Annotated in this window: 44 protein-coding genes and 2 pseudogenes (2 of these 46 running past the window's edge); 23 read left to right on the forward strand and 23 right to left on the reverse strand. The window is 70.0% G+C overall.

What is annotated here, in order from left to right; genetic code table 11:
* The 4 genes from FHS42_RS18915 to FHS42_RS18930 form a co-directional block, all read right to left on the reverse strand.
* Positions 1-765, reverse strand: the 5' portion of a protein-coding gene (locus tag FHS42_RS18915; protein WP_184573419.1) for a beta-ketoacyl-ACP synthase III. Its footprint begins 174 nt before the window's first position; only the first 765 of its 939 coding nucleotides appear in the window; the start codon lies at positions 763-765; the stop codon falls past the left edge of the window.
* Between the two features lie 978 nt (positions 766-1,743).
* On the reverse strand, positions 1,744-3,213 hold the full coding sequence (lysA, locus tag FHS42_RS18920) for a diaminopimelate decarboxylase (RefSeq protein WP_184573420.1): 1,470 nt from the start codon (positions 3,211-3,213) through the stop codon (positions 1,744-1,746).
* A gap of 14 nt (positions 3,214-3,227) precedes the next feature.
* Positions 3,228-3,665, reverse strand: coding sequence for an SAV_915 family protein (locus FHS42_RS18925; protein ID WP_246494963.1), 438 nt, complete (start codon positions 3,663-3,665; stop codon positions 3,228-3,230).
* A gap of 190 nt (positions 3,666-3,855) precedes the next feature.
* The gene (locus FHS42_RS18930) at positions 3,856-5,073 is read right to left on the reverse strand and encodes a magnesium and cobalt transport protein CorA (RefSeq protein WP_184573421.1); all 1,218 of its coding nucleotides are present in this window, start codon (positions 5,071-5,073) and stop codon (positions 3,856-3,858) included.
* Between the two features lie 356 nt (positions 5,074-5,429).
* Between FHS42_RS18930 and FHS42_RS18935 the strand changes: the two genes are divergently transcribed.
* On the forward strand, positions 5,430-5,780 hold the full coding sequence (locus FHS42_RS18935; protein ID WP_184573422.1) for a hypothetical protein: 351 nt from the start codon (positions 5,430-5,432) through the stop codon (positions 5,778-5,780).
* A gap of 168 nt (positions 5,781-5,948) precedes the next feature.
* Positions 5,949-6,278, forward strand: a complete 330-nt coding sequence (locus FHS42_RS18940; protein ID WP_246494964.1) for a hypothetical protein — start codon at positions 5,949-5,951, stop codon at positions 6,276-6,278.
* A 120-nt stretch (positions 6,279-6,398) separates the two neighbouring features.
* Here FHS42_RS18940 and sodN read toward each other — a convergent pair whose 3' ends face one another.
* Positions 6,399-6,794 carry a superoxide dismutase, Ni gene (sodN, locus tag FHS42_RS18945; RefSeq protein ID WP_184573423.1) on the reverse strand — a complete coding sequence of 132 codons (396 nt, stop codon included), beginning with the start codon at positions 6,792-6,794 and terminating at the stop codon, positions 6,399-6,401.
* 143 nt (positions 6,795-6,937) lie between these two features.
* Between sodN and sodX the strand changes: the two are divergent.
* Positions 6,938-7,261: pseudogene (sodX, locus tag FHS42_RS39145) on the forward strand (nickel-type superoxide dismutase maturation protease); the annotation flags it as partial.
* A gap of 44 nt (positions 7,262-7,305) precedes the next feature.
* Here the strand turns inward: sodX and FHS42_RS18955 are convergent.
* On the reverse strand, positions 7,306-7,980 hold the full coding sequence (locus FHS42_RS18955) for a CGNR zinc finger domain-containing protein (RefSeq protein WP_376772629.1): 675 nt from the start codon (positions 7,978-7,980) through the stop codon (positions 7,306-7,308).
* 97 nt (positions 7,981-8,077) lie between these two features.
* Here FHS42_RS18955 and FHS42_RS18960 point away from each other — a divergent pair, with 97 nt between their 5' ends.
* A complete protein-coding gene (locus FHS42_RS18960; protein WP_184573425.1) occupies positions 8,078-8,866 on the forward strand; it encodes a class I SAM-dependent methyltransferase in 789 nt (262 codons plus the stop codon).
* A gap of 190 nt (positions 8,867-9,056) precedes the next feature.
* Here FHS42_RS18960 and FHS42_RS18965 read toward each other — a convergent pair whose 3' ends face one another.
* The 3 genes from FHS42_RS18965 to FHS42_RS18975 are packed head-to-tail and all read right to left on the reverse strand — an operon-like array spanning position 9,057 to position 11,763.
* On the reverse strand, positions 9,057-9,809 hold the full coding sequence (locus FHS42_RS18965; protein ID WP_184573573.1) for an amino acid ABC transporter ATP-binding protein: 753 nt from the start codon (positions 9,807-9,809) through the stop codon (positions 9,057-9,059).
* A 5-nt stretch (positions 9,810-9,814) separates the two neighbouring features.
* Positions 9,815-10,765 (reverse strand): amino acid ABC transporter permease, encoded by a 951-nt coding sequence (locus FHS42_RS18970; protein ID WP_184573426.1) that lies wholly within the window; start codon positions 10,763-10,765, stop codon positions 9,815-9,817.
* Positions 10,766-10,806: 41 nt separating this feature from the next.
* Positions 10,807-11,763, reverse strand: a complete 957-nt coding sequence (locus FHS42_RS18975; RefSeq protein ID WP_184573427.1) for an ABC transporter substrate-binding protein — start codon at positions 11,761-11,763, stop codon at positions 10,807-10,809.
* Between the two features lie 529 nt (positions 11,764-12,292).
* Here FHS42_RS18975 and FHS42_RS18980 point away from each other — a divergent pair.
* Together FHS42_RS18980 and FHS42_RS18985 are read left to right on the forward strand one after the other, a co-directional pair.
* The gene (locus FHS42_RS18980) at positions 12,293-13,501 is read left to right on the forward strand and encodes an NAD(P)-dependent malic enzyme (protein ID WP_184573428.1); all 1,209 of its coding nucleotides are present in this window, start codon (positions 12,293-12,295) and stop codon (positions 13,499-13,501) included.
* Positions 13,502-13,747: 246 nt separating this feature from the next.
* Positions 13,748-14,710, forward strand: a complete 963-nt coding sequence (locus tag FHS42_RS18985; protein ID WP_184573429.1) for a zinc-binding dehydrogenase — start codon at positions 13,748-13,750, stop codon at positions 14,708-14,710.
* Positions 14,711-15,109: 399 nt separating this feature from the next.
* Here the strand turns inward: FHS42_RS18985 and FHS42_RS18990 are convergent, their stop codons facing one another.
* Together FHS42_RS18990 and FHS42_RS18995 are read right to left on the reverse strand one after the other, a co-directional pair.
* Entirely contained in the window at positions 15,110-16,240 is a 1,131-nt protein-coding gene (locus tag FHS42_RS18990; RefSeq protein ID WP_184573430.1) for a hypothetical protein, read from the reverse strand.
* A gap of 713 nt (positions 16,241-16,953) precedes the next feature.
* On the reverse strand, positions 16,954-17,586 hold the full coding sequence (locus tag FHS42_RS18995) for a CGNR zinc finger domain-containing protein (protein WP_184573431.1): 633 nt from the start codon (positions 17,584-17,586) through the stop codon (positions 16,954-16,956).
* Positions 17,587-17,755: 169 nt separating this feature from the next.
* Here FHS42_RS18995 and FHS42_RS19000 point away from each other — a divergent pair, with 169 nt between their 5' ends.
* Positions 17,756-19,150, forward strand: a complete 1,395-nt coding sequence (locus FHS42_RS19000; protein WP_184573432.1) for an MFS transporter — start codon at positions 17,756-17,758, stop codon at positions 19,148-19,150.
* A 137-nt stretch (positions 19,151-19,287) separates the two neighbouring features.
* Positions 19,288-19,785, forward strand: a complete 498-nt coding sequence (locus FHS42_RS19005; RefSeq protein WP_184573433.1) for a hypothetical protein — start codon at positions 19,288-19,290, stop codon at positions 19,783-19,785.
* A gap of 32 nt (positions 19,786-19,817) precedes the next feature.
* Here FHS42_RS19005 and FHS42_RS19010 read toward each other — a convergent pair whose 3' ends face one another.
* From FHS42_RS19010 to FHS42_RS19020, 3 genes are all read right to left on the reverse strand, one after another.
* Complete coding sequence (locus tag FHS42_RS19010) at positions 19,818-20,522, reverse strand: ABM domain-containing protein (RefSeq protein ID WP_184573434.1); 705 nt, start codon at positions 20,520-20,522, stop codon at positions 19,818-19,820.
* 212 nt (positions 20,523-20,734) lie between these two features.
* Positions 20,735-21,976 carry a PadR family transcriptional regulator gene (locus FHS42_RS19015; RefSeq protein ID WP_184573435.1) on the reverse strand — a complete coding sequence of 414 codons (1,242 nt, stop codon included), beginning with the start codon at positions 21,974-21,976 and terminating at the stop codon, positions 20,735-20,737.
* Complete coding sequence (locus FHS42_RS19020) at positions 21,976-23,052, reverse strand: DUF4097 family beta strand repeat-containing protein (RefSeq protein WP_184573436.1); 1,077 nt, start codon at positions 23,050-23,052, stop codon at positions 21,976-21,978. Before FHS42_RS19020 ends, FHS42_RS19015 begins: the two co-directional genes overlap by 1 nt.
* Before the next feature lie 427 nt (positions 23,053-23,479).
* Between FHS42_RS19020 and FHS42_RS37255 the strand changes: the two genes are divergently transcribed.
* From FHS42_RS37255 to FHS42_RS19040, 3 genes are all read left to right on the forward strand, one after another.
* Positions 23,480-26,590 (forward strand): non-ribosomal peptide synthetase, encoded by a 3,111-nt coding sequence (locus tag FHS42_RS37255; RefSeq protein WP_246494965.1) that lies wholly within the window; start codon positions 23,480-23,482, stop codon positions 26,588-26,590.
* Between the two features lie 99 nt (positions 26,591-26,689).
* Positions 26,690-27,625 carry an NAD-dependent epimerase/dehydratase family protein gene (locus FHS42_RS19035; RefSeq protein WP_312866940.1) on the forward strand — a complete coding sequence of 312 codons (936 nt, stop codon included), beginning with the start codon at positions 26,690-26,692 and terminating at the stop codon, positions 27,623-27,625.
* Between the two features lie 114 nt (positions 27,626-27,739).
* Positions 27,740-28,165 carry a nuclear transport factor 2 family protein gene (locus FHS42_RS19040; protein ID WP_184573438.1) on the forward strand — a complete coding sequence of 142 codons (426 nt, stop codon included), beginning with the start codon at positions 27,740-27,742 and terminating at the stop codon, positions 28,163-28,165.
* A 124-nt stretch (positions 28,166-28,289) separates the two neighbouring features.
* Here FHS42_RS19040 and FHS42_RS19045 read toward each other — a convergent pair whose 3' ends face one another.
* A complete protein-coding gene (locus tag FHS42_RS19045; protein WP_184573439.1) occupies positions 28,290-28,910 on the reverse strand; it encodes a malonic semialdehyde reductase in 621 nt (206 codons plus the stop codon).
* A gap of 195 nt (positions 28,911-29,105) precedes the next feature.
* On the opposite strand from FHS42_RS19045, the gene FHS42_RS19050 reads away from it, so the two are divergent.
* The 3 genes from FHS42_RS19050 to FHS42_RS19060 all read left to right on the forward strand — a co-directional run bounded on the left by FHS42_RS19050 (position 29,106) and on the right by FHS42_RS19060 (position 31,276).
* The gene (locus FHS42_RS19050) at positions 29,106-29,243 is read left to right on the forward strand and encodes a hypothetical protein (RefSeq protein WP_184573440.1); all 138 of its coding nucleotides are present in this window, start codon (positions 29,106-29,108) and stop codon (positions 29,241-29,243) included.
* Between the two features lie 48 nt (positions 29,244-29,291).
* Complete coding sequence (locus FHS42_RS19055) at positions 29,292-30,107, forward strand: TetR/AcrR family transcriptional regulator (RefSeq protein ID WP_312866941.1); 816 nt, start codon at positions 29,292-29,294, stop codon at positions 30,105-30,107.
* A 113-nt stretch (positions 30,108-30,220) separates the two neighbouring features.
* A complete protein-coding gene (locus tag FHS42_RS19060; protein WP_184573441.1) occupies positions 30,221-31,276 on the forward strand; it encodes a hypothetical protein in 1,056 nt (351 codons plus the stop codon).
* Between the two features lie 131 nt (positions 31,277-31,407).
* Here the strand turns inward: FHS42_RS19060 and FHS42_RS19065 are convergent, their stop codons facing one another.
* Positions 31,408-32,331 (reverse strand): serine hydrolase, encoded by a 924-nt coding sequence (locus tag FHS42_RS19065; protein WP_184573442.1) that lies wholly within the window; start codon positions 32,329-32,331, stop codon positions 31,408-31,410.
* 466 nt (positions 32,332-32,797) lie between these two features.
* Positions 32,798-32,986 (reverse strand): DUF6104 family protein, encoded by a 189-nt coding sequence (locus FHS42_RS19070; protein WP_184573443.1) that lies wholly within the window; start codon positions 32,984-32,986, stop codon positions 32,798-32,800.
* A 332-nt stretch (positions 32,987-33,318) separates the two neighbouring features.
* Here FHS42_RS19070 and FHS42_RS19075 point away from each other — a divergent pair, with 332 nt between their 5' ends.
* The 8 genes from FHS42_RS19075 to fxsT all read left to right on the forward strand — a co-directional run bounded on the left by FHS42_RS19075 (position 33,319) and on the right by fxsT (position 47,483).
* Positions 33,319-33,678 (forward strand): CU044_2847 family protein, encoded by a 360-nt coding sequence (locus FHS42_RS19075; protein ID WP_221476650.1) that lies wholly within the window; start codon positions 33,319-33,321, stop codon positions 33,676-33,678.
* A gap of 5 nt (positions 33,679-33,683) precedes the next feature.
* Positions 33,684-35,825 carry a VMAP-C domain-containing protein gene (locus tag FHS42_RS19080; protein WP_184573444.1) on the forward strand — a complete coding sequence of 714 codons (2,142 nt, stop codon included), beginning with the start codon at positions 33,684-33,686 and terminating at the stop codon, positions 35,823-35,825.
* Positions 35,826-36,087: 262 nt separating this feature from the next.
* Positions 36,088-37,095, forward strand: coding sequence for an AAA family ATPase (locus FHS42_RS19085; RefSeq protein WP_221476678.1), 1,008 nt, complete (start codon positions 36,088-36,090; stop codon positions 37,093-37,095).
* A gap of 4 nt (positions 37,096-37,099) precedes the next feature.
* Positions 37,100-40,534: an SAV_2336 N-terminal domain-related protein gene (locus FHS42_RS19090; RefSeq protein ID WP_184573445.1), complete on the forward strand. Its 3,435-nt coding sequence runs from the start codon at positions 37,100-37,102 to the stop codon at positions 40,532-40,534.
* An 87-nt stretch (positions 40,535-40,621) separates the two neighbouring features.
* Entirely contained in the window at positions 40,622-40,906 is a 285-nt protein-coding gene (gene fxsA, locus FHS42_RS39150; protein WP_246494966.1) for an FxSxx-COOH cyclophane-containing RiPP peptide, read from the forward strand.
* 508 nt (positions 40,907-41,414) lie between these two features.
* Positions 41,415-42,602: an FxsB family cyclophane-forming radical SAM/SPASM peptide maturase gene (locus FHS42_RS19100; RefSeq protein ID WP_184573583.1), complete on the forward strand. Its 1,188-nt coding sequence runs from the start codon at positions 41,415-41,417 to the stop codon at positions 42,600-42,602.
* Positions 42,599-44,344: an aKG-HExxH-type peptide beta-hydroxylase gene (locus tag FHS42_RS19105; protein WP_184573446.1), complete on the forward strand. Its 1,746-nt coding sequence runs from the start codon at positions 42,599-42,601 to the stop codon at positions 44,342-44,344. Before FHS42_RS19100 ends, FHS42_RS19105 begins: the two co-directional genes overlap by 4 nt.
* A gap of 139 nt (positions 44,345-44,483) precedes the next feature.
* Complete coding sequence (gene fxsT / locus FHS42_RS19110) at positions 44,484-47,483, forward strand: FxSxx-COOH system tetratricopeptide repeat protein (RefSeq protein WP_184573447.1); 3,000 nt, start codon at positions 44,484-44,486, stop codon at positions 47,481-47,483.
* Positions 47,484-47,744: 261 nt separating this feature from the next.
* On the opposite strand, the gene FHS42_RS19115 is transcribed toward fxsT, so the two are convergent.
* The 6 genes and pseudogenes from FHS42_RS19115 to FHS42_RS39390 all read right to left on the reverse strand — a co-directional run.
* Positions 47,745-51,617 (reverse strand): multifunctional oxoglutarate decarboxylase/oxoglutarate dehydrogenase thiamine pyrophosphate-binding subunit/dihydrolipoyllysine-residue succinyltransferase subunit, encoded by a 3,873-nt coding sequence (locus FHS42_RS19115; protein ID WP_184573448.1) that lies wholly within the window; start codon positions 51,615-51,617, stop codon positions 47,745-47,747.
* A gap of 239 nt (positions 51,618-51,856) precedes the next feature.
* A complete protein-coding gene (locus tag FHS42_RS19120) occupies positions 51,857-53,071 on the reverse strand; it encodes a sensor histidine kinase (RefSeq protein ID WP_184573449.1) in 1,215 nt (404 codons plus the stop codon).
* A complete protein-coding gene (locus FHS42_RS19125) occupies positions 53,068-53,691 on the reverse strand; it encodes a hypothetical protein (protein ID WP_184573450.1) in 624 nt (207 codons plus the stop codon). The genes FHS42_RS19120 and FHS42_RS19125 overlap by 4 nt, the downstream gene beginning before the upstream one ends.
* A gap of 402 nt (positions 53,692-54,093) precedes the next feature.
* The gene (locus tag FHS42_RS19130; protein ID WP_184573585.1) at positions 54,094-54,843 is read right to left on the reverse strand and encodes a response regulator transcription factor; all 750 of its coding nucleotides are present in this window, start codon (positions 54,841-54,843) and stop codon (positions 54,094-54,096) included.
* 108 nt (positions 54,844-54,951) lie between these two features.
* Complete coding sequence (locus tag FHS42_RS19135; RefSeq protein ID WP_376772634.1) at positions 54,952-55,584, reverse strand: polyamine aminopropyltransferase; 633 nt, start codon at positions 55,582-55,584, stop codon at positions 54,952-54,954.
* A gap of 531 nt (positions 55,585-56,115) precedes the next feature.
* Positions 56,116-56,376, reverse strand: a pseudogene (locus FHS42_RS39390) (spermidine synthase); the annotation flags it as partial.
* An 808-nt stretch (positions 56,377-57,184) separates the two neighbouring features.
* Between FHS42_RS39390 and FHS42_RS19145 the strand changes: the two are divergent.
* Positions 57,185-57,671, forward strand: the 5' portion of a protein-coding gene (locus FHS42_RS19145; RefSeq protein ID WP_184573451.1) for a rhomboid-like protein. 152 nt of this gene lie beyond the right edge of the window; 487 of the gene's 639 nt are visible here — the first part of the coding sequence; it begins with the start codon at positions 57,185-57,187; the stop codon falls past the right edge of the window.

Here is a 57,671-nt window from a genome sequence, read left to right on the forward strand (position 1 = left end):
GATGGCGCCGAGCTTGCGCGCGACCGGTTCGATGATCCGCAGGTTCGCCTGGTGCAGCACCACGGCCCCCAGCTCCTCGGGCTCGATTCCGGCCCGCCGGCAGGTCTCTTTGGCCAGCGGCGGCAGTTGTGTGGTGGCCCAGCGGTAGACGGTCTGGCCCTCCTGCGCGAAGCGGGTGGGGTTGCCCTCGATGCGCACGGCCTCGCTCATCTCGGGCATCGAGCCCCATAGCACCGGACCGATCCCGGGCGTGTCATCGGCCACGACCACGGCGGCGCCCGCCCCGTCCCCCACGAGGATGCAGGTCGTACGGTCGGTCCAGTCGGCGACCGACGTGAACGCATCGGCCCCGATGACCAGCGCCCGACTCGCCGCGCCGGCCCGTACCGCATGGTCGGCGGTGGCCAACGCATGGGTGAAACCGGCACAAACAACGTTGATATCCATCAAAGCGGGCGAGCCGAGGCCGAGCCGGGCGGCGACCCGGGCAGCGGTGTTGGGGCTGCGGCCCTCGGCGGTGCAGGTGGCGACCAGCACCAGATCGATGTCGGCGGGCGCGAGGCCACTATTGGCCAGCGCCTTGGCCGCCGCGTGCGCCGCCATCTCATCGACGCTCTCCTCGGCACCCATGATGTGCCGGGTGCGGATGCCAACTCTGCTGCGAATCCACTCGTCGTTGGTATCGACCGTGGTTGCCAGGTCGGCGTTGGTGAGCACCCTGGCGGGCTGGTAGTGGCCGAGGGCCAGTACGCGTGATCCGGACATGCGGACGCGCCCCTTTCTCCGAGCTGGCGGCGGTGGGACGCGGGGAACGTGAGCGGTGCCATCCCACCGTTGCGGTGAGTACCAGTCTGCGGGGCGCATAGCGGTGTTTGGGTGTGTGATCCACCAACGTTCCGGGGTGAGATCTGGAGTCTTCTGCAAACCTGGGCGGTGTTGTGCCGTTCTCTAGGCGTCGTGCGCAGTTCGACCGGGCGTCGTGCGTCCGTCGGCGTGTCGGCTCACTGCCGGCGTGTCGCGCTGATACGTGGCGGGGTCGCGCGGATCGGCTCAGGCGCCCTGGGTGGGTGGAGCATAAGCCGCGACAGTGGGCCTATGGGGTGCTTGTTGCGCCTGGGATGCCTGGGGTACCTGGGGTACCTGGGGTACCTGGGCTGCCCGGGCGGTGTGCCAGGTCGCGACCAGTGTGTCGGTCGGCGCCGTCGTTGGCAGGAGCGGGCGTCGTCCTGGTAGCACGGTCAGGGCCGCTGTGGCTGTGGGCCGGAGAGCCGTTGCCGGTCCTTCCAGGCGTGGGGGGTGCGGCGGTTGCCGTGACGGCGATGGTGCCGCACAGCCCGGCCGCCGCCGCCAGGGCGACGGCTACCGGCCCGAGTCGGCCAAGTCGGCCGACTCTGATGGGTGCAGCCATCGGATGGTCCCTCCTCGCGCGCGGGCCCGCGCGCGCCCACGACGACGGGCGCCGTTGGCGGTGCGCGGGGCCTGCTGTGGTGGAGCGGAGCTCCGGGGTGAGTATCGGGGTGGGCGTCGGGCGGAAGCTGCCGCAGCGCGGCGTGCCTCGCACATATGTTCACGGACGGTGGTGGACGCGGGGCAGCCAGGCCATGGCTGGCGGTTAGCGGTCTGGCAACTCGCCCACGGCGCTGGCTGGCTCGCTGGCTAGTTGGTTGGTTGGTTGGCCGATCGGCTGGTCGGTTGGTTGGCTGACCGACCAGCTGACCAGCCGTGTGCGGCCGGGCTCGCTCGCTACAGCCCGACGTCGCGGCTGCGAATGTCGGCCAGCGACTCGCGGCGTACGAGAAGTCGGGCGTGGCCACGAGTGACGGCGACCACCGGAGGCCGGCCGACCAGGTTGTAGCCGGAGGCCATGGAGACCTGATAGGCGCCGGCTGCCGGGACCGCGATGAGGTCGCCTGGACGGACGTCGGCGGGCAGTTCCGCGTCGCGCGCGAGTACATCGCCCGCCTCGCAGTGCCGGCCCACCACGGTCGCGCAGCAGACCTCGTCGGTGGCGTCCCGGCCGATGAGCCTAGGCGCGTACCGCTCCCCGTACAGGGCGGGCCGCGGATTGTCGCTCATCCCGCCATCTACCGCGACGAACGTGCGCTCGCCGGTCCGCTTGACCGCAAGCACCCGGTACAGCGCCACGCCCGCCGGGCCGACCACCGCGCGCCCCGGCTCGATCGTCAGCCGTGGCACGGGAAGCCCCGCCGCCGCGCAGCTCGCGGCCAGTTCGGCACGTACTCGCGCGCCGAGATGGGCCACGTCGAGCGCGCGGTCCCCCGGCCGGTACGCGATGCTGTGCCCGCCTCCGAGGTCAAGTTCGGGGAGCACCGTGCCGTGCTGGTCCCGTATCCGGGCGAGCAGCCCGACGAGACGGCGCACGGCCAGCAGGTACGGCTTGACCGACGTAATTTGCGACCCCAGATGGCAGTGCAGGCCGACGAGTTCGAGCCGGGGCTGATCCACGATGCGGGCGACGGCGTGCTGGGCGGACCCATCGGTGATCGAGAGCCCGAACTTCTGGTCATCGGTGCCGGTACGGATCGCCGCGTGGCCACCGGCCGCGATCCCCGGAACGACCCGAACCATGACTTTTTGCCGGCCGCCCGGCTGCACCCCGGCAGCCAGGCGGGCAATTTCCGAACCGCTGTCCACGACGATCCGCCCCACGCCCAGACGCAGCGCGGCGTGCAAATCGTCCGGGCTCTTCGCGTTGCCGTGCAAGATGATCCGCTCGGGCGGGAAACCGGTGGTGACGGCCAACTCCAACTCCCCGGCCGAGCAGACATCCAGGCCAAGCCCTTCCTCCCGTACCCAGTGCGCCATGGCGCGGCACAAGAACGCCTTGGCGGCGTAGACGACCTCGGCTTCCGGAAAGGCCTGGCGGTAGCTTCGGCAACGGTCGCGTACCTCGTCCTCGTCGAGTACGTAGGTGGGGGTGCCAAACCGATCGGCGATCTCGGCGAGCGGAACCCCGCCGATGGTGACGTCGTGCCGCGCCAGCGGCTGCGCGGACCGTGGCCAGACGGACAGGTCCGGGGCGGTGCCCGCGGTACCGCGTGGCGCGGCGCTGCCTTGGGCGCTGGGGCCCGAGGCGGGCGGAGTGCTTGCTGCGGTCGTGGTGGTGGTTGCGGTGGTCGTGTGGGTGTCGCTGGCGATGGACGTGCCGCCGCGAGTGAGTGGGACGGTGCCGTGGGTAGCGGAGACGGACATGGCTGTCGGCTCTCCTATGCGGCTTGTGCGCCGAGGTCGGGGTGGACAGGCTCGCTTCGCTCGGGGACGATCGGGCCGGGTGTGGAGCTGGTGGACGGCGCGGCGGAGCCGTGGAGTGCGGCGGCCGTCGCACCGGGCGGCGCGGGACGGTCTTCCGCGCGGCGCGTTGCGAAGCGCGGATCGATGGTGATGCGCGGGCAGCCGAGCGGGGCGACGAGGGCGCGGAGCGCGGGCTCGCCGAGCTTGATCCATTCGTGCTCGGCGCCGAGCGCGGCGGTCAGTCGCCGCACGCTGGTGAAGCCGATCGCGGTTCGGCCTCCTAACGGAGTGCGAAAGAGGCGGGCCGTGTGGCCTGCGGGACCCGACCGGACCGGAACGTAGAGGCATTCAGTGGGTCCGGCCGGGATGCGTTCGGCGGGCTCGGGATCTTTTGGGGTGCGGTGGTCGGTCATGGTGTCCTCCAGCGGAAGAGCGTGGTCCGACCCGCGGGGGCGGGGGTGTGCCCATGACGCTACGCCCGCTGTTGCGTGATCAGTGCTGGCCCTGACGCCGAACTGACGGAACCGGAACCTCCGTTAATGCTTCGTTGACGGTCCGCTGTGCTGTACACGCCACTGTTCGCGAGGTCAGATGGTCGCGAAGTCACAGCCAACCGCTGCGGCGGAAAGCGCGGTGCAACAGGGTGCAGATGGCGACCAGCGCCCCGAGGACGGCCGGGTAGCCGTACGTCCAGCCCAATTCCGGCATGTGGTCGAAGTTCATGCCGTACAGACCGCAAACCAAAGTGGGTACGGCGAGGATCGCGACCCAGGCGCTGATCTTGCGCAGATCCTCGTTCTGCGCGACGGTCACCTGCGCGAGGCTGGCCTGAAGGATCGAGTTCAGCAGGTCGTCGAAAGAGGTGACCTGCTCCGAGACGCGCGACAGCCGGTCGGCAACATGCCGGAAGTACGTCCTGACGTCGGCGTCCACGAGCCGGGACGGCTGTGTGGACAGCGCGTGCAGCGGACGGTCGAGCGGCGCCACGGCGCGCCTGAGCTCCAGCAGTTCGCGCTTGAGCTGGTAGATCCGCCCCGCGTCGTCGGCCCGGCCGGCACGCCGGGCTCTGGTGCGCTGGGGGCGCTGCGCGAAGACCTCCGTCTCCACCGCGTCGATGTCGTCCTGGACGGCCGCGGTGACGACCAGATAGTCGTCTACGACGTGGTCGGCGATGGCGTACAGCACGGCGGCTGGCCCATGGGACAACAGCTCGGCCCTGGACTCCAGTTCCTCGCGCACCGGGCCGAGCGAGCCATGGCCGCCGTGCCGGATGGTGATGACGAAGTCGGGGCCGGTGAAGACCATGATCTCGCCGGTTTCCACGATTTCGCTGGTCGCGGTGAGCTGATCGTGCTCCACGTAGCGCACCGTCTTGAACACGGCGAACAGCGTGTCCGTCTCGTCGTACCGCTCGACCTTGGGCCGCTGATGCGCCCGAAGGGCGTTGTCCACGGCCAGCGGGTGCAGCCCGAAGAGCTGGGCAATGCCGGCGAACTCCTCGTACGCGGGCTCGTGCAGCCCAATCCATACGAAGCCGGCTGACCGACCGTTGCGCGCGCCGGACGGGCCCGGAGCGACCCCGGCGGGCGCGCTTCGCGCCGGCCGGTTCACAGCGCCCTGCGCCGGTACGGTGGCGTGCTCGGCGCGTACGCGCCGAATCGCTTCCTGTGCGGCGCAGTCGCCGTGCTGCCGCTTCCCGTCGTGGTACACCACGCAGTTCACCACGGCGCTGCCGAGCGGAGAGCGGGCCGGATGGCTGAGGTCAACGCTGCGCGGGCGCCGCCGCCCGATACGGACCGCGGTCCGGAAGGTGCGGATCATCGACACGGTGGCTCCTGCGGTGTGAGCACGGTGGCTCCTGCGATGTGAGGGGGCGCTCAGTATGCCGACTGCGCCGGCTGCCTACGAAACACCAGCGTGGCGCTCCACAGGAGCAGGCGCGGCCCGACCACTGTGGTGAACGGGACGCCGAAGGCGCGACGGTGGTTGCTTGGTCCCGCGTTTCGGGCCCGATGGGGGCGGCGGGGGCGAAGCGGACGAAGGAGGTCCGGCCCTACGGGCTGCGGATGCCCCCTTGTCGTAGCAGCCGAGCATCGGAAAGATCACCCCGGAGAACCACGCCGCGCACCGTGTTGTCGGCGCCACCGCATCCTCGGCTTCCCGGAGAGGGCCCCGCCATGAGCGAGCTATCAGCGGCTGACGGCAGCAGCCTCCACCTGCCCGCTCCGGAGGTGGACGCCCTGGCTGACGGGGCCCTCGCCGTGGCGGACGCGCCTTACGGGGCGACCGTTAGGGTCGCGCCCTACCCCGGCATGGCCAAAGGCGACGTCGTCACCGTCAACTTCGGCTCTCTTTACGCGGATGTCTCGCCCGTCTCCACCTCGTGGGTAGGGCGCGAGATGGCGTTCGTCGTGCCCCCCGACGTGCTGGCAGCGGCACTGGAGCCCGTCGCCGTTTCGTACGCCGTGGCGCGCAGTAGCGGCGGGGCGGCGACCTCGGAGGGGGTGACGGTGCGGGTGGTGCGGTGAGCAGCCGTGTGCGGCTGCGTATGGCCGGTGTAGCGGTGCGCGGCCGTGTGGGGAGGCGTGCGGCCGTATATGGCGGCGTATGGGCCGGGTGGGGCCGGCTGCCCAAGGAAGCGGTTCTCGGGGGAGTCGTTCCGCGTCGCCGTGAACCGCTGAGCGGGAGAAGTCTCCATGTCTGTTGAGGGCCTGGGCCTCGCCGCGGCGTCTCCGATGCCCCTGGAGGCGCTCTTTACGATGGAAGAGGGCGAGCCGCTCAACTACCGCCGCTGGACGACCCAGTCGAACTGCGCCCGCAAGGCGCTTCAGGCGGCCGAGAACGAGGCCCCCGAGTGGGGCGGGGCCGCAAGGCCGTCGAACTGCCGCACCTGGCGACCCACGACCGGCGGCACTTCTTCACCTGCGCCCTCATCGCCGGCAGAGCGAGCGTCCAGCAGATCCAGCCGGTTTCGGCTCGGCCACGCCTCCCCCGTCATCACCACGCGGGCCTACGCGCACCTGTAGCCGAGCGCAAAGGACCGCACCCGGTCCGCCATGGACGCCATGCTCGGCGGCCTGCGGACCGGGTGCGGACAGTTAGGCGATGCGACCGGCGAATCCGCAGGTCAGACGGCGTAACCTAGATCAAGACTTCTTGGTCTCCCAGAAGATCTTGTCTACCCGGGCGATGAAGTCCAGGGCCTTTTGGCCCGTGGCCGGGTCGGTGGAGCCCTTGGCGGCGCTCAGGGCCTTGAGGGTGTCATTGACCAACTGGTGCAGCTCCGGGTACTTCTCGAAATGCGGGGGCTTGAAGTAGTCACTCCACAGGACGGAGATGTGGTGCTTGGCCAGTTCCGCGCGCTCCTCCTTGATGACCGTGGCGCGCGCGCGGAAATGGGCGTCCTCGTTGGCCTGGTACTTCTCCTGGATTGCCTTGACCGACTCGGCCTCGATGCGGGCCTGGGCCGGGTCGTAGACCCCGCAGGGGAGGTCGCAGTGGGCGCTGACCTGCACCTTGGGGGCGAACAGGCGGGAGAGCATAGAGCTGTCCTTCCTCGTGATCGTCTTCTCAGGTGCGAGATTACTCCGTGAGGGAAGGCTTTTCTCGGGTGCCCCGGGGGGCTTAGGACAAAAGTCCAGTGCCAGCCTGGGACTGATGGACCAACGGACCGGGAGGTGCCGTGATGCGGGAGCACGCGCAGGAGCGCGGTCGTGAACGCGGGCAGGAGGAAGACCGCGAACGCCATGGGCTGCTGCGGATCGGGCTCGCTGAGGTGTACAACCCGTCGATGGTGCCCACGCTGCGACCGGGAGACCAGCTCATCATCCAGTACGGAGTGAGCGTGCGGCCCGGGGACGTCGTGGTGTTGCGTCATCCGTTCGGGCAGGACTTGTTGATCGTCAAGCGTGTCGTGGAACGACGGGCCGGCGGCTGGTGGGTGGAGGGGGACAACCCGTACGTACACAACGACAGCCGGGAGTTCGGCGCGGTCCCCGACGAGTTGGTGGTCGCTCGGGCCCTGGCACGGCTTCGACCGCCCCCGGGGGCCGGTCAGCGCTCGGTTACCGGTGTGCTGTCGTGGGCCGCGTCGGCGGTGCGGCCCGTACGGTCGGGACGGGGCCCGCTGGGCTGGCTTGCCAGCAGGTCGGCGCGCTCTGAGCGCTCGCTCTCCAAGCGCTTGCGGGCCCGGTAAGCGGCCACGTTCGCGCGGGTCGCACAGCGGTCGGAGCAGTAGCGGCGTGAACGGTTTGTCGATGTATCGAGATACGAGTTGCGGCACGGCGATGCCTCGCAAATGCCGAGTCGGTCGGCGCCGAGCTCGGTGAGATGGAACGCCAGCCCCATGGAGGCCGTGGCCGCATAGCCCGCGCCCGCGTTGGCCGCGTAGTCCGCGATGTGCATGTGCCACTTGGGGCTGCCGTCCACGTCCCGGAACTCATGCCCCGAGATCTGTGGGCTCACCGGAAATTCGAGTAGCAGCGCATTCAGCAGGTCCACCGCGAGGACCTCGTCCCCCTGATCGGCCGCCTCAAAAACGGCGCGAAGTCGCCCCCGTACGCCGCGTAGGCGCGTCACATCGGCGTCCGTGGCTCGCCGTGCGGCCTGCTTGCTGGCGCCGAACAACTCCCGCACGGCCTCGACCGAGGTGAGCTTGTCGGTGCCGCGCTCGGGCTCCTCACTGTTGACGAGCTGAACGGCAAGGTCCGAGTAATAGGCCAGTTCCACTTGTAGTCCTTACGGAGGCGGTCTATGGTCATCGGTGAGATCGGTAATAGCTGCCCTGGCTATCAGGGTATTACGTGTAGGCCATGGGAGGGTCGCAATGACGGGAACGGTCACGGCAGCCGGGGCGAACTGGCAAGCATGGCAGGCTAGTTGGGACCGGCAGCAGGAGTGGTATCTGCCGGACCGCGAGGAGCGCTTCCGCGTCATGCTCGACATGGTCGAGGCGGCAGCCGGCGCCGAGCCGCGCGTGCTCGACCTCGCCTGCGGCACCGGCAGCATCAGCGACCGGGTACGCACTCGCTTCCCCGGGGCCACCAGCACCGGGATCGACCTCGACCCGGCGTTGCTGACCATCGCGCGCGGGTACTTCGCGCAGGAGAGTCGCGTCGAGTTCGTCACGGCCGATCTGCGGGACCCGGACTGGGTGAGCAAGCTGCCGCACACCTCGTACGATGCGGTGCTCACCGCTACCGCGCTGCACTGGCTCACCGCCGACGCACTGCGCGTGTTGTACCGGCAGGTCGCGGGGATCGTGCGGGAGGGCGGGGTGTTCATGAACGCCGACCATATGCCGGTGGAGTCCACGCCCCGGATCAACGCCGTCGAGCGGCGATACCGCAAGGCCCAGCAGCAGCGCGAGAAGGCCGCGGGCGTGCAGGACTGGGCCGACTGGTGGCGCATGGTCGCCGCGGACGAGGTGCTCGCGGGCCCCGCCGCGGAGCGGTTCAAGATCTTCGAGAACCCCACCGACTCCAGCTCCGACCACAAGGACGGTAACGACGAGTCTCCACAGTGGCACGCGGCGGCCCTGCGCGACGCCGGGTTCGCCGAGGCGCGCCCGGTGTGGTGCTCGGTCACGGACGCCCTGGTGCTCGGCCTGAAGTAGGGCGGCGGAGCTTGTGCTGTGAACGGCCGCGGCGTTGCGTGGGGCCATGGCGCCCGTAGCGTGTGTGGAGATGGCAAAGGGCGGTACGGGCCGGGTGGCCCGTACCGCCTTGTCGTGATGCACATACGTCGATGAGTGGCCATGCCGCTGGAGGATCGCTGGAGTCCGCCTAGCTGCCGGGGCCAGCTCCTTACAGCACCTTGGAGAGAAACGACTTGGTGCGCTCGCGCTGGGGGTTGGTCAGCACGTCGCGCGGGTGGCCGGTCTCGACCACCGTGCCGTCGTCCATGAAGACCAGCGCGTCGCCGACCTCCCGGGCGAAGCCCATCTCGTGAGTGACCACGATCATGGTCATGCCGGACTCGGCGAGGTCGCGCATCACATCCAGCACATCGCCCACCAGCTCCGGGTCGAGCGCCGACGTCGGCTCGTCGAAGAGCATCAGCTTGGGCTCCATTGCCAGCGCCCGGGCGATGGCCACCCGCTGCTGCTGGCCGCCGGAGAGCTGGGCGGGATAGCTGCCGGCCTTGTCGGCCAGGCCCACCCGGTCGAGCAGCCTCAGCGCGCGCTCGCGCGCGACCGCCTTGCTCTCCCGCTTGACGTGGACCGGCGCCTCCATCACGTTCTCCACCGCGGTCATGTGCGGGAAGAGGTTGAAGCGCTGGAAGACCATGCCGATGTCGCGGCGCTGCGCGGCGACCTCGCGGTCGCGCAGCTCGTGGAGCTTGTTGCCCTGCTGTCGGTAGCCGACCAGGTCGCCGTCCACATACAGCCGCCCGGCGTTGACCTTTTCCAGGTGGTTGATGCAGCGCAAGAAGGTGGACTTGCCGGACCCCGAGGGGCCGATCAGGCAGAACACCTCGCGCGGGGCGACCTCAAGGTCGATGCCCTTGAGGACCTGAACCGCGCCGAAGGACTTGTGTACGCCCTCGGCCTTGACCATGGCGGTCACGCGCCGCCACCTCCCATCGTGCCGCCGCGGTTGCTCAGCGACAGCATGTTGGCCCGGACCTTCTGCCACGGGGTTGGCGGAAGCTGACGCAGGGAGCCGCGCGCGAAGCGCCGCTCCAGGTAGAACTGTCCGATGCTCAGCACGCTGGTGACCACCAGGTACCAGATCGCTGCCAAGAAGAGCATCTCGACCGTGCCACCCGAGGTCTGCCCGACGTTGGTGGCCGCCTGGAGCAGGTCGTAATACTGCACCGCGATCACCAGCGAGGTGGTCTTGAGGAGGTTGATGAACTCGTTGCCGGTCGGCGGCACGATCATCCGCATCGCCTGCGGCAGCACCACGCGGCGCAGCGTCTTGGTGTGACTCATGCCCAGCGCGTGCGACGCCTCAGTCTGGCCCTCGTCCACCGACTGGATGCCCGCTCGGCAGATCTCGGCCATGTACGCGGCCTCGTTGAGACCGAGGCCGAGCAGCGCCGCCAGGAACGGCGTCATGAAGTCGGACCACTCGTCCTGGTAGATCGGGCCGAGGTTGATGTACTCGAAGACGAGCCCCAGGTTGAACCAGAGCAGAAGCTGCACATAGACCGGGGTGCCGCGGAAGAACCAGATGTAGCCCCAGGCGATGGACGCGGTGACCGGGTTCTTCGACAGCCGCATCACGGCGAGTACGACGCCAAGGACCACGCCGAGCGCCATGGCCACGATCGTGAGCCAGATGGTGTTCCGGACGCCCTTGAGGATGTCCTTGTCGAAGAAGTAGTCGGGAACCGCGCCCCAGTTCACCTTGCCTTGTGCGAAGGCGTTGATGAGCAGGGCGAGCAAGGCGAGCGTGACCACCGCGGAGACCCACCGGCCGTAATGCCGGATCGGGATGGCCTTGATGGCTTCGGGGGCAGGCGCCGGGGAGTTGGATGGCCCCTTCACCTTGTCTATATCAACAGTCACAGGTGCTGCCTTTCAGCATGAAACCGTTACGAATCGTACGGTCAGGAGCCGCCGTTGATCTTGGCGTCGGTCACGGCGCCGGCCTCGACGCCCCACTTGGCCATGATCTTCTTGTACTCGCCGTTCTTGATGATCTCGTCGAAGGCGGCCTTCAGGGCGTCGCGCAGCTCGGTGTTGTCCTTGCTGATCGCCACGCCGTACGGGGCGGCCTCGACCTGCTCACCGACGATCTCGAAGTCCTCGCCGCCGCCCGAGGTCTTGACGGCGTACGCGGCTACCGGAAAGTCGCTCGCGGCGGCATCGGCGCCACCGGCCCGCAGCCGGGTCTGGGCCTGTACGTCGTTGTCGAACGCCTCGATCGCGATCTTCTTCTTGCCGCTCTTCTCGCATGCCTTGACCTGGTCTTTGGCCAGGTCGTGGGAGACGGTGCCGCGCTGCACGACGATCTTCTTGCCGCACAGGTCGTCCCAGGTCTGGATGGACTGGGTCTTGCCCTTACGCGTGTAGACCGAGACGCCGGCCTGGAAGTAGTCAACAAAATCGACGCCCTCGCTGACCTTCTTGCCCTTTTCGGGGTCGATGCCCTGCTGGCGCTCCTTGGTGTCGGTCATGGCCGACATGGCGATGTCGTACCGCTTGGAGCGCAGGCCGGTGAGGAGGGTGTCGAAGGTGCCGTTGGCGAACGTGAACCTGACCCCCAGCTCCTTGCCGAGCGCGTCGGCGAGATCGGGGTCGAGACCGACCGTTTTGCCGCTTTTCTTGAACTCCACCGGCGGGTACGCGATATCCGACCCGACCTTGATCACGCCCGCATTTTGGACACTTTTTGGCAGCTTGCTGAAGAGTCCCTTTCCGGAGGCGGAGCCGTCCACCTTGTCCCGCTGATCGCCGCAGCCGGTCAGCAGCAGGGCGCTGGTGACCGCGATAGCGCCGAAGGCGACCAACCGGGATGTCCGAGGGGTGGCCCTACCCGGTCGGCGGGGACTGCTGGTGGTCATACTGGTTCCTCCTGCAAGTGAGGGAAGCATCGACGGGTCCGGCACGCACCTTCGGGTGTCGCGACCTTGTGCGATTGGGGCATCTTGCCATCCGGACCAGCGGGTATGGGGGGCCAGCGAGGTCAAAATCGGATAACGGGCGAATCCCGCGGCGTGGTGTGCGAAGAAGTGCCGCAAGCAGCGGCTGGGCTGCACGCCGAGGAATGCCAAGGGGTGACGGAATGACTACTTCCGTGTGCGCGTGATGTCTCGGTACGTAGATATTCGGTAGCGGTTGGACCGCTTGTAGCGTTAACGCCGGGTTGCCGCGCTGCGCCGCGACGGAACTCACTCGTCCGGGGCAGCGCTTCTCCGGTAAAAAAGACGGTTACACCCCTTACCCGGGGCTCAGGGCACGTGTGCGGCGTGCCCGGCGTTCGTTCCCCCTCCGCCGCGGTCATCCGCGAGGCGGAAACCGAACGCGGTGCCCGCCCGCTCCTCAACCAGGGGGCGGCTACCCTCAATAGAAATACGACAAAGGGGTCAAAAAGTGGCAGCGGAGATCGTGAATCCTCGCAGCGACAGCGACGGTACGACGGACGAAGAACTCTTCGACCCGGCCTTCGCGCTGCACCGGGGCGGCAAGATGGCCATCCAGGCAACAGTGCCAGTGCGCAACAGGGACGACCTGTCCCTCGCCTACACACCGGGCGTTGCCAAGGTGTGCAGCGCGATCGCCGAACAGCCCGAACTCGTCCACGACTACACCTGGAAGTCCCAGGTGGTGGCCGTGGTGACGGACGGCAGCGCGGTTTTGGGGCTCGGCGACATCGGCCCGGAGGCGTCCCTGCCGGTGATGGAGGGCAAAGCCATTCTCTTCAAGCAGTTCGGCGGGGTGGACGCGGTGCCGATCGCGCTCGACTGCCGGGACGTGGACGACATCATCGACACCGTCGCCCGGCTCGCGCCTTCCTTCGGCGGCATCAACCTGGAAGACATCTCCGCGCCGCGCTGCTTCGAGATCGAGCGCCGGTTGCAGGAACGCCTGGACATCCCGATCTTCCACGACGACCAGCACGGCACCGCCGTCGTCACCCTGGCGGCGCTGCGTAACGCTTCCAAACTTACCGGCCGCACTCTCGGCCAGCTTCGCGCCGTCATCTCCGGCGCGGGCGCCGCGGGCGTCGCCATCGCCAAGATCCTCGTCGAGGCGGGCATCGGCGACGTCGTGGTCTGCGACCGAAAGGGCATCGTCTCCGCGGGGCGCGACGACCTGACGGACGTCAAGCGCGACCTGGCGAGCTACACCAACAAGGCCGGCCTGGCCGGCTCGCTGGAGAAGGCGCTGGACGGCGCGGACGTCTTCATCGGCGTCTCGGGCGGCACGGTCCCGGAGTCCGCCGTGGCGACCATGGCCAAGGACGCGATGATCTTCGCGATGGCCAACCCGAACCCGGAGATCCACCCGGACGTCGCGCACAAGTACGCCGCGGTCGTGGCCACCGGACGCAGTGACTTCCCGAACCAGATCAACAACGTGCTCGCCTTCCCCGGCATCTTCGCCGGCGCCCTCCAGGTCCGGGCCTCCCGGATCACCGAGGGCATGAAGCTCGCGGCGGCCGAGGCGCTGGCCGCCGTGGTCGCCGACGAACTCAGCGCCGACTGTGTGATCCCCTCGCCGTTCGACGAGCGGGTCGCTCCCGCGGTCACCGCCGCGGTCGCCGCCGCGGCGCGTGCGGAGGGCGTCGCCCGGCGCTAGGCGCAGCAGGGAGCCCGTCGCCGAGGGGCGGCGGTGCCTTCGTTGTACGAGCGGGCCCGCCCCTCTTCGGATCGTCGAAGGGGCGGGCCCGTCTCGTGCCGCGCTGTGACGGCGGCGGTAGCGCGCCGTTGGTTCCGCCATGCTGCGCTGGTCGGCTGGTCGGCTGGTCGGCTGGTCGGGGGGTGGGGGGAGTGTCACACGGACGCGTGGTTCCGTCGGGGCCACTGCGCCTCTAGGGTCAGGAGCATGTTCGCTGCCTACGCCGCTCGCATTGACCGTGACCAGCCTCTGCACGGACTGGAGTTGGGTGATCGACCCGTACCTGCTGAACGGCCCGGATGGACAACTGTCAACGTTAAGGCTGCTTCCCTCAACCACCATGATTTGTGGTCGCTGCGTGGCGTGGGGCTCGGCGAGGAGAGCCTGCCGATGATCCTCGGCTGTGACGCGGCCGGCATCGATGCGGATGGCAATGAGGTCGTCCTGCATTCGGTCATTGGCCAAAGCGGGTACGGCATCGGCTCCAAGGAACCGCGCTCGATCCTCACCGAGCGCTACCAGGGCACCTTCGCGGAACAGGTGACGGTTCCGGAGTGGAACGTGCTGCGTAAGCCCAAGGAGCTTTCCTTCGAGGAGGCTGCCTGTCTGCCGACCGCATGGCTGACCGCGTACCGCATGCTGTTCACCAACGCCGGTGTCAAGCCCGGCGATGCCGTACTGGTGCAGGGTGCCGGCGGCGGCGTCGCCACCGCGGCGATCGTGCTGGCCAAGGCGGCCGGGCTGCGGGTGTTCGCGACGAGCCGGCATGAGGCCAAGCGCAAGCGTGCGGTGGAGCTCGGTGCCACGGACGCGGTCGAGCCGGGCGCTCGGCTTCCGCAGCGAGTGGATGCCGTGATCGAGACGGTGGGCGCGGCGACCTGGTCGCATTCCGTCAAGTCTTTGAAGCCGGGCGGCACCTTGGTCATCTCGGGCGCCACCTCAGGCCCGAGCCCGCAAGCCGCCGAGTTGAACCGGATCTTCTTCCTTGAGCTGAAGGTGGTCGGTTCGACCATGGGCACGAAGGAAGAGCTGGAGGGCCTGCTCAACTTCTGTTCGGCCACGGGCGTGCGCCCGGTGATCGACACCGTGCTGCCGCTGGACCGGGCCCGCGAAGGGTTCGCGAAGATGGCGGAGGGCGAACTGTTCGGCAAGGTCGTACTGACGGTGTGACGAGCCGTGCCGGTACGGGCTGCTGAGTACGGGCCGTGCCGGTACGGGGTGTTGAGTGCGGGCTGTTGAGTACGGGCTGTGTGGAAGTGGTGCCCTGCGGTGCGTACGTCGTCTTCGCGGCGGCCACCGCGGGCCGCTGCCGCCCCGGCGTCGCGAGGCGGCGAGCACACCGATGGCACGCGGGACGCGCTGCGGTCACCGATGGCGAGCGAGGCGCGCAAAAGCGTTCTGCCAGTGCGTTCTGCTAGTGCGTTTTGCCGGTGCGTTTTGCCGGTGTGACGCAGCACATGGTGGAGGTCGGCGTGCCGGTTGCGCGCGCCGATCAGTGGTGCCCGTACGGGACCGATGGCGGCGAGTGCTCGGCGTACGTATGGGACTCGGGGTGGACCGGCAGGGGGCTCAAAGTGTCAACGCGTACGCCTGCCAGCGGCTGGTGATGCGGGCGCCGAGCAGCTCCGCTGCTTGGCGAAGCGGTGGGTCGGCTATCTCGCGGATGTCCAGGTCCGTTGCGTCCGCGTCGGCCGCACGCAGGTGGGCTATCAACCCGGCGATGCCCGCGGCCAACTGAGCCGGCGAGGCGTCACGCGGCACGGTGACCTCCAGGAGAGCTCGATCGTCGGCCAGGCCAGCGGCGAGCTGGGCGGTGAGCGCGCCGTCCGCGGTCAGTAGGTCGAGCACATGGCCCTGTGGCGCGAGGTCGGTCAGATAGGCGTCGATGCCCGCGGCGTCCCAGGGAGGCTCGGCCTCGGCGTGGTTGCCCGGACACGGCTCCAGCGCCGCACCGTCCTCACCCAGGTCGGGGACGGCGCCGATGAGCTCGTGGTCGGTGTGATCCCCGTAGCCGGTGTCCTGTGCGTGGACGTGGTTGTACAACCGGACGTATGCCTCAACTGCCATGTCCGGGCCTGCTGGGAACGGGCGTGCCGTGGCGCGCAGCGTCACCTGCGGAAGGCCGGGCGGTGGGGCCCACGCCTTTAGGTCAGGCACCGTCCAGTGTCGGCCGAGCTCCGCATCGACGCGGGCTCCCAGTTCCTCGGCGGCGAGGCCGATGGGGTCGGTGTCGGGGCCGTTCCAGTTGATGGTGGCGAAGCCGAGTCTCTTGGCGTGGGTGGCGGCGTGTTGCAGCAGGAGGGTCAGCAACTCCCGCTCGTCCGCCAGCTCGGCCGGGTCCCCGTCCACGGCGTAGCGCCCGGCGGACAGTCGCCGGCGCACTCGTGGGACGAGTATGTGGTCGAAGACGACGGCCGCTGCCTCGCCCGGCGGCTGCAACAGCCTTGCCCAGCCGGCTAGTTCGGACCCGGCCCGAGCGACGACGACACCGCGGAAGGCAAAGGCGTCGGCCTTTGCCGTATCCGCCCGCGCGATTTCCGATGGCGACTCTGCTTCGGGAGGCCGCCGCGTTGCGGAGTCCGCGGCCGGCCACTCCTCGGTCATGTCGAGGCCCACAAGGTCGGCCAGCTCGTGTGAGAGCAGCTCGTCGGCCTCGGGGGCGGAGTCATATTCCACCGTGATGGCGGCGGGCAAGGACATACTGTTCCCTCTTCCGCGTCGTGAGCGTCACACGAGGCGACGCGGCCACTGGATCTCCCAGTACATCCCACAGATGGCCCGTGCACGACCCGCCCAGGGCGGAGATACGCCTCCTCCGTAAGGCGGGGGTAGTGCGCCCTGCGGAGTGCGCGCTGGCATCTCCGGCCGGCGGCGGACGCTTCGCTCAGGCGCGGTTCGGGCGCCGGGCGGCGAGCCTCGCCGCGTGGAATTCGACCGTCCACAGTATCCGGGCGATGGTCCCGCACCGCTGCAACGGGTCGAGACCAGACCCGATTATCCCAGAAACCAGCAGGTCAGACCCGGTTGCACCAGCGAGTACCGGGTTGAGTTCCCCCTCGGGCCGCTGCTGTTGGACCGCTGCGGCGGCCCACTTCTCCAACGGGCTCTGGCCGTCGAAACGCCGTCGAAACAGACCGCGGTCGGCTCCGGATTACCGGTACTCCCGAGGGAGTACACGCCTGCGCAGCGTCGTGTTGGGCTGCTCATCACGTGGCAAGAAATCGCGCTATACGGGGTGCAATGACCCGCGCGGCGCGAGTGGTCATGGTGCCGCCGCCCGGGCGTGTCGATTGCTGTCCTGACGGGTAACCAGATGCAGACGTACCCTGACAGTCAGTCACCTGCCGTTGCGTGCGCGGAAGTTGGGTCACTCGCCAGGTGGGTGATCGAGATGGTCGGGGCGACCGGGGTGGTCAGGCCGTTGGGGGTGCGGGCGTTGCCGCGTCGGTCGAGCGCTTCGCCGCAAAGCGGCGGGCCTTGTTGCGGTTGCCGCACACGCGCATGGAGCACCAGCGGCGGCTGCGGTTCTTGGACACGTCCCAAAAGACCCAGGCGCACGAGTGCTCCGCGCACCGCTTGAGGCGGGCGGCATCGCCGGTGATGAGCAGCTCGCTCCAGGCGACGGCCACCGCGGCCAGGGCCTGCCTGACGGCGGGCATTCCGGGGGCAGGGACCAACACGCGGGCGCCGCCGCCCCTGTCGCTGCCGGCCGTTGCGTCCGCGGGGCTCGTCGGAGGGGATGGTGGCGGTCCGCCGATGGTGGCGAGGAGCGGCAGGTCGCGTAGTGCTCGCTCCGCCTCGGCGACCAGGGACGCGTCCGGTTGGTCTCCCACGGAAATGCCCAGCTTCTCGCGCATGCCGGCGCGCAGCCGCAGCGCCAGTTCGAGATCGCTCGGTCCGGCCTGGCCTGGCCGTTCCAGTAGGTCCTGCGTGTGCAGCCACTCGGTGAGTTGCTCCGGCGCGCTGAGGTCGTCGGTGCCCAGGTCCACATCGACCGTGTTCACGAATGCCTCAACCAGTCGGGCTGTCGCCGGTTCCTCGTGCACGCTGCCGCCTCCGTCTCTCCTGCGCTGTCCTGCGCTGTCCTGCCACCCTACCTCGACTTAACCGGCAAAGCGCTTTACCGGTTGACGGCGTTGACCGTCCATGTCAGGCTCACCGCCAATAACCCGCTAACCTCATTAGGTGGTTAGCTCGCGGGGAGGGGACTGTCCGATGAGTGTTGATGCCGTGCCTGCCACCACATCGCTGGCGGAATGCCGCGCCGGCAGCACGAGCCCGCCAGTGGGACCGCCGGGGAAGGCGCAGCCTCGGGGGCGTAACACCCTGGTGCTGCTGGTCTTCACCGTTTTCACCAACCTGGCGGATGGGGTCACCAAGATCGCGCTGCCCCTCATGGCGGCCCGTATCACCGACTCGCCGGCCCTGATCTCGCTGGTCTCGCTCACGTTGACGCTGCCGTGGTTGTTGGTGGCACTGCATGTCGGCGTCCTCGTGGACCGGGCCGACCGTCGTCGGCTGCTCTGGTTGGCGGACGGCATGCGGCTGCTCGCGGTCGGCGCGCTGCTGCTGACTGTGGCGGCGGGGGGCGTGACGCTGTGGGGGCTCGCTGTGGCCGGGGTGGTCCTTGGGGTTGCCGAGGTCATCGCGCTCACCTCGGCCGCGGCCTTGGTGCCCGCCGTGGTGCCACGCGCGGAGCGCGAGCGCGCCAACGCGTGGATCACCGGCGCGGAGACGGCCGCCAACGAATTCGCTGGCCCCTTCGTCGGCGGGCTGCTCGTCGCCGCGGGTACGGGCGTGGCACTCGGCGCGAGTTGGGTGACCTACCTCGTCGCCAGCCTGATCCTGCTGCTGCTCACCGGCCGCTTCCGGGCCGTGCGCGAGCCTTCTCGACCGGCGGCGGACCGGTTGGTCGAACACCAGCCGGCACCGGGCCAGCCCGCGGCAGAGCCGCCGGCAGCACAGCACCACGCAGCACAACAACAGGTCGCGGACCAACCTCCGGTGCATCAACAGATCGGCGTGGGGCTGCGCTATCTGTGGCAGCACCGGTTGCTGCGGACCACGACGCTGATCCTGACCGTGCTCTGCGCAAGCTGGGGCGCCTGGTTGGCGTTGCTGCCGCTGGTCGCGACCCGGCTCATGGGTCTTTCGCCGCAGGAGTACGGCATGGTGCTGAGCGGGCTCGGGGTCGGCGGGCTGGTCGGTGCCATCACCGTGACCTGGGTGAACCGGCTGCTCGGCCGCCGCTGGGCGATGTTCGCTGATCTGCTCGGCACGCTCGCGATGATGGCCGTGCCCGCGTTCACCACCGCGCTGTGGGCCGTCGTCCTGTCGGCGTTCGTGGGCGGCATGGGAGGCACGCTGTGGGCCGTGAACTCCCGCCTCATCGCACAGAACGTGGTGCCCGACGCGATGATGGGCCGCTACAGCGGCGTGGCCCGACTCTTCAGTTGGGGAGCCCTTCCACTGGGCGCCGGGTTGATGGGGGTGCTCGCCGAGTGGTGCGGCGTGCGGTTCGCCTTCTTGGCCTTCGCGGTGGCCGTTGCGGCAACCATCCCGGTGTTCCTACGCGGAGTGTCCGCGAGTGAGTTGCGCGCCGTGGAATGACGCCGCGGGGCGTGCCGCGGGCCTCGTCGCGCCCATGTCGTGCTCATCAGTGTGTTCGCGGACTCTCGCCGGGTATGTCGGCCGCGGGTACGGTACGTACGGGGGGTGCGCGGGTGTTGAGCGAGCCGAGGAGATGGGTGAGGCGTACGTCGCCGGGTGCGGTCAAGCCAGCTCGTGCCGCGGGGACGCGCCGCAGCGGCGTGACCGGGCTGCTCTCCGGGGCCGGGCTGCTGGTTCTCGTGGTGTGCGTGGTCGGTCTTTTCATCGGGCGACAGGCCCAACAGCTCGCCACCGGCGAGAGTGCCACGGTGCAAACTGTTGAGCGCTGCGCGGACGGTGGTGGCCCCGGTACGGAGCCATCACATTGCGAAGGAGAGTGGGAGTTCGCTGACGGCCGCACCAGCATGGGCGATATTCAGGGGCCACAGGTCGCCGAGGGTGACACGGTCTTCGCCGGCAGCGGCTGGGCGTACGCCTCGCAGACGAGACTCAGCCTCCAGGTGTGGATTCCGGTCGGGCTCTGCACGGCGTTCATCGGGGTGGCCGTGGCCTTTTGGGTGATACTCCGCCGCGACCAACGGGCGCTCCTCATCCTGAAGCCGGCCCCCATACCCGGCGGAACCGCACGCTCCTGAGGTCCGCTCGCCCGCCCGCGGGAGTGGGCGTGTCATGGCGCCGGAACGTTCACCACGCTGCGGTACGGCTGATACGGCGTCGGGCCCAGCGGGTGGATGCCCGGGAGGGTGGCGATCGTCTTGGCCAGGTTGTGCGATGTGGTGCTGCGGGTGAAGTCCCGCCAGGCGTCGAGCGTGGTCCACTCCGCGTAGTTCAGGACCCGGGTGCCGTCCGTGCTCGCGTGGAAGTGGGCCGCGATGAGGCCGGGCACGGGGTTCTCGCGCAGGCCCGTAACGACCGTGTCGGTGAGCAGGTGTTGGGCCGTTGGCCCATCGGTCTCGAAGTCCACCGTGACGACGGCGCCGGTCGGGGAGTCGGTGCCGGACGCGGAGTCGTCGGCAGGGGCGAGGTAGCTGTCGTGCAGCCGGTAGCGGGTGAGCCCCGGGCGCTCGATGCCCGGCAACTCGTCGTCGATCGTACGGACCAGGGCCGGGCGCTGGGTGCGTACGAAGGTGAGGTGGTCGGCGTCGTTCGTCCACTGCGCGTAGTTGAGGACATGGCCACCGTCCTCGCTCAGGAACGTGGTCAGGCTCAGCATGGCGGCGGGGCGGTCCAGTCGCTCCCAGGAGTCCACCACCGAGTCCGCCGCGGGGCGCTGGTGCGCCGGGTCGGACACCACCCAGGGGCTGATCAGGATGGTGCCCGCGTCGGGGCGAGTGACGTGGGGAAGAGCGCTGAGGCGGGACGGGGACACCATGACTGTGCTCCTTATGCGTCGTGGGTGCGAGCCCGGTGCAGGCCCGCACCCACGACTCTGATACTTAAACCAAGGGTGAAGTCAATGCCCTAGCTGCGGTGTCGCCCCGAAAGCGGCACGCCCAACGCCCGGCGCCCAAGGCCCAGCCCCCAGCCCCCAGCACCCGGCGCCCACCCGCCCAGCACCCGGCCCTCATCTCGCACTGGCCGCCCTCAGCCGTTTCGTCCGCGTCGCAGCTCGCCGTCCACGTGGGCGGAAGCGATGGCCAGCTGGCGCCGGATCGCGGCCAGTTGGGTGGCCGTGACGCCATGGTCGCGGGCGGCATCGCGTACGCCGTCACGGAACCGGTCGAGCAACCGCTCAAGATCGCGAGCCGGGTCGGTGGACGTGTCGTCGTCCACCGTGGCCCACTCGGGCCACCTGCCTGCCTCGCCATCGGATGCTGCATCGGCGCCTGCCGCGTCATCGGATGCCGTGCCGGGCCCGGCCGAGCCCGGCGCAGCCTTGCCGAACGATGCCGTGCCGGGCGGCGGCGTGCTGCCTGTCGCGGTGTTCGACTGCGGCCTCGCGTCGTCCGCCCGCTCGACCGTGATGGCGTCATCACTCGCCGGGTCGGTGCTGGTCGCCCACGGATGATCCGACTGGGTCATCCGCGTCATGGCGCGGGTGACCTCGGACAGACCCTCGCGCAGTGCGCCCTGCCAGTCCCCGGTCCGCAGGTGCTCCTGGGTCTGCTCCTGCACCCGGTGGGCGATCCGCTCGACCTCCTCGCGTGCGAAGTCCCGCGCGTCCTTAGCTTCCTTGCGGGCGCGCTGGGCATCCTGCTTGGCGCGGCGGCTCTCCTCCTTTGCGCGGCGTGCCTGTTCCTTCCACTCCTCCTTCGCGCGCCGCAGCTCCTCCTTCGCCTGCCGCCATGCCTCCGAGTCGGTCCACGGGCCGCCCTCCCAGGGCGCCTTGCCACCCCTGCCACCCCTGCTGTCTGTGCTGTCTTTGCTGGTGGTGCTGTCCGTGCCGGTCGGGTGGTCCCGGCCGGTGGAGCGGCCATCGGTGCCTGCGGAGCCCGTGGTACGAGCCTGGGCGGCTGCCTCCCGCATCGCGCGGCGCAGATCGCTGGCGGAGCCGCGTACGTCCTCGCGGATCTCGGCGGCCAACTCGGCGACCGAATCGCGGATCTCCAGTTCCAGGTCGGCCAGCTCGCCGCCCCGGTCGGCGAGTTCGGCACGCCCGGCGTCGGTGAGCGAATAGACCTTGCGTCCGCCCTCGGTGGTGTGCGTGACCAGGCCCTCGGCCTCCAGTTTGGCCAGCCGCGGATAGACGGTGCCGGCCGATGGTGCGTACAGGCCGTGGAACCGTTCTTCGAGGAGCCGGATGACCTCGTAGCCATGGCGCGGCGCTTCATCGAGCAGCTTGAGCAGGTACAGGCGCAGGCGTCCGTGCGCGAAGACGGGAGGCATCAGAGGACCTTCTTGTCGGACGGGCGGGTCTCGTGACGATCGTCGGTGTGGGGCCGATCGCCGGCCGGGTGGGGCACCGTGGGGGTATCCGGAGCTGCGGGCCCGGTGGGGGTAGCGGGCCCGGTGGGCACGGAGGGCCCGGGCGGTGCGTGGGGGCCCGAGTCGGCGCCGGATGGGGCACCGGCTGTTGGTGCGTCCACCGGTGCGTCCGCCGACTCTTCCGATGGCGGGCGACGTAGTACGGCGATGGCGCCCGAGACGCTGGCGGCCTTCAGCCGTCCGCGCGCCCGCCCCAGATTGCCGGTGATCTTGCCGCCCGTGCCGCTGGGCGACGCCCATGGGCCCCACGTGTCGCCCCAAGGACTCCCGGCCACTCGGAGATTGTCGAAGGCGTTGGCGAGGGTGCCGCTCGCGGTGTGGGCCTCGACCGCCATGTTCGCCGGGTCCGGCAACCGGATGGCGATGTCTCCAGAGACGGTGTTCAGCGAGAGGCTGGTGGGCGTGGCCGCCGGGGCGATGTCCACGACCATGGCACCGCTCACCGAGTCGGCCTTCAGGGCGGGCCCAGTGCCGTCGATGACGGTGAGCCCGCCCGATACGGAGTTGAAGCGCAGGCTGCCGCCGAGCGACTGGGCCTCCACATGGCCCGAGACGGTGTCGGCCCGCACGTCCCCGGTGAGGCCGACCAGGGTGCTGTCACCCGAGACGCCGCGCACCTCGGTGCGCCCGCTCAGTGCGGAGATGACGGCCGCGGCGTTGATGGCGCCCACCTCGGCGCGGGTGTCGGTCGGGACGGTCAGGGTGATGTGCGCCGAGCGCTGCCACCCCTTGCCGTCGAGCAGCTTGAGGAAGCCCTTCCAGGGCAGATCGTCGTACGCGATGCTCAGGATGCCGTGATCGAGGCTCACCACCAGCGGAAGGCCCTCGATCTCGGAGAGCTGGAGGCTGGCAGGGCCGGAGTCGGTGCCGACGATGTTGACGGTGCCGCTCACGATGCGCACATGCAGCGCGGAGACCGGTTCGTCGAACGTGAGCTTTTGTGGCGCACTGAGCGACCACTCGGACCGGGCTGACATGCGGGACCTCCCCAAGATGGAGCATGGACGCAACATATCGCGTCTACCGCTACACACGATATATCGCGGATGGCGGAAGTCAAGCGCTATGGGGGCGAGCGGGTCTCACTCTCGGATCGGTAGGCGTGCGCTGAAGCTCGCTCGGGAGTGCTCCCGCGGGAGGGAGCGCGACCCTTCGCGACTGCTAGTTTTCTTTTCCCATGCAGGTCCTGCGTTGATCCTCATACGGGCCTTCATGGGGGCCCTCACACGGGCCCCCATATGGGTCCTCTTGTGAGGCTCCCAAACGGCAGGACCTCATGCATTGGCCCTTTTGCGGCGGCCCTTATGTGACGGGCCTTCGTGTCGTAAGGGACCGGCTAGCGGGAGTGGGAGGGACATTGCGGGAAAACGGGAAAGGGAGTCAGTGGGGGCGATGGAGACTCATATGGTGACGGGCCCGGCGCCCGACGAGGCGACGAGATGCACATCCGTTGTGCAACTGCTGGCCCAGGCGGCGCAGCGTCATCCAGATTCCGGTATCAGCTATCTCCGCGAGGGCTCGTCGGGGCCGCCGGAATTCCAGTCCTATCCCCAGTTGCTCGCGTCCGCGCGGGCACTGTCGATGGGGCTGGCCCGCCGCGGGCTGGCCCCGGGCGACACGGTGGCACTGCTCCTGGAGCGGCCACGGGAGTTCATCCCGGCATTCTGGGCCTGTGTGCTCGGCGGATTCGTGCCCTGCCCGTTGACGTCCATCCCGGGCGACCCGGACCGCTGGCGGGCCCAACTCGTCCACGTGGGAGAGCTACTTGATGGGCCGTTGTTGCTCACCACCGAGGCGATGGCCACCACGACACCGCAGGTTGAGCGGGTGCGCGTGGCGTGCCTTGAGGAGTTGTACGCCGAGTCGGCGCCGCAAGATGGCAATGGCGCGACGGGGCGAGCTGGGGTCTCGGGCGGTGGAGGCACGGCATCCGTAGGCCAGGGTGAGGGCGTAAGCCAGGGCGAGGGCGTGAGCGAGAGCGAAGGCCAGGGCCAGGGTCGGGCCAAGGGCGCGGGAGCGGCCGTAGGGGAGGGCGCGGGAGCGGCCTGGGGAGGTGAGGCCGCGCCGATGCCCCGTTCTGGCTCGGCCGACCTTGCTCTGCTCGTGCTCACCTCGGGTTCCACGGGCCGCGCCAAGGCCGTACGCCTCACGCATGCAAACCTCCTCGCTTCGATGGCGGGGAAGAACGAGCGGCAGCGGCTCACTGGCGCGGACCGAACCTTCAACTGGATATCGTTCGATCATGTGGCCGCGCTCCTTGAGGCGCATCTGTTGCCCCTCTCGGTGGGCGCGGACCAATTCCATGCGTACAGTGCGACGATCCTCGGCGATCCGCTGGAATTCCTTCGGGTGATCTCCCGGCATCGCATCACCATGACCTTCACGCCGAATTTCCTGCTCGGACTTCTCAACGCGGCCAGGGAGCAAGCCGAGACGGGGCCAGAGGCCGGCGCTGAGCGCATCGACCTTCGTTCGCTTCGGCACATCGTGAGCGGTGGCGAGGCCAACGTACGTACCACCGGGGAAACGTTCCTCGCGGGGTTCGCCCCGTACGGGTTGCGTGGCGACGCCCTGTGGCCCGCCTTCGGAATGACCGAAACGTGCGCAGGCAGCATCTACTCCCGCGCCTTCCCGCACGCCGACGCGGGCCAGGAATTTGCCTCCCTCGGTCAGCCCGTCCACGGGTTGCGCATCCGCATCGCCGACGCGGACGGTCGCGTACAGCCGGCGGGGCAGGTCGGTGAGCTCCAGCTCCAGGGGCCGATGATCACTGACGGCTACCATCGCGACCCGGCCGCAACGGCACGCGCGTTCACTGCTGACGGGTGGTTCCGCAGTGGGGATCTGGGCCGCATCGACGGCCTCACGGCTGGGGAGCCGAGCGTGCTCGGGGCCAGTGCGCCGGGCGTGCGCGCTCCAGACCTCGCTCCAGACCTTGATCCAGACCTCGCGCCGGGCGCGTTCGTGAGTCAGGCCCCGAGCCCGGGGCGGCTCACCCTGGTCGGGCGGAGTAAGGACAGCATCATCGTCAATGGCGTCAACTACTTCAGCCATGACATCGAGGCGGCCATCGAGCGCCTGGACGGCGTTGCTGGTGGCTATGTGGCCGCCTTCCCCACGCGGAAACCGGGGCACGACACCGAGCACCTCGTGGTGGCCTTCCATCCGGACTCGCCCGATGGCGGTGGCGATGGCGCGGCGCTGCACCGGTTGCTGACCGCCGTCCGCGCCACCGTCGTGGCGCACTGGGGCTTTCGGCCCGTGCATGTACTGCCGCTGCCCGCAACGGCCTTCCCCAAGACCAGCCTGGGCAAGACGCTACGGCAGCGGATGCGCGACCGCCTGGAGTCCGGTGGGTACGACGATGCCATCGCCGCCGTCGCTAATCTGACGGGACGTCAACTCGGTGGCTATGCCGCGCCACAGGGCGATACGGAGCAGGCACTCACCGAAATCTATGCCGAGTTGTTTGAGCGTGACCCGGCTGACATCAGCGCCACCGCCAGCTTTTTCGACCTCGGTGGCACCTCGCTCGACATCCTGCGGCTGCGCCGCCTGGTCGCGGCCCGGCTCGCCGTCGCGGACCTGCCGGTGATCACCGTGCTCACCGCGCCCACCGTTCGGCAACTCGCCGCGCGACTCGACGTCGGCGGAGCCGGCGCCTTGGGCCCCACGGCGTACGACCCCGTGGTGCCGCTGCAAACCGGCGGCGCCAAGACTCCACTGTTCTGTGTGCACCCCGGGGTCGGCGAGGTGCTGGTCTTCGTCAACCTCGCCCGCTACTTCGCCGACGACCGGCCGTTCTACGCACTGCGCGCCCGGGGCTTCAACGCCGAAGAGCAGCCCTTCGGTAGTTTCGCCGAGATGGTCGACTGCTATGTGAGCGCCATCCGTTCCCGGCAACCGCACGGCCCGTACGCCGTCGCGGGCTACTCCTACGGTGGGGCCGTCGCCTTCGAGATCGCCAAACAGCTTGAGGCGCAGGGCGAACGGGTGGACTTCGTCGGCAGCTTCAACCTTCCTCCGCATATCAAGTACCGGATGGACGAACTCGACTTCGTGGAAACCGCCACCAACCTGGCGTTCTTCCTCGACCTGATCGGCAAGAAGCAGTCACTGGAGCTACCAGCCACCCTCCGCACGCTGCCCGCCGAACGCCGTCTTGCCCGACTGCTCGACCTGGCGCCCGCCCACCGGCTGCGCGAACTCGATCTGGACCTGGCGAAGTTCACCCAGTGGGCGGAGCTCGCCAGCGGCCTCACCACGCTGGGCCGCGCTTACCGGCCCACCGGAACCGTCCAATCGATGACCGTCTTCTACGCCATCCCGCTGCGCGGTACCAAGGAGGACTGGCTCGCGCACGAACTTCGCCGCTGGGACGAGCACACCCGCTCGAAGAATCGTTACGTCGAAGTGCCTGGTGAGCACTACACCATGCTCGGCCCGCGCCATGTGGCCACCTTCCAGGCGATCTTGCGAGGCGAACTCGATCGGGCCCTGGGTGAGAGCGGATGAGACGGGCCGTGGGGCCGCGGCGTGCGGGCGGTGATGGTGACGCCTGGAGCCCGGGCGGCGCTGGAAGAGATTCGCGACAGACAACACCAAGGAGAACCGGTGGAAGGTAAGAAAATCCTGGTCACGGGGGGCACGGGGCAGGTCGCCCGGCCGGTGGCCGAGGCCCTGGCGAAGCGTAACGAGGTGTGGTGCCTTGGCCGCTTCGGCGACCCGGGAGTGGAGCGCGCCCTCACCGAGCGTGCGATCACCACCTGGCACTGGGACATGAACGACATGTCACCGACCGCGCTCGACGGTGTTCCCACCGACTTCACCCACGTCATCCACTCCGCCGTCCGACGCGGCGAAGACGGCGACTTCGACGCGGCTGTGGAAGCCAACTCCGTTGCCACAGGGCGCCTGATGACGCACTGCCGCGACGCGGAGGCGTTCTTGTACGTGTCCACGGGCGCCCTCTATGCGCGCCAGACCCTTGACCACGCGTACCGCGAGAGCGACCCCATCGACGGCGTGGCCGACTGGCTGCCCCCGTACCCCGTTGCCAAGATCGCCGCCGAGGGCACCGCACGCGCCTTCGCCCAGGTACTCGGCCTGCCGACCACCATCGCCCGGCTGAACATTGCCTACGGCCCCGGGGGCTACGGCGGTGTGCCGATGCTCTACTTCAAGCGCATGCTCGCGGGCGAGCCCATACCGGTGCCGATCGAGGGCCAGAACTGGTGCTCGCCGCTCTACACCGACGACCTGGTGCGCCAGGTGCCGCTGCTGTGGGAGGTGGCCGCGCGCCGTGCCACCGTCGTCAACTGGGGTGGCGACGAACCGGTCGGCATCACCGACTGCGTGCGCTACCTGGAGGAGCTGACGGGCATTGCCCCTCGCCTGGTGCCGAGCGAGGTCACCCGTGAGACGTACCAGTTCGACGCGACGCTGCGGCACAAGCTCATCGGCGGCTGTGAGATCGACTGGCGCGAGGGCGTACGGCGCACGCTGGCAGCGCACTACCCAGAACGGTTGCTGGCGAACGCCGGTGCCTGACACAAGCCCGGCGTGCGAGCTTCTTCGGGCGTGGGGGCGCTTTGGGGGTTGTGGAAAAGCCCTCGGGGTTGTGGAAGTGGGCCGTACGAACCGTACGAGCCTGGTGAGACCGGTATGACACATGAGAGCGAGGAGACCACGGTGACGTCCAGGAACATCGAGGCCATACGCACGGCGTACGCGGGCTTCGCCAGCCGCGATATCGAGGGCGTGCTCTCGGCGATGTGGCCTGACGTGGAGTGGGTGCACCCGGACGGCATGGACGTGTACGGGCTCGGCGGGACCAAGCATGGTCATGCGGGGATCAAGGAGTTTTTGGCCCACGTCCCGACCGTGCTGGGCGGGATGCGGCTGAGCCCGCAGGAGTTCATCGAGTCCAAGGATCGCGTCATCGTCTTCGGTACCCGCGAGGTCACCTCCCGCGCGGGCACCACGGCCACCCTCAACTTCGTCCACTCCTGGACGATGCGGGACGGAAAGGCGACCAAGATGGAGGACATCTTCGACACGGTGGCCTTTCACCGGCTGATCGAAAGCTGACGCGGGCGAGCGCGATACGCGGCTGCTGAGGCAAAGGTAATGAGGCGAGGCGGCTGGGCCCCGGAACCGCGGGCCCAGCCGCCAACGGGCGGGCAGTATCGGAAAAGTCGGGGCGGCCGGCGCGTCAGACCGTGCTGACGACCTCCGCGTAGTCGAGCCGGGGGAGCCTGGACTGCCAGGCGTCCGGGCCGGGGCGGCCGATGTTGACCACGAGGAGGGCCTGGTGCCTGCCGTCGGGGAAGAACTCCTGAGTGACGGCCGGTGCGTTGAAGCCGGACATCGGGCCTGCGGCGAGGCCGGCGGCCCGTACGCCCATGATGAAGTAGCCGATTTGCAGCGTGGCGTTGAAGCGCGCCGAGGCCGTGCGCATCTCCGGCTCCGCGAAGACGTTTTGCGGGTTGTCCATGAACGGCACGAGGCGGGGCAATTCCTCGTGGAAGTCCAGGTCAGCCGCGAGGACCGCCGTCAGCGGGGCGGTGGCCGTCTTCGGCTGGTTCTTGCTGCCCATATGGGGTACGAGGCGGGCGCGCGCCTCGGCGGAGCGGACCAGGACCACGCGCAGCGGCTGCTGGTTCATCGAGGTCGGGCCGTACTTGACCAACTCGTAAATCGCCTCGACCTGAGCGTCCGTGACCGGCTCATCGGTGAAGGTGTTCGCCGTGCGGGCCGAGCGGAACAACTGCTCCTGGGCGGCCGGGGAAAGCGTGAGATGCGGGTTGGTGTCGGTGTGCACCGGGGCGCTCATCGGGTCTCTCCTGAAGTGGCGGTGGTGGGTGGGCGTTACCCATTAAATGGACTGGACCGTCTAGTCCAGTTGTGGGGTGAAGGCTAGAGTCGGCGATCACGTCACGGCAAGGCCGGTCACACACAGTGGTGACATGGCGGGTGCGGGAACGGGTGCTGTGCGATTGCTGTGACCGTCATTGACACAGTGACTGTCGTGACTGCTGTGACTGTCGTGGACATAGTGACTGCCGTGACCGTCGTGGACACGGTGACCGTTGCGGCCGTCGCGCGGCGCCGTCGCGTACGGGTGTGCCACCGTGCGAGCGTTCGGTTCGGTTTCGGTACGCGATGAGGCGTACGGGCGGGGCACGGCGCGCCGCCCGCACGGGGGAGGTGGGGCGTGGATAGGCAGAGGGCGCACGATGCGCAGGGTGCGCGAGGCGCGCGAGGTGGGCAAAAGGCGGAGCAGACACGGCAGTTGGGCGCGGCTGGGCGCCCGGCGGGTCGGCTGTCGGCCAAGCGGGAGGCCATCCTCCGGGCGGCCGTTGAGGTTTTTCTGCGCGAAGGGTATGCCCGGGCGAGTGTGGACGCCATCGCGGAGGAGGCGGGGGTGGCCAAACAGACCGTCTACAACCACTTCGGCGACAAGGAACGCTTGTTCCTCGCGGCGGTTGAGGGAGAACGGCAGCGCGTCGCGGCCAGCTTCACGCCCCACACATCCGCAAACGCCCCCACCACGTGGGACGTACCCGTGAGACCTGTGGGGCCCATGGGCCCTGCGGAGCCCAGGGGGCCAGCCCTGGCGCGGGATGCCGGGGCGCGGGGCGCGCTGGAGGCGCTCGCGTGGCTGGATGCCCGCGCCGCGCTCGCCGCCTATGGGCGACAGGTGCTCACCGCACTGCTCGACGAGCGGGCGTCCGCGCTGCGTCGCCTGATCATCGCCGAGGCGGAGCGCCACCCGTCCCTGCGCCCGGCCTGTGCGCAGGGCGAACCGGAGCAACTCGTCACCGCCGGCGCTGAACTCCTGCGCCGCCGAAGCGAGATCGGCGAGCTGACCGTGCCGGACCCGGAGGTCGCGGCCCGGCAGCTTGTCGCGCTGTTGGTGCAGCGTGGCCTGCACGCCTCGGTGTACGGCACGCAGCCGCTCACCGACGAGGAGGCGGTGACGCTCTGCGACGAGGCGGCGGAGTTGTTCGTTCGGGCGTATCGGGCTTAATTCGGGAGAGCGGGGCATAAGCCGGGAGGTCTCCGCAGGTGGCACCTCGCCCACTCAATGGCATTTCTGGGCGAGCAGCTAAATACCGGATGAACCGTCATAGCGTGGTGAAGATGCCTGATGTCCCTGTCCCCCGTCCCGACGTACCAAAGCGACAGTCCGTAACCGGCGCGCTCTTGCTCTGCCGGGCGGACCCTGACGACGTACGCCCCTCGGCCGGCCTCCTCCCGGCCCCCCTGCTCCTCGCCCCGGCGGGCGCGGGCTGGAGCGTACTGCTGGCCGCGGAGCCGGAGGCGGAGCCACCCGGGGAGATGTCGGATGAACCGCCCGAGGATTCGCCAGGGGAGTCGGCGCCACGCGCCACGGCCCGGGCCACCGGGCGGGGCGGGCCGATGCGTGGGCGGGCCGCCGTTGCGGATCTCGCTCGTACGGTCGCCGCTGGCGAATCGTGGCCGGTGATCGGGGTGTGGTGGGGCCCCGATGGGGCCGGGTTCACGGTCGCCTCCGGATTCCGCCGGCCCGTAGCTCACGCCTGGCTAGCGGACGGAACGCCAACCGGCGACTTCGGTGCGGCCCAAGCCCTACTGACCCGCCTTCGCCTCGACCCGGTGCGGGACGGTGCGGCGCTGGAGGAACTGACCCAGGCGCAACCCGGGAAGACTCAGACGCAGCCTGGGAAGCCCCAGACGCAACCCGGGGAGACTCAGGCGCAGCCCGGGGAGATTAAGCCCGGCGCGAACGGCTCGCAGCCCTCCGCCCCGGTCGAGTTCGGGCCGGGTGCCGCGTCGTGTCAGCGGCTGGTCGCACTGCTCGCCGTGCTCACCCGGGCGGGTCTTGATCTGCCCGCAGGGCTGACCCCTGGCGAACCCGAGCACCGGCTGCGCTCCGCGCTCCATGCCGCGCCCGGCTTCGAGGCCGTGCCGGGGCGGGGTGGGCACGGCTGGCGCGATGCCGTACGGGCCGAACTGGACAGCGTGGACAGCGGGCCCCGTGGACGCTGGCTGCGCGGCCCTCGGGCCCGCGCCATGGGCGCCGCCCAACTCGCCGCCGGACTACCGCTCACGGCCTGGGGCCTGCGACGGGGCCGGCCCGGGTGGGCGCTCGTGGGTGCCTTGCTGACGGCGGACGGGGCGGCCGGGCTGGCTTACGACGGGTTGCGCAGCCGGTAGGGCGTACTGCTTGGCGGCTTGACTGGCTCGTCCGGCTTGGCTCCTTGCCTGCCTGCCTGCCTGCCTGCCTGCTGGCCTGCCTGGCCTGGCCGGCGCCGAGCGGCTTTCCGCGCGGTGCCGGCCGGGGCCGACTAGCGCGGCACCTGCGGGTGCGTCTCCTGCGGGGTGCGGGTCGGCGCGTACCGCGGGGCCGACTTTGACGTGCTGGGGCGCAGGTCCTTGTGGACGGCGCGGGCCACGGCCTGGATGGCGTTCACGCCATCTTGCATGGTGCGGTTGTCGTGGGTGAGCACCGTGATCGTGTAGTCCTTGCCGCCGCCGGTGAACGCCCCGATGCTGTGCACCCGCCAACCGTGCGTGGAGCGGGACAGCCAGCCGTTCTTCACATGGATCTTGGTGCTGCTCGGCGCGCCCGCGGGGGTGCCCCAGCGCTGCGCGGTGACGACCTTGTTCATCAGGCCCAGGATGTACGACCGTGAGGCGTCGGTGAGCACCTTGTTCTTGGTGGTGAGCAGGTGCAGGAGCTGCTGCTCGTCGCGTGCGGTGATCTGGGTCAGCCCCCAGTAGCCGCCGCTGCCTGGCACCGTCTTGGTCATTCCGGCAGCGCGTAGGAAGTTCTTCACTCGGGTCGCACCGAGCTGCTTCCACAGCGTGCTTGTCGCGTCGTTGTCCGACTTGGTGATCATGGCCGTGGCCAGTTTGGTCTCGCGTTGTGTCAGCTTGCGCTTGCTCTTTTGGGCATCCCACAGGAGGGTGCCGAGCACGGTGACCTTTACAACGCTCGCTGAGTCGTACTTCTGATCCGGGCGCAAGGTGCACACCGTGCCCGTGCTCTTGTCGCGCAGCGCCACCGCCGCCGTCGCCTGCCGGCCCTTCAGGGCTGCCGTGATGTCCTTGGTCAGCTTGGCGGCGAGTCCCGACTTGGTCGAGGAACAGACGGGCCGCGGAGCCGCTGCGGACGCGGTCCCGGCCGTTGCGATCGGCGTGAGCACGCCGGCGGCCAGCGCCATGGCGAGCGCCCCTTGGGCAGAGCGGGATATTCGGTAATGCGGCATGGGTGATTCCCCCGTGGTTGGCAGTGCGTCGTGCACCGCTGGCATGCGTGATCAGCGCACCCTGATGCGCCGGTCTGTATGACAGGCCGGAGGCATCGAAAGGTTGTGTGAATGCGTGCGATTTTTGTGACGGATGTGGCGGCAACTCGCTGCGCGGACCGTCCTTGGGCCCGACTGCCACGTGGGGCGTTGGCTGCCCGTTACGTACGGTGATGGCTGCTGGCCTACGGAGCGCCGGCCGATTCCGCGTGCTGACTGCCGGCTGCCGGCTGCCGGCCATGGGGAGGGGCTGCTGTGCTCAGCACGGCACTCGGCCTGACGGGGCAGGCTCGTACCAGGTCAACAGCGGTGGCGGCGGGCGATGAGCGCACCTGCGCAACGCATCCCATGACGCGATGCGCATCAGGTGCGCGATGCGCACCCCCGTGACGCGAAGGACACCCCGTGCCGCGAACGTGCCGGGTGGCTACTCGTCGTCTTCGTCGTCCTCGTCATCCAGTCGGGCAAGCCAGGTGGCCAGCCGATCCACCGGAATCTCGAAATCCGGGTTTAGGTCGACGAACTCGCGCAGCCGCTCGGCGAGCCACTCGAAGGTGACCTCTTCCTCGCCGCGCCGCTTCTCCAGTTCCTCGATGCCGCGGTCGGTGAAGTACAAGGCGCGCTCCGCAAGAGACGAGACAGACGATGGGAACCGGGCCGGGCGATGGGACAAGGGCCCGGCCGGTCTCCGCCAAGAATAGGCGCTGCCTCTGATCGACCCCAGCCCTGTCCCGTCCAGCCCCGTCCACTCCACTCCAGTCCCGTCCCGTCCGCTCCAGCCCCGTCCGCTCCAGTCCCGTCCCGTCCTGCCTGGCTCAGCGGGCCGGCCCCGCGCCCCCGCGCGGTCCGCGCCGTGTGCGTCCGCCGTCCGGACACTATTGGCCCGGACTCTCGCGCCCTTACCGCCCACCGGATAGCCTTTTCCAACGGTTGGGGAGCGGGGGCGTAATGGGCGAGGACATCACCCGTGTGGAACTGCCGGACGGGACGCCGGTCTGGGCAAGAATCTCCGGTGTCGAGGAGCTCACAGGGGGCGCACGGGGCACTTACTCGGACACTGGCTTGGCCGAGCGCGTAGCCGCGCGGATGGAGAGCCTGGACGGGCTCGTCACCGGCGTCGCGCGCTCGCTCGCCGACTCGCTGCGCGCGGCACGGCCCGACCAGGTCACCGTCTCCTTCGGCATCGAACTAACGGCACGGGCCGGCAAAGTCGTGGGCCTCCTCGCGGACGGCGAGGCCAAGGGGGCGATCACGGTGACACTGAGTTGGCAGGGTGGGCCACCGGCCGACCTCGGGTCGGGCGGGTGAGAAGGGTGAGCACCGGGGGCGCACAGGACACCGACGCGGACCCCTTCGAGACCCTGGCCCCCCTCGTTGCCGCGGCGACGGTACGCATCCACGCCCCGGGCACCGGGTATGCCCCGGACGGGCTGGCTCCGCGGCCCTGGGGCAGCGGCTTCTTCATCGCCCCGAACTGGGTGCTCACATGCGCCCACGTGGCCATGCGGGGGAAGGGAGGCGGGCGTGCGGTGGGGCTGAGCTTCGCGGGGCGTACGGTGCCTGGCGTTGTCGAGTGGGCACAGCCGGAGGACAACCCGGCGGGTGGCCTGTGGCCCGCGCCCGACCTGGCCTTGATCCGGATGTTGGAACCGGCACCGCACGGCTGCGTATGGCTCTCCGAGCGCACGGCCAAGGTCTTCACCCGTAAGGAAGTCGCCTTCTTCGGCTGCACCGAGGAGGACGGCGAGATCGAGGACATCAGCGGACGCTGCACCATCAGGGGCGAACTGGGCACGGACGGCAGGCTCAAGCTCGGCAACGAGGACGAGATGCCCGAGGGCTGTTCCGGCGGGCCCATCGTGGACCTCGACCGCGGTGAGGTCATCGGCGTACTCAAGGCCAGGCGCGGCAACGGCCGCGACGGCGGTTTGGCCATCTCCGTCGTCCAGCTCCGCCGGGCGCCGGCGGCGGGGGAGCCGGTCCACTGCGAGCGCGATGACCTCTACCAGCGCGTGCTGCACGCACATGACCGCTACCACGCCGACCAGCACCGCAACGACCATGTGGGCCGCAACACCTGGACCGATGGGCAAAGCGACCTACGGGCCACCGCAAGCCGCGCGCTGACGCCAGGCCAACGCACCGAAATACTGGGCCTGTTGGCCGAGCTCCCGCCGCCGGTCAGCGCCCGCAGCCTGGACGAGTTGGTGACCGGGTTGCGCGGCCAGTCCTACGAGGGGCGGCTGCCCGCTCCGCGCGGCTGGCGCGATGGCATCGGCCTCCTGTACGACCTACGGCAGGGCCGCAGCGAACTGGAGGCCGTGCTGCGCTACGCGGTACACGCCGCGACCGCCGACCGGCCCTACCCCGCGGCACCCGGCGCCGAGCGCGCGCTGTGGGAATGGGCCGCACGGGCCGCTGCCGACGCGGAGTTGCCGCGCGCCTTTCGTAACGCGCTCGGCGGCGAGTGGGCCGCGCGGCTGCGGCTGCGCCGGGACACCGTCTCCGCCGACGCGGGGGCGGCACCCAAGGGCGGATACGGGCTTGGTCTCGGCGCGGCGGACTCGATGACCGTGCCCCAGGAAGGCGCGGCCCGCTCACACACCCTGCTGGAGATCATCCCGCGTGGTTGGGAGCGCGACAGCTACGACTGGCGGGTGTGCGTCGCACGCCCGTCCGGCGAACTCGTTTCGGTGGATGAGGACTTCGGGGTACGGGGACTCTTGCACCAGCCGCCCGAACCGCCGGAGCGGCTCCGGGCGGCGCTAGCCGAATCCTTCCGGCGCGGCGACGAGCCCGGCCGCCCGGTGACGCTGCAAGCCGCCTTGCCCTACGCACTGTTGGGCTTTCCCGTGGACCAGTGGCGGGTCCCGCCGCACGAGAATGACCCACTCGGCTGCGTACGCCCCGTCGTCGTGCGCTGTGCCGATCGGGAACTGGCAGACATGCCCGGGCTGGTCGGGGGCGTGGCGGCGGAGCTGGTCGGTGAGGCGGGTGAGGACACCACGCCGCGCCAGTCCCGGTGGAAGCGGGCCCATGTGGGCCCCATGCGGCCCTTCGTGCTCGACTGTGACTCCGGGCGGCCCGAGCCGGTGCCCGACCTCGCCGACCTGCTCGCCTGGGACAGCTTCTTGATCCCGGTGCTGTGCCGCGCCGCCGACCCGGGGGCCGACCCGGGCGCCCTGCGCCAGGTCATGGAAGGCGGCCACGATGTGGTGTTGTGGCGGCGGGAACCGGTGGGCAGGCACGGGGTGTGCGCGGACTTCCACCGGGGCGCGACCGGCACCGTGTCCAATGCCGGGCAGGCCGACCGGCTGCCGGCCGCCGTCTGGCGACTGCGCGCCGACCTGGACGCCGGCGTACCCGAGGCGTATTGGGCCGAGGGCGTCGCGCTGCTCTACGACGACCCCACGCGCCCGTTGCCCGGTACCGATCAGCCGCTGGAGGCGCCATGACAGCCCGGTCGAGCACTCCCTTACGCGTCCCGCCCACGCGCGATGCGTTTCAGCGCTACCGTCGAGTCAACGTCGGCGCTCCCGCCATCGACAACCGAGCGACGAGGAGCAAGCTGTGACTGCGCCTGAGAGCAATCCGGACCTCAGCCCTGCCTCGTCCGGGTCCCCGAAACCATCCACCATCGACGCCCGTGGCGCCGCCGGCGGGGCTGACGCTGCCGACGGCGCTGGTGGCGGTGGCCGGGGGGCCGCCAGTGAATGGCTGATCTACCGGGGTACGGGAGAGCCGCACCCCGGCATCTCCGCGCTCCCCAAGCCGCCCCCCTGGCGGGACTTCGACGGCGCCCCGCTGGTCGAGCCGGGACCCGAGACCGACAGTGCCTCCACCCGCAGGCTCGGCGCATACCGCCATATGGCCGCCCTGCACCGGCCAAGCGGCGAGGAACTGGAGATCATCAACGCGGCGTTGTACCTGCGTCGCCCACTGCTGGTCACCGGCAGCCCCGGCACCGGCAAGTCCACCCTCGCGCACGCCGTCGCCTACGAACTGGGCCTGGGTCGGGTGCTGCGCTGGCCCATCGTCAGCCGCACCACGCTGGTGGACGACGGGCTCTACCGCTACGACGCCATCGCACGCCTCCAAGACACCCAGATCGCCGCCAGCAGCCGCGGCACGGGCGGCGCCGGGGCGGTGAGCGTCCCCGGCGGCATCGGCAGCTACATCCGGCTCGGCCCGCTCGGCACCGCGCTGCTGCCGACCACCAAGCCGCGAGTGCTGCTCGTCGATGAGCTGGACAAGAGCGATATCGATCTGCCCAACGACCTGCTGAACGTGCTCGAAGAGGGCGAGTTCGAGATACCAGAGCTCCAGCGGCTGGCCGAGCGCGAGCCCGAGGTGGATGTGCTCACCGACGACGGGGCCAAGGTCACCGTCAGGGACGGCCGAGTGCGCTGCCGGGCCTTCCCGTTCGTCGTCCTGACCAGCAACGGTGAGCGGGACTTCCCTGCCCCGCTGCTGCGCCGCTGCATCCACCTCGAACTCGGCCAACCCGACCACGAGCGTTTGGCCACCGTGGTCCGCGCCCACCTCGGCGAGGAACTGGCGCGCGTCGGCGACGACCTCATCCTGCGCTTCCTGGAACGCTCCCGCAGTGAACTCCTCGCCACCGACCAGCTCTTGAACGCCATCTACCTCACGCACCACGCGGCACCGCCCACCCGCAACAGGCTCGCCGACATGCTTATCCAACGCCTCGACCGGCCCAGGTGACGCCATGCAGGCCAGGCAGGACCCAGCCGCGCGGACCGGCCGCGGCCCCAGCCCGCTCGCCGATCTCATCGAAGTGTTACGCGGTGCCGGTTTGAACCCGGCACTGGGCGAGCTGGCCGACGCGCTGTGGCTGGCCCGCTACGCGCGCCCCGACGTTGGGCCACAGACCGCCACCGCGCACGCCGCCGACCCGCGCGCCGCACCGCCGGCCGGCGCCGACGCCACCCCCGGAGCCGACAACACCGCGCGCCCTGGCCCCGGGGACGGCACCGAGCCCGGGGCCGACCCGCAGGACGAGTCGCCGTCCGACGACGGCCACCCCCAGCCGGGCGACGGCGCCGCCCGCGCCACCCGCGTCTCCCTCTACCCCGGCACGGCACCACCAGCCGGCGCCAGACCCGGCGCCGGCCCCCGGGCGGCCTTCCGCGGCCCTGGCCGCCGCGGCGTGCCCATCGGCGTGCCCGAGGCCGCCGTCCTCCCGCGGCTACTGGAGCTCCAGCGCGCACTGCGCCCCCTCCAGCGCTACCGGGCCGCGGCCCCGCCGCTGCGCCGCGTCCTGGACGAGGAGCGCACAGCCGACCACAGCGCGCGGGCCGGGGGCCTGGTGATCCCCGTGTTCCGCCCCGTGCTGCGCGGCGACGCCTCGCTCCAGCTTTTGATGGACGCCTCGTCATCGATGTACGTATGGCAGCGCATGCTCAGCGAACTCCAGCAAGTTTTCGGGCAATTAGGAGCCTTCCGGGATGTGACGGTGCAATACCTTCACCAGGCCCCGGACGGCGCGCCCGCCATCAGCCGCCGCTTCGAACCCGACGCCGCCGCCCTGCGCTCCGCCGACCAGCTCACCGACCCCACCGGACGCCGCGTCACCGTCCTCGTCAGCGACTGCGCTGGCCCGCTGTGGCGTAGCGGCGAGGCGCACCGCCTGGCATACCGGCTGCTGCGGCACGCCCCGGTCGCCGTCTTGCAACCGCTGCCGCAGCGGCTGTGGGCCCGCACCCGGCTGCCTGCGTCGTTCGGCGCCCTCATGCACGGCGACGGGCCGGCATCGTCGGCGCCGCTGCACTTCATCTCCGCCGCAGGAACCCCCGCAGCCCAAGGCGCTGGCAGCCGCGACGACCCGCGCCGCGCGGGCGCGGTCCCGGTGCCCGTGCTGCCCCCGGCAGCCGCCGCGCTCGGGGCCTGGGCCCGGCTGCTGACCGGTACCGGGTCCGGGCCGGTGGAAGCCGCTGTCGGCTGGGTCAGGGCCGACCAGCCGCCCGCGCCACCGGCCCGAGCGCGCGGCCCGCTCTCCGCGACGCAACTCGTCAGCCGGTTCCGCGCCACCGCATCCCCGGGAGCGGGCCAACTCGCCATCTACCTGGCCGCCGCACCGCTGTTCCTGCCCGTCATGCAGCTCGTCCAGCGCACCATGCTGCCCGATTCAGGACCCGCCGAACTCTCCGAAGTGCTGCTCGGTGGGCTGCTGCGGCGCCGCGACCGAGAGGCCGGCGACGACAGCCGCTGGTACGCCTTCGCGGACGGTGTGCAGGAGGCACTGCTCGGCTCCCTGGGCCGAGACGAGGCGCTGCTGGTACTCAAACACTGCTCGGAGTACGTCGAACAACGGTTCGGCAAGGGCGGCCCCAACTTCCCCGCCCTGGCCATCGCCCAACTCGCCGTCGCGGACGGGACGCGGGGCGCCACCGCCAACGGGCTGCCACGGGGCGATGACCCGGAGCACGACGCGCAGGCCCGGCCGGCGCAGCCCTTCGCCGAGGTCGCCGCGCGGGTCCTGGAGCGCTTCATGCCAGACGCCCCCACACAGGGCGTATCGCTGACCCGCGAGGAGCCCCCCCGCTCGCTTGCGGTGTGCCAAGCGACACTGCTCGTCGAGCGCTTCGAGGCGAATGGCATGGTGCAAAACCTGCTGGACGCCGTTCAGTTGCTGCGCCGGGCGGCGGCCCAGCAGCGTTCACTGGCCCAGGGCATCGACCCCGAACTGTGGAGCGACCTCGCCCAAAACCTGCTGCGGCTCTGGCGGCTGCGCGGCGGCATCGACCTGCTGCGCGAGGCGCAGGATGCCGCGCAGACCGCCGCCTCCTACCCCGGTTCGGTGCCCGCACGCACGGTGCTCGCCCGGGTGCTGCACGCAGCCGCCGGCGATCGCCGCGCGGCCGGCGACCCGCGCGGCGCGCTCGATCTGCTGCGCCGGGCCGATCGCGAGTTCACCGCGGTGTGCGCCAGCGTCGGGTTGGCCACGGGCGAGGCACTCGCGGTCACGCTCGATCGGGTGCGGGTGCTCGAAGAGCAATGGCAACTCGGCGGCGACAGCGCGCTGCTGGAGGAGAGCGTCGGCATGCTGGAGGCGTTCGCCGACGCCTGGCCGGTGAGCAGGCCCCAACCCAGCGGGCTGTCCCTGGCGCGCGGCCGGGCGTTGCTGCGGCTGGCCAGGTCGGCGCCCGACCGCGAGCGCGCCCGCACCTACGCCCAGCAGGCCGCCACCTCGCTGGAGCGCGGGCGCACCGGGCTCACCGCCGAGGGCGCGTCCGCGGACGCCCGTGCCAGGGCCGCACTCGATGTGGTGGACGCGCTGCTGGTCGCCGGGGAGCGGTTGGAGCGAGCCGGCGCCATAGTGGCCGACGCGCTCGCGCTGGCCCCGAGCCGACAGTTGCGGGCGGAGTGCCTGGCCCGGGATGCGCGGTTGTGCGTACGGCGGTACGAGTCGGCCGGCGAAACCGGCGGCGATACGGCCGAACTGGATGCAGCGGCCGACCGGTTCGCGGACGCCAGCCGGTTGCTCACCCGCGACTGCACCGGCTACAGCGATCTGATCGCCGAGTGGGGCGCGGTGCTCATCGAGCGCGCCGACCGGCCCGGTGGCGGCGCGTACGTCTCCGATGCGGTACGGGTGCTCAGGGACTGCCGCATGGAGACGCCGGCCGGCGACGCCCGGCTGCCGGAACGGTTGCTGATGCTCGGCCGCGCCCTGGCGATCCGCTATCGGGAAGCAGAGGACATGGTCGATCTACGCGAGTCGGAGTACCTGTTCGGGCTGGCCGCGCACAGCGCCACAGAACCGCTGCTGCGGGCCCGCTGCTGGCTCAACCTGGGCGAGGCCCATCGCAGCACTTACCGGTACACCCGGCGCGCGGAGCGGCTCGACCAGGCGGCCGACGCGTACCGCCGCGCCGCTGAGGCGGCCAGCGCATCCGACGGCGGAGCACAAGGCGGCGCGGACCGGGCCGAGGGGCCCGCTGCTCCGCGCGGGGAGGCGGCACGCCTTGCGGCCACGGCGCACCACTGGCGCGGTGTCGTCTACGAGACGGGCCAGCGCCCCCGCGCGGCACGCGCCGCGTACCAGGCGGCCATCGCACGGTGGCGCACACTGCCGGACGGCGGCGGAGCGCTGGCCGAACGGACCGCGGAGCGTCTCGCGGACCTGGCCCGCGTCCGATAACCCACCGCTCCACCGGCACAAGAGTTTCCACGACCATCCGCCGGGGAATCTCTGGTGGGCCGCGACGCGGGGAGGATGAGGCGTGACATGAGCAGGGACAGCACCGCACACGAGAGCACCACAGGCGAGCCGAGCGCCCTGGCACCCCCGGTCACGCGGGCCCCGGTCATGGCGGCCCCGGCCACGCAGGCCCCGGTCAGGCAGAGCTGTCAAACCGTCGAGGCCACGGACCAGTTGCCGGACCTCTTGAGCCTGGATCTCGCCACTTTACGTACCCTGGAGCACCCCGTCCTGGACGAGGTGCTCGGAGAGTTACGCGGCCGGGTGGCGCAGCCGCGGGAAATGCTCTGGGCGTTCAACAGCGCCTGCTGACAGGGCAGCTGGCCGCGGAAGCTGCGTCCCTGACGGCCGCTGTGTGCACCGGCGCACGCCCTGCGGTCGCACCGCCTTCGAGCTACCAGAAACGGTCGGTCCCCGGTGCACGGGCCCGCACGCATGCTTTCGGTCCAATGCAGTGGGGTAATGGACACATGGGAGCCGAACGGGTTGTGGAGCGGCGCCGAGTGGGATGCTGCGCGACGTGCGTGGCCGCGTTCGGTACGCGACACACGACGGCCCACGCGGCTGCGCGTCCATGGGGCTATGGAGCCATAGGGCTATGGAGCCACGGGGCTATGGAGCCATGCGGAACCGGGATTTCCACTGATCGGGCCCGGCACGCAGGGCCCTGCGCAGTGCGGCAGGGGACCAAGGGGGACGAGGAGTGGCGCACGGAAAGGCGGGGGAGCGGCGACCCCAACCCACCGCCGCCAGGCCCGCCTGCCCGCCACACGCCCCCGGACTCGGCGCGGCGGACCCCCCGGGCGAGCCGCCCACGAGCCTGAGCAAGCCGGACACCCTCAGTACGACGGCCGCCGCCGTCCCCTTCCAGCAGTTCATCCTCAAAGTCAACGGGCGGTGCAACCTCAACTGCCGTTACTGCTACCTCTACTCGGGCCCCGACACCGGCTGGCGGCGCCGGGCGGCCGTCACGAGTGAGCGCGTGCGGGCGCGTACCGCCTACCGCATCGCCGAGCACGCCGCCGAGCACGGACTGCGGGAGATATCCCTTGTGCTGCACGGCGGAGAGCCGCTGCTGGCCGGGGCGGCCGAGGTGGCCGCCATCGTCGAGCGGGTGCGCGCCGCCGTGCCTGCCAACTGCACGGTGCGCGCCGTCATACAGACCAACGGCACCCTGCTCACCGACGCCGGGCTGCACACCTTGGCCGCCAGCGGCATCCGGGTCGGGGTCAGCCTGGACGGCGGTTTGCAGCGGCATAACCGGGCTCGGGTCGATCATGCCGGGCGGCCCTCGTGGACGGCCGCCACGCGGGGCCTGCGGCTGCTGGCCGAGCGCCACCCGGACGCGTACGCCGGTGTGCTGTGCGTCGTGGATGCGACCTTGGACCCGGCCGAGGTGTATGGGTCGCTGCTTGGCTTCAGCCCGCCGATGCTGGACTTTTTGCTGCCGCACGGCAACTGGAGCGCACCCCCGCCCGGGCTGCCCGGCGTCGATGCGCACGGCGAACCGGCTCCTCGGGAGCAGCCTGTGCCGTACGGCAATTGGCTGTGTGCCGTGTTCGACCAGTGGTGGCTCGCGGATCGGCGCCGGGTGCGGGTGCGGTTGTTCCAGGAGTGCCTGGCGCTCCTGCTCGGGCTGCCTGCCGCGACCGAGTCGGTCGGGCTCCAGCCGTTCACGGCGGCGGTGGTGGAGACCGACGGCACCATCGAGCAGAGCGACGCACTGAAGTCCGCCTACGAGGGCGCCGCCGCCACCGGCCTCGATGTCTTCCGGCACTCCTTCGACGACGCGCTGGCGCACCCGGGCATCGCTGCGCGGCAGGCCGGTGCCGACGCGCTCGCGCCAAGCTGTCTGCGCTGTCCCGTGGTGCGGGTCTGCGGTGGCGGGCACTACGCCCACCGATACCACCACGGCGCAGGCTTTCGTCACCCGTCTGTGTACTGCGCGGACCTGCGCCACCTCATCGAGCACATCGCGGGCCGACTCGCCGAGGCGGCAGGCGCGTGAACGACCGGGTCCCGCCGTGGATGCTCCGCGAACTCGGCAGGGCCGAGGGCGGAGCACAGACCTTGGGCGTCCTGATAGCCGGGCAGCGCACCCGCAGGCTGTTGCTGGTGCGATTGCTTTTGGACGCGGTACGAGCCGCCCCGCCCACCGTGCTCGCCCCCTCGGCCGCGGCGCTGGCCCGTGAGCACTGGGCGCTCCTTGAGGCCGCCGACCGGGCCGCTCCCGACCTGGCCCGCGCGACCTTGTACTACCCGCTGGTCGGGCCCTGGGCCGAACGCTGCGTCCGGCTGCTCACCACGCCGCCGCACGAGATGCCGCCGGCCCCCGCCGATCAGGCGGCTCCGCGCATCGCGGATGACCTCGCCCACCTCGGGGGACTGGCCGTCGTCGCGGCGGCGCGTGCTGGCATAGGGTTTCGTGCCCTGCTCGCCGTGCGGGACGGCTGGGTGCCGCTGCCCGCGCTCGGCGCGCTGCGGATACGGCCCCATGCCGAGGTGCCACCCGCCGTGGCGGGTCCCGTGTCCCTCGCTGGCCAGGCGCACCCTGCTGTCCCTGCTGTCCCTGCGGCACCAACAGGCCCTGCGGCCCCACTTGAGCGCGTAACCCGGTCCGGGCGCGAGCCGGGCGCAGACCCCGGCCCTAGCGCCAGCCCCGGCCCTAGCACGAGCCCCACCCCCAGCTCCGGTCCCGGCACTGACCCCGTTCGGGGCGACGCCATCGACGCCCCACCGCGCACCGCTGGGAACGGCCCGCGCGGACACCCGCCGCACGCCCCGTGGCCGCCCGATGTCGCTGGACCCGGCCCCGACTATGGCCCGCGTCCCGGCCCTGGGCGCACCGTCGAGGTTCGGGGCGCGGACGGGGTGCTGACCGTGATCGGGCCCGGCCTCCCTCCGGTCGTGCTGCGGCCCGATGGGCACGGCGGATGGCGCTCGGACGATCCACGCTGGCATCCCGCGCACGCGCTGGAGGAGGCACCACATCGGGTGGTCCTCGATGACAGCGACCCGTATCGCGCGGTGGACAACGCCCTGAAGCGGCACGGCCTGTTCGCCTTCGGCACGCTGACGCCCGGCGAGCGGGAGCAGTGGCAGACGATGTGGCGCGCGGCGCTGCCGATGCTGACCGTCGGCGGGCAGCGCCCGCTGGTTGACGCCGGCCTCTTGGACTGTGTGGTGCCGATGACCCGCCCACCCGAAGTGCCGCCGCGCGACGGCAACGGCGCGCACTCCAGCGGCACCCGCAGGGAGGCGTTCGGCGCGGTATTGGCCAGCGCCCCCAGCGGACCCGCCTCCCTCGCGGCCACCTTGGTGCACGAGCTGCATCACGCCAAGCTCTCCGCCGTCAGTGACCTCGTCCCGCTGCACACCGCCAACTCCCCACGCCACTACTGGGCCCCCTGGCGCCCCGACGCCCGCCCCTTCGACGGGCTGCTGCAAGGGGCGTACGCCCATCTGGCGCTGGCCGACTACTGGCAGCGCGTGGCGCTTGCCCCGGTCGGCGCCGAGCTACGCGACCAGGCGTGGGCCGAGCACGCCAGATGCCGGGAGCAGGTTGGGGCGATACTGCCCACACTGTCCGGCTCGCACCAACTCACCGAGCCGGGCCGGATGGTGGTCAACGAGTTGGCCGCACTGCACACTCGAATGAAGGGCAAGCCCCCTCCAGCCAGGTATCTGGCGCGTGCTGCGGCCTATGTGGAAACGGCCCGTCTCACCTGGCGGAGGCAGCACACACGATGAACTGCCCCGTGGTGAAACGCAGGTGTATGTTCCCCATCACAGGAGCTGACGGGCCGTCTGAGGCCCGCGCGCTGTTCGTATCGCATGGAGCAATACGCGCTGTTCGTATCGCATGGAGCAATGCAAGGGAGACGGTCGGATGGCCGTAGTGCGAAAGTCACCCGCTGCCGCCGAGCGGCAGCCCGTCACCGTCAGCTTCGCCGGTTTCAACCGGGCCTGGGCGGCCTGGATCGGTGACCGGCTCGAACGTCATGGTCACCGGGTGTCCTTCCAGCGCTGGGACCCGCCGGTCGAGACGCCGTTGGAAGACTCGCTGCGCGACCTGCTGCTCGCCGACGGACGTGTCCTGCTCATCCTCAGCGACTGGTACTTCCAACTCGGCCCCCGCTCGCACGACGACTGGAACAAGGCGTTGCGTGCCGTCGTCGTCCCCCACACCGACCGGTTCGCTGCCATCACCGTCACCAACGCCGCGATGCCCACCGCAACCGCCGCCCTCAACGTCGCCGAACTCGGTGCGGCAGGACCACGCGAGGCCGAACGCCGACTCCTCGCCCGCCTCGGCACTCCCTACAGCGTGACGCCCAGCACTGCGGCCGAGCCCACCGGCCCGCGCTTCCCCCGCGACCAACCCCGGGTGTGGGGCGGCGTACCGCGCCGCAACATCCGCTTCACCGGCCGCGAGGGCTTGCTCAGCGAGATCTACCACCAGCTCAACCAGGCCGAGTCAGCCGCCGCCGTGGTCACCCTGCTCGGCATGTCCGGCGTCGGCAAGACCCAGACGGCCGCCGAGTACGTGTACCGCTTCGGCTCCGAGTACGACATGGTCTGGTGGGTCCCCGCCGACCAGCGCGGCACACTGCGCCAACGACTGGCCGAACTCGCCCCGGCACTCGGCCTGAGCGCGGGACCCGAGTACGGCGAGCGGCTGCGGGCCGTACACGACGCGCTGCGCCGCGGCACTCCGTACAGCCGCTGGCTTTTGATCCTCGATGGCGCGGACGAGCCGGAAACCGTCGCCGACCTGCTGCCCAGCGGCCCCGGGCATGTGCTGATCACCTCGCAAAACCGCGATTGGGACGAGCACAACACCTCCCTCGTGGAGATCCCCGTCTACGGCAGGGACGAAAGCGTGGCGTTCGTGCGGCGCAGGGCGCGGCGCATCGGCCCGCACGAAGCGGACCTGCTCGCGGATGCGCTCGGTGACCTGCCGCTGGCCCTGGACCAGACCGCAGGCTCCCTCAACGACTCCACGATGCCGGTCCCGGAGTACATCGAACTGCTGCGCAACGGCGCGGACATCGAGGTCGGTCTGAAGGTGGCGGCCGACTTCCCGATGACCTACTACACCGCCTTCTCCATACTGCTCAACCGGCTGCGCGAGTCCGTGCCCGAGGCGGTGGACCTGCTGCGGCTGTGCTCCTTCTTCGCCCCCGGCCCGGTGCCGCTGGGGCTGCTGCGCGAACTGCCCGCGCGCGATCTGCCCGAGCAGTTGCGCGGGCTGATGGACGACCCGTTGCGCTGGACGTCGTCGATCAGCAAGCTCGTGCAGTATTCGGTGGTCCGCACCGAAAACCCGCAAGAAGGCACCGACGAACCCATCGCCGGCACCGAGGTGTTGCACCTGCACCGCATGGTGCACCAGACGGTACGGGCCGGCATGCCGGACGAGGACCGCGAGGAATACTCCCGGGTGGCCCGCAGGGCGCTGGCCAACTCCGACCCGGGCCGCCCCACCGACACCCGGCTATGGCCCCGGTACGCCGAACTGGTACCGCACCTGGAGGCATCCGGCTCGCTCACCAGCACGCACGGCGCGGTGCAACGCCTGGTCATGAACTGTCTGCGTTATCTCTTCCTCAGCGGCGAGTACCGCGCCGGGCTCCAGATCGCCGACCGGGTCGCGCCGGCGTGGCGCGAACTCCTCGGCCCCACCCATCCGCGCGTGTGGGACTTGGCCTACCACCACGTCAACTTGCTGCGTGTGGTCGGCCGGTACAGCGAGGCGGAACGCCTCGACCGGGCCGCCGTTGACCACCTGCGGGCGGAACGCGGCCAGCAGGACCTGGACCTGCTGCGCGCGGCTACCGGGCTCGCCGCCGACCTGCGCGCGCTCGCCCGCTACGACGAGGCGCTCCAGCTCCAGCAGACGGTGCTGGATGAGTACACCGAACTCGTCGGCGAGCAGGACTCCCGCACCCTCGGCGCGCTCAACAACCTCGCCGTCTCCTACCGCGTACTCGGCCGCTACGAGGAGGCCCTGGAGATGGATCGGCGGGCGCTTGAGGCCCGCCGGGAGCATCTGCGGCCCCGGCACAACTGGACCCTGTTCTCCGAGATCAACTACGCCTGGGACCTACGCCTGCTCGGCCGCTACGAGGAGGCCATCTCCATCCAGGAGCAGAGCGTCACAGCGCACCAGGACGTGATGGGGTCCGACAACCCGCAGACCCTACGTGCCGAACACAACCTGGCCATGTGCCAATACCGGCTGGGAGAGCGCGCCCGGGCCATGACGCTGCTGGCCGACACGTTGGAACGCTGCGAGCGCGTCCTTGGCGACGAGGACCCGCTGACGCTGATGGCCGCCTCCAGCTACGGCTGTATGCAGCGCGAGCACGGGGACCTCGACCTGGCGCGCCACCTGGGGGAGCGGGTGCTCACCCGCTACCGCGAGATGCTCGGCCACCGCCACCCGTACGCCGTTGGCAGCTCCGTCAACCATGCCCTGGTGCTACGCGCGGCCGGTGAGCGCCAGTCGTCGGAGATGCTGATCGAGGAAGCGCTGGTCACGATGGCCGACACGGTCGGCGAGCGCCATCCGTGGACCCTGGGCATCGCCCTCAACGCCTCCGCCACCCGCAACCTGGCGGGCGACCCGGAGGGCGCCGCGGACCTGAGCCGCAAGACGGGCCGACTGGCCGCCGAAATGCTGGGCGCGCGGCACCCGTTGTCGCTGTCATGTCAGGTGGCGCTCGCGGCCGACCTGCGAGCGCTACGGGACCGCCAACAGGCCGACAAGGTGGAAGAGGCAGCCCTGAGCGCCTTGTCCGCCACCCTCGGCCCCCAGCACGTCCACACCATCTCGGCCCGCTCCCGGGCCAGGCCGTTCTGGGACTTCGAGAACCACGCGCACTAGCAGGGTGAGGGAGGCCTGCCGGACCTGATTGCGCCGGTGAGTGCCAGGTCCGGGGCGGAGCCGAAGCAGCCGCAGAGCAGCGCTCATCTCCTCAGCCGTGCTACCGCAGGCCTGCCTTCGCCGTGCTATCACCAAGCGCCGCGCTTGGCGCACACCGAGGGCCCGGCTCCCCGATTGTCACGGGGAGCCGGGCCCTCGATTGGTGAGTTCCTACGGTGGTGCGGTGCGAACCGCTCCGCACCGGTCGTAGCGCGTCGCAGGCTAGAGGTCGAACACCTCGTTCACCAGCGCCTGCTGCTCGGCCTGGTGGCGCTTGTTGGAGCCAACGGCCGGGGAGGAGGAGTGCGACCGGGAGACCCGGCGCAGCCGCTCGGCCGGCGGCAGGTCGGCGCCGACACCCAATTCCAGGTGGTCGATCAGGTTCAGCGCGATGAACGGCCACGCACCCTGGTTGGCGGGCTCCTCCTGGGCCCACACGTACTGCCGCACGCCCGGGTACTTGGCCATCTCGGCCTGGAGCTCCTTGCCGGGCAGCGGGTACAGCCGCTCGATACGCACCAGCGCCGTATCGTTCGCGCCCCGCTTGTCCCGCTCGGCCACCAGGTCGTAGTAGACCTTGCCGGAGCAGAAGACGACCTTGTGCACGTTCGCCGCATTGGCCTCGGCAACCGGGTCGCCGATCACCGGGCGGAAGCCGCCGGTGGTGAACTCCTCCGTACTGGAGGACGCCGCCTTCAGCCGCAGCAGCACCTTCGGGGTGAAGATGATCAGCGGCTTGTGGTGCGGGTTGTGCACCTGCCAGCGCAGCAGGTGGAAGTAGTTCGACGGCAACGTCGGCATGGCGACGGTCATGTTGTTCTGCGCGCACAGTTGCAGGAAGCGCTCGGGGCGGGCCGAGGAGTGGTCCGGGCCCTGACCCTCGTAGCCGTGCGGCAGCAGCAGCGTGACGCCAGAGGTCTGGCCCCACTTCTGCTCGGACGAGGAGATGAACTCGTCCACAACGGTTTGCGCGCCGTTGACGAAGTCACCGAACTGCGCCTCCCACATGACCAGCGACTCCGGCCGGGCCAGCGAGTAGCCGTACTCGAAGCCCATCGCCGCGTACTCGCTGAGCAGCGAGTCGTAGACGTTGTACCGGGCCTGGTCATCGGCCAGGTACAGCAGCGGGGTGTAGTCCTCGCCGGTCTCACGGTCCACCAGTACGGCGTGCCGCTGGCCGAAGGTGCCGCGACGGGAGTCTTGACCCGCGAGCCGCACCGGGGTGCCTTCCATCAGCAGCGAGCCGATGGCCAGGGTTTCGCCCATGCCCCAGTCGATCGTGTCGTCCTCGATCATCGCCATCCGGCGCTGGAGCTGCGGCAGCAGCCGGGGGTGGACGGTGACCCGATCGGGGATGTTGACCTGGGACTCGGCGATCCGCTTGACGACCTCCTGGGAGATCGCGGTTTCCACATGCACCGGGAACTCGGCCTGTGGCTGCGGCACCTGGGTCGGGGCCGGGGCCGACGTGGCGTCCCTGACCTCGGTGAAGACCTTCTCCAACTGACCCTGGAAGTCCTGTAGCGCCTGCTCTGCCTCTTCCAGCGTGATGTCGCCCCGGCCGATCAGCGACTCGGTGTACAGCTTGCGCACCGAACGCTTCTTGTCGATCAGGTCGTACATCAGCGGCTGGGTGAAACCGGGGTTGTCGGTCTCGTTGTGGCCGCGACGGCGGTAGCAGATCAGGTCGATGACCACGTCCTTGTTGAACGCCTGCCGGAACTCGAAGGCCAGCCGCGCAACGCGCACCACGGCCTCCGGGTCGTCACCGTTCACGTGGAAGATCGGCGCCTCGATCATGCGGGCCACATCGGTGGCGTACATCGAGGAGCGGGACGCGGCCGGGGCAGCGGTGAAGCCGACCTGGTTGTTGATGACGATGTGCACGGTGCCGCCGCAGCGGTAGCCGCGCAACTGCGACATGTTCAGCGTCTCCGCGACGACGCCCTGCCCCGCGAAGGCCGCGTCACCGTGCAACTGGAGCGGTAGGACGGTGAAGTCCGTGCCGCCCTTGCCGATGATGTCCTGCCTGGCGCGTGCAACACCCTCGACGACCGGGTCCACCGCTTCCAGGTGGGAGGGGTTGGCGGTGAGCGAGACCTGAATCTGCTCGCCGTCCAGGCCCGTGAAGGTGCCCTCGGCGCCCAGGTGGTACTTCACGTCACCGGAGCCGTGCATCGACTTCGGGTCGAGGTTGCCCTCGAACTCGCGGAAGATCTGCGCGTACGACTTGCCGACGATGTTGGCCAGCACGTTCAGCCGACCACGGTGGGCCATGCCGATGACGACCTCGTCGAGACGCGACTCGGCGGCCGAGTCGATCACGGCGTCGAGGAGCGGAATGACCGATTCGCCGCCCTCAAGCGAGAACCGCTTCTGCCCGACGTACTTGGTCTGCAAGAACGTCTCGAACGCCTCCGCGGCGTTCAGCCGACGCAGGATGCGCAGCTGCTCCTCGCGCTCCGGCTTGGAGTGCGGGCGCTCCACCCGGTCCTGAATCCACTTGCGCTGCTTCGGGTCCTGGATGTGCATGAACTCGATGCCGGTGGTGCGGCAGTACGAGTCGCGCAGCACGCCCAAGATGTCGCGCAGCTTCATCATCGACTTGCCGGAGAAGCCACCGACCGCGAACTCGCGCTCCAGGTCCCACAGCGTGAGCCCGTGCTCGGTGATGTCGAGGTCGGGGTGCTTGCGCTGGCGGTACTCCAGCGGGTCGGTGTCGGCCATGACGTGGCCGCGGACCCGGTAGGAGTGGATCAGCTCGAAGACCCGCGCCGCCTTGGTGACGTCGTCGTCGTGTGAGGCGTCGATGTCCCGCAGCCAGCGGATCGGCTCGTACGGGATGCGCAGCGACTTGAAGATGTCGTCGAAGAACTCGTTCTCGCCGAGCAGCAACTGGTTCATCACGCGCAGGAACTCGCCGGAGGCGGCGCCCTGGATCACACGATGGTCATAGGTGCTGGTCAGCGTCATGACCTTGGAGATACCGAGCTTGTTCAGGGTGTCCTGTGAGGTGCCCTGGAACTCCGCCGGGTAGTCCATCGCGCCGACGCCGATGATCAAGCCCTGGCCGGGCATCAGACGCGGCACGGAGTGCACGGTTCCGATGCCACCGGGGTTGGTCAGCGACGCGGTGACCCCGGTGAAGTCGTCCATCGTCAGCTTGTTGTCCCGGGCGCGGCGGACGATGTCCTCGTACGCCTGCCAGAACTCGAAGAAGTTGAGCGCCTCAGCCTTCTTGATGGCTGCGACGACAAGCTGCCGATCACCGTTCGGCTTCACCAGGTCGATGGCGAGGCCGAGGTTGATGTGCTCCGGCTTGACCAGGGTCGGCTTGCCGTCCTTCTCGGTGAAGGAGTTGTTCATCGTCGGCATGGCCTTCAGCGCCTGCACCATGGCGTAGCCAATCAGGTGCGTGAAGGACACCTTGCCGCCGCGGGCGCGCTTGAGGTGGTTGTTGATGACGATGCGGTTGTCGAACAGCAGCTTCACCGGCACTGCGCGCACGGACGTGGCCGTGGGCAGCTGAAGCGAGGCGTTCATGTTCTTCGCCACGGCCGCTGACGGGCCGCGCAACGTCACCAGCTCCGGCCCGCTGCTCGGCTCGGCCGGCTGAGGGGTGGCCTTGCCCTTGGGAGCGGGCCGGTCGGCAGGCGTGGCCTTGGCCGCTGCTGCCTTGCCGGGCGCTTCCTCGGCGGGCGCTGGCGGCGCCGCGGCGGGTTGTGCTGGCGCAGGCGCCGGGGCGCTGGCCGCGGGGGCCGCCGGCTGTGCCGGGGCCTGGGCCGGCGCCTGAGGGGCGCTTGCGGGCGTCTGCGGTGCGGCTGGGGCGGCAGCGTTCGATGCGATCCCGCCTTCGGGGCCCGGTGGAGCGACTACTCCTCCCGCCGCTGTTGGGGCCGACGCCCCGTCTTTGCCTGGCTTGTAGTCGGCGAAAAAGTCCCACCAGGCTCGGTCTACCGAGTTCGGGTCCTGGAGGTACTGCTGGTAGATCTCGTCAACGAGCCACTCATTGGGTCCGAACTCGGCGGGAGGGGTCTTCCCTGGCCCGTCTTGGTCGGTCGAGATGCTCGAAGTGTTGGGGGACTGTGGCGACACGGCGGCAACCGCCCTCTTCCGCTTCCTAAGGTGGTGGACAGCGGAAATAAAGGCTACGCCTGTTGGGACGTTTGGTGCAGGCCGCACGGGCCAGGCGTCGCGTACATCACATTGATCGACGGGTTTCGGGGCATGACTTGGCGGGAAACACACGGGGTTTCCCGCGCCACACCCTTGCCAGGCCGTGACTCATCGCGCCCGCAACCTGCTGAATGTGTGCTTCCGCCACCGACCATACGTCAACGGGTCTCTCGCACGTTGCCCGGAAGAGTGACCTGTATCCGACAGCCGCGAGGGGATTCGGCCACCCCGATCCGACCACCATGCAAGTCCACCGCCCAGCGCGCGATGGCGAGCCCGAGCCCCGTACCGCCATCGCTGCTGGGACGCTTGTGCTCCGGGCCGCCGCGATTGAAGCGCTCGAAGACCCGATGCCGTTCCGCTTCCGGAATTCCGGGGCCTTCGTCCAGCACCTCAAGCAGCAGACTCTGCGGACCGTCTCCATGTCGCGCGCGCACCGTGACCCGGCCGTGCCGGGGGCTGTGTTTGACCGCGTTGTCGATCAGGTTGGCCACCACCTGATGCAGCCGCTCCGCGTCGGCGGTCGCGGTGAGGTCGGAGGGCGCGACATCCAGATGCAGATGCACGTCCCCGCGCGTGTGCGACCCCGACGAGGCGGTACTGGCTTCACTGGCCATGTTGGCCTCTTTGAGGATGCCTGCCAGGTAGGGCCACACCTCGAAAGTGCGCGCGTGCAACGGCACCACGCCGTTGTCCAACCGCGACAGATCGAGCAACTGCTCCACCAGCCGGCCGAGCCGCTGGGTTTGCTTCAACGCCGTACGCATCGTCTCCGGATCGGCATCCGACACCCCGTCCACCACGTTCTCAAGGACCGCGCGCAACGCCGTGATCGGCGTCCGCAACTCATGCGAAACGTTGGCGACCAGCTCCTTACGATGCGTGTCCACGGCCTCAAGGTCAGCGGCCATGCGATTGAACGATGCCGCCAAAGCGCCGAACTCATCCCGCCGCCCCGCCGCCCGGACCCGCCGCGTGTAGTTTCCGTGGGCCATTGCCTGGGTGACTTCCGTCATCTCGTCCAGCGGCGCGGTCAGACCGTGCGCCACGAACTGGGTGACGAGAAGTGAGGTGATGATCGAGAAGATCGTGATGATGCGGAGTTCGGTCTCGGAGCGAACCGCCACAAACACCAGGAGCGTGGTGATGATCACCGAGACGATCACCAGCGCGCCCAGCGCGGCCTTCACCGAACGGTAGGGATCGAGCGGTCGCAATGCTTCCCACAGCCAGCTCAGCGCCTCCGCGGCCCGCTTTTGCACACGGGAGCGAAACGCGCCTCGGGCAGTGGACCGCTGCTCTTTCGCACGGCACTCCTGCCCCTCCACCCGGGGCGCGTGCTCCTTCGTACGCCGCACGCCAGGCGTCTTCATGCCACACCCGCCACAAGCGCCACCCGCGACTCATGGCCCGGACCGCCCCCGAGCAGGGGTTTGCTGCCGCGTGCCGGGTCGCTGCCGCGTGCCGGGCCGCCGCTGCGCGCTGGGTTGCCGCTGCCTGTCGGGTTGCCGCTGCGCGCTGAGCTGCTGCCGCGCGCTGGATTACCTGGTGCATGCAGCGCCCCCGTGTCAGGCCCGCGGGTCGCCTGCGGCTTGGGCCCGATGTCCGTCTCGTGTGTGATGCCGGGCCAGGGAGGCGTACCCGGTCCGTTGGCTGGCGGTGGCGGTGGCGCAGGGAGAACAGGGGAACTCGCCGCCGGTGCGGTGCGCGCGGTGCTGCGGGCGATGGCCGGCACCTGGGCTATCGGGGTGCGGGTGGAGGCAGCGGCGGGGGTGGAGGCGGTGGTGGGGATGGCTGGGGTGACGCTGAGTGTGATGGCGCTGGGCGTGGTGCCTGTGCCTGTGCCTGGGCCTGCGCCTGCGCCTGTGCCGGCGAGCGTGGGGGTGCTGGTGGCGGCGGCTGAGGTGGCGCGGGGGCTGGCGCTGGTGGGCGTGGGCGCGCCGCCGGTGGGTGTCGTGGCGTGCGGGTGGGTGGCCGGGCGGATGGTGTTCATGTGGTGCCTGGTCCCGTTCGCTGGTCAGCCCGCGCGGCGCGGGGGAGCGGTGCTACTGGTCGGGTACGCAAAAGCCTTCGGGCGTGCGGAGAACGTCAGGCACCCCAGCGACCTCGAACGCATCGCACCACCCCATCATGGGCGGGCCACCCACTCGGCGGGGGCGGATTGCCCACGTGCGGTGCCAAGAGTGCGGTGCCGAGTGCACGGTGCTGGACCGGACACCCGGGTGGCCGGCGTGCGGTGTGCGGCGGTGGAGGTCGAGGCCGCGGGGGTTGGCTGGGCGTGCGGGGGTTGGCCAGGCGGCGGTGGCGGACGGGCGTGCGGTGGTGACCGAGGCCAGGTGGCTGACCGGGCGTGCGGCGGTGGACGTGCTTACGGGAGTGGCATGGCGCCCACCACTCATGCGGCGGGCGTCTCCAGGGCGTACCCCACGCCATGCACCGTACGAATGCGCTCCGCACCGATCTTGCGCCGCAGCGCCTTGATGTGGCTGTCCACAGTGCGAGTGCCGGACGCGTCGGCCCAGTCCCATACCTCGGCCAGCAACTGTTCCCGCGAGAGCACGGCACGCGGCGTGTTCGCCAGACAGACCAGCAGGTCGAACTCGGTTGGCGTGAGATGCACATCGGTGCCTCGCACACGTACCCGCCGCTGCGCATGGTCGATTTCCAACTCGCCGAGCCGCAAAATTCCGGTGCGCGGCGTATGCGCGGCCAGCGCTGCCCGCTCCACCCGGCGCAGCAACACGTGCACCCGCGCGGCTAGCTCGCGCATCGAGAACGGCTTGGTCATGTAGTCGTCCGCACCGACCCCAAGACCCACCAACATGTCGGTCTCATCGTCGCGCGCGGTCAGCATGAGGACCGGCACCGGCCGCTGCGCCTGCACTCGACGGCATACCTCTAGCCCGTCGAACCCTGGCAGCATCACATCGAGTACCAGCAGGTCAGGCTGCCACGCCTCGGCCGTATCCACCGCCGCCGGTCCGTCTCCGGCCGTACGTACCTGGAAACCCTCGGCCCGCAGCCGAGCCGCTATGGCATCGACGATCGTGGGATCGTCCTCGACGACGAGCACCCGGCGCTGCGCGCCATTGGCCCCATTGGCGGCCCCCGCGGCGCCGCCAAGGCCGTTGTGTGTTTGCTCCATATGCCCGCCCCTGCGTTGTCCCTTGCCCGGTGTACCGGGGTCGGTCATCCCTGGCTACCTTGGCCGCATTCGCTGGCATGCAGCGTAAACGCAGTGTGCGTAGCTCGGCTACGCACCGCGAATCGCAAGGTGGACGACGTCTGGGACGCCTCGGGCAACGATGATCTCTTCCGTCCGTACGGACGTGAAACCGGCATTCCGCAACGCCTCCTCAAACTCGAACGATGGCTGCGCGGACCAGATGGCGAGCACCCCGCCGGGGTTCAGCCGTTCCCGGCAGGCCGCGAGCCCCGCGGGAGAGTACAGACCACCGTTGTCCTCGGTCACGGTCCAGTCCGGCCCGTTGTCGATATCAAGACAGAGAGCGTCGTACCGCTGCGCATGGCCGGACGGGCCGAGATCGACCGGCGGCGTCGCTGCGGCAGGAGTGGCGTACGCGGCGCTGACCGCTGGTGCACCGCGCAGGTAAGCCACCAGGTCGGTGTGCAGAATCTCGGTCCGCGGATCGGCGAGGGCCTGGGCGGATAACGCGCCGAGCGGGCCGCGCAGATGCCACTCGATCACTGCCTGCTCCCGCTCGACGACCACGATCCGCCCCCATCGGTGGTCCGCCACCGCCTCCAGCAGGGAAAACCCCACCCCAAGACCGCCGATCAGGACGGCGGGGCCAAAGGCGCGTCCACCCGAACCCTCCCCCACGGGACGCTCACCGACGCCCGGCGTGCCGTGCAGGGCGCCCATGCCATGTACGTCGCGTACGCCGCGTACATCGCGATTGCCCGGGCCGACCCCGGAACGACCACGGCTGGGGCCGTCGAGGGCAGACCGACCCAGCTCCGACCTACTCTCCCCGACCTCGCCAGCCCCGGCCCGGCCGGACCCAGAATCAGCCCCACCGGTCTCGGTCTCGGTCTCGCCGTAGCTGGACCCAGAATCAGCCTCGCCGGGCCCGGGTGCGAAGGGTTCGGGTGCGAGGGATACAGGCTTGTTGGGCGTGGCTTCACCGCGCGCGAACTTGTGCGACACAGGCCCGTGAGGTGCGGCTTCGTTGTGCACGAACTCGTCGTACCCGGGGCCACCGTGTATGGACCTTCCAGCTGCTGGCTCGCCGTTTACGTCATCGTCATGAGCTAGTTCGACGGTTGCAGGCCGGGGCGTTGGCGGAAGTGTGGGCGTGGGTGGCGGCGGGAGCGCGGGCGTGGGCGGGAGCGCCGGCGCCCGCGTGGGCATGAGCGTGGACCGGCGTGTGGGCGCGGGCGCGCGGCCGTCCGGTCCGGGGCCCTCGCTCATGAAGGCTTTGTGGGCGTGGCTGTCGGCGAGGGCTGCGAGCGCGACGCGGATGAGCAGCCGCTCGGACCGCCCGTCTGAGGTGTCCATCAGGAAGCAGCCATTGGCGATGATCTCGTAGATCGCCTTCGGCTCCTGTCCACGCCGCCGCAGCACAACCTCCCCTTGGTGGCCTTGGCGCCGGTCGATGGTTACCGGCCGATCAGCGATGTCGTACGGAGCGGACTCGTACGGCGCGGCGGGCATGGTGCTGACCTCCGGATGATTTTTGGCGCGAGGTAGGTGGGTGGAACCGGGCCATTTTGGCGGCAGGTGGCGAGAGGCGGCCCACCGAGGCGGGTGCCGAGTGGGCCGGGCCGCTGGGGGAGCATCGAGAAAGGGGCTGGAACGGAGTCGGAGTGGGTGACGAGATTCAGCGGAGTTGGGTTGTTCAGAGTGATGATCATCACACTCTCTTTCTGGGGTTTGCGGCGTGCGAATGGCGCAGGGTGGTGCCAGCGCGCGGTGCCTGGCCGCGCTCCCTGCGGGAAGGGGCTCCAGGGCGGTGACCTGGTCGGGAACGGCAGCCGAAGCGGCCGATAACGCGATAACCGGTGCTGTTCTTGCCGAGGCGGCCAGCCCCCCGAATACCGAGCCTCGCCTCGCCCCTGACTCGCCCGACCCAGGCCGATCCGTGGGCTTCCTGCCTGGTTCTGCCTGCCGGCCGGCTAACTCCCCTTCGCCCGAAGAGAGGTCGCCCGATGCCGTGCGGCCCGGCGGTGTTCGACATGCCGTTGTTCGGCCTGCTTGGGCTTGGCGAAGCAGGTTGTGCTCGTCCCCGGGTCACCCGGTCGAAGTGTTGCCCATGCCACAGCGGCAGACGGCCGTCTCCGTCACCCCGGTGCTGGCGTCGGCAGCGAACGTGCCTCAGCTCGCCAAGTCCCCTAGGTTCCGGTCGCGCGCCAACCGGATTGCGTGGGGCCGTGCTGAACCGCGTTCACGGGATGGTGCTGAACGGGCGAGGCCAGCAAAACGGGGCTCCAGGTCGCCGCGGCCCGCGGTCTGGCTTGGACGGTTGGTTGCCGCCCTTCCCACACCGAGGCATACGCCGTTTACGTTCTGCTACGCGGCAGTACTCGTCCTCACCGGCCTCTTTGTGACCTTCGGCGACCCCGGCGCGGTGCACGGCGCCTTGGAAGGCTCCAGCTCCGACGCATCAAACCTCGCTCGCCGGCCGGTATTCGCGCTGGTCACAAGCGGCGTCTGGGTGGCAGGTGGGCTGGTATCACCATCCATTCTCGTCTTTCTGCTCGTGCTCAGCCTGTTGGAACGGCGGGTGGGCGGCTGGCGGACGGCTGCGGTGTTCACCCTTGGCCATGTGCTCGCGACGTTGCTGACCGAGCTGCCGGTCGCGGCTTCTGTGGCATCTGGTTATCTGCCCGCCAGCTCGCTCGACCGGCTCGACTACGGGATCAGTTATGGGCTGTTGGCGAGCTTGGCCGCGTTGACCGGGCTTCTCGCGCGCTGGGCCCGGTGGAGCGTCCTGGGGGGCGTGGGCGTCA

Origin of the sequence: Streptomyces zagrosensis (assembly GCF_014203645.1) — a bacterium.
GTDB lineage: Bacteria > Actinomycetota > Actinomycetes > Streptomycetales > Streptomycetaceae > Streptomyces > Streptomyces zagrosensis.

Excerpts from the sequence above, each read along its gene's own strand:
- FHS42_RS19060 (WP_184573441.1), top strand. The coding sequence starts at position 30,221 with ATGCCTGATGTCCCTGTCCCCCGTCCCGACGTACCAAAGCGACAGTCC.
- sodN (WP_184573423.1), bottom strand. The coding sequence starts at position 6,794 with ATGCTCTCCCGCCTGTTCGCCCCCAAGGTGCAGGTCAGCGCCCACTGC.
- FHS42_RS18925 (WP_246494963.1), bottom strand. The coding sequence starts at position 3,665 with ATGACCGACCACCGCACCCCAAAAGATCCCGAGCCCGCCGAACGCATC.
- FHS42_RS19075 (WP_221476650.1), top strand. The coding sequence starts at position 33,319 with ATGGGCGAGGACATCACCCGTGTGGAACTGCCGGACGGGACGCCGGTC.
- FHS42_RS18940 (WP_246494964.1), top strand. The coding sequence starts at position 5,949 with ATGTCTGTTGAGGGCCTGGGCCTCGCCGCGGCGTCTCCGATGCCCCTG.
- lysA (WP_184573420.1), bottom strand. The coding sequence starts at position 3,213 with ATGTCCGTCTCCGCTACCCACGGCACCGTCCCACTCACTCGCGGCGGC.
- FHS42_RS18985 (WP_184573429.1), top strand. The coding sequence starts at position 13,748 with ATGTTCGCTGCCTACGCCGCTCGCATTGACCGTGACCAGCCTCTGCAC.
- FHS42_RS19045 (WP_184573439.1), bottom strand. The coding sequence starts at position 28,910 with ATGAGCGCCCCGGTGCACACCGACACCAACCCGCATCTCACGCTTTCC.
- FHS42_RS19020 (WP_184573436.1), bottom strand. The coding sequence starts at position 23,052 with ATGTCAGCCCGGTCCGAGTGGTCGCTCAGTGCGCCACAAAAGCTCACG.
- FHS42_RS19120 (WP_184573449.1), bottom strand. The coding sequence starts at position 53,071 with ATGAAGACGCCTGGCGTGCGGCGTACGAAGGAGCACGCGCCCCGGGTG.
- FHS42_RS19135 (WP_376772634.1), bottom strand. The coding sequence starts at position 55,584 with ATGGGCGCCCTGCACGGCACGCCGGGCGTCGGTGAGCGTCCCGTGGGG.
- FHS42_RS19065 (WP_184573442.1), bottom strand. The coding sequence starts at position 32,331 with ATGCCGCATTACCGAATATCCCGCTCTGCCCAAGGGGCGCTCGCCATG.
- FHS42_RS19015 (WP_184573435.1), bottom strand. The coding sequence starts at position 21,976 with ATGCCTCCCGTCTTCGCGCACGGACGCCTGCGCCTGTACCTGCTCAAG.
- FHS42_RS19040 (WP_184573438.1), top strand. The coding sequence starts at position 27,740 with ATGACACATGAGAGCGAGGAGACCACGGTGACGTCCAGGAACATCGAG.
- FHS42_RS18965 (WP_184573573.1), bottom strand. The coding sequence starts at position 9,809 with ATGGTCAAGGCCGAGGGCGTACACAAGTCCTTCGGCGCGGTTCAGGTC.
- FHS42_RS19125 (WP_184573450.1), bottom strand. The coding sequence starts at position 53,691 with ATGAACACCATCCGCCCGGCCACCCACCCGCACGCCACGACACCCACC.
- FHS42_RS37255 (WP_246494965.1), top strand. The coding sequence starts at position 23,480 with ATGGTGACGGGCCCGGCGCCCGACGAGGCGACGAGATGCACATCCGTT.
- FHS42_RS19090 (WP_184573445.1), top strand. The coding sequence starts at position 37,100 with ATGCAGGCCAGGCAGGACCCAGCCGCGCGGACCGGCCGCGGCCCCAGC.
- fxsT (WP_184573447.1), top strand. The coding sequence starts at position 44,484 with ATGGCCGTAGTGCGAAAGTCACCCGCTGCCGCCGAGCGGCAGCCCGTC.
- FHS42_RS19010 (WP_184573434.1), bottom strand. The coding sequence starts at position 20,522 with ATGGTGTCCCCGTCCCGCCTCAGCGCTCTTCCCCACGTCACTCGCCCC.
- FHS42_RS18935 (WP_184573422.1), top strand. The coding sequence starts at position 5,430 with ATGAGCGAGCTATCAGCGGCTGACGGCAGCAGCCTCCACCTGCCCGCT.
- FHS42_RS19000 (WP_184573432.1), top strand. The coding sequence starts at position 17,756 with ATGAGTGTTGATGCCGTGCCTGCCACCACATCGCTGGCGGAATGCCGC.
- FHS42_RS18975 (WP_184573427.1), bottom strand. The coding sequence starts at position 11,763 with ATGACCACCAGCAGTCCCCGCCGACCGGGTAGGGCCACCCCTCGGACA.
- FHS42_RS19130 (WP_184573585.1), bottom strand. The coding sequence starts at position 54,843 with ATGGAGCAAACACACAACGGCCTTGGCGGCGCCGCGGGGGCCGCCAAT.
- FHS42_RS18930 (WP_184573421.1), bottom strand. The coding sequence starts at position 5,073 with ATGATCCGCACCTTCCGGACCGCGGTCCGTATCGGGCGGCGGCGCCCG.
- FHS42_RS18990 (WP_184573430.1), bottom strand. The coding sequence starts at position 16,240 with ATGTCCTTGCCCGCCGCCATCACGGTGGAATATGACTCCGCCCCCGAG.
- FHS42_RS18960 (WP_184573425.1), top strand. The coding sequence starts at position 8,078 with ATGACGGGAACGGTCACGGCAGCCGGGGCGAACTGGCAAGCATGGCAG.
- fxsA (WP_246494966.1), top strand. The coding sequence starts at position 40,622 with ATGAGCAGGGACAGCACCGCACACGAGAGCACCACAGGCGAGCCGAGC.